The 57,671-nt window shown below is 29.9% G+C and carries 61 protein-coding genes and 1 tRNA gene (2 of these 62 only partly in view); 16 read left to right on the top strand and 46 right to left on the bottom strand.

The annotated features are described in order from the left end of the window. The 8 genes from ACQ65T_RS04765 to ruvC all read right to left on the bottom strand — a co-directional run. Positions 1-2,263, bottom strand: the 5' portion of a protein-coding gene (locus ACQ65T_RS04765; RefSeq protein ID WP_430399954.1) for a PAS domain S-box protein. Its footprint begins 59 nt before the window's first position; only the first 2,263 of its 2,322 coding nucleotides appear in the window; it begins with the start codon at positions 2,261-2,263; the stop codon falls past the left edge of the window. A 4-nt stretch (positions 2,264-2,267) separates the two neighbouring features. Further along, positions 2,268-2,810, bottom strand: coding sequence for a heme NO-binding domain-containing protein (locus ACQ65T_RS04760; protein WP_430399953.1), 543 nt, complete (start codon positions 2,808-2,810; stop codon positions 2,268-2,270). A 1-nt stretch (position 2,811) separates the two neighbouring features. Then, positions 2,812-3,225 carry a response regulator gene (locus ACQ65T_RS04755; protein ID WP_430399952.1) on the bottom strand — a complete coding sequence of 138 codons (414 nt, stop codon included), beginning with the start codon at positions 3,223-3,225 and terminating at the stop codon, positions 2,812-2,814. Positions 3,226-3,358: 133 nt separating this feature from the next. Further along, positions 3,359-3,724 (bottom strand): MmcQ/YjbR family DNA-binding protein, encoded by a 366-nt coding sequence (locus tag ACQ65T_RS04750; protein WP_430399951.1) that lies wholly within the window; start codon positions 3,722-3,724, stop codon positions 3,359-3,361. Positions 3,725-3,749: 25 nt separating this feature from the next. Then, a complete protein-coding gene (locus ACQ65T_RS04745) occupies positions 3,750-4,544 on the bottom strand; it encodes a cyclase family protein (RefSeq protein WP_430399950.1) in 795 nt (264 codons plus the stop codon). A gap of 288 nt (positions 4,545-4,832) precedes the next feature. Continuing rightward, complete coding sequence (hemW, locus tag ACQ65T_RS04740) at positions 4,833-5,966, bottom strand: radical SAM family heme chaperone HemW (RefSeq protein WP_430399949.1); 1,134 nt, start codon at positions 5,964-5,966, stop codon at positions 4,833-4,835. Between the two features lie 49 nt (positions 5,967-6,015). Next, complete coding sequence (locus ACQ65T_RS04735; RefSeq protein WP_430399948.1) at positions 6,016-6,387, bottom strand: four helix bundle protein; 372 nt, start codon at positions 6,385-6,387, stop codon at positions 6,016-6,018. A 58-nt stretch (positions 6,388-6,445) separates the two neighbouring features. Beyond that, positions 6,446-7,000: a crossover junction endodeoxyribonuclease RuvC gene (ruvC, locus tag ACQ65T_RS04730; protein WP_430399947.1), complete on the bottom strand. Its 555-nt coding sequence runs from the start codon at positions 6,998-7,000 to the stop codon at positions 6,446-6,448. A 74-nt stretch (positions 7,001-7,074) separates the two neighbouring features. Between ruvC and ACQ65T_RS04725 the strand changes: the two genes are divergently transcribed. Both ACQ65T_RS04725 and ACQ65T_RS04720 read left to right on the top strand, forming a co-directional pair. After that, a complete protein-coding gene (locus tag ACQ65T_RS04725; RefSeq protein ID WP_430399946.1) occupies positions 7,075-7,938 on the top strand; it encodes a hypothetical protein in 864 nt (287 codons plus the stop codon). After that, a complete protein-coding gene (locus tag ACQ65T_RS04720; RefSeq protein WP_430399945.1) occupies positions 7,935-9,035 on the top strand; it encodes a glycosyltransferase family 2 protein in 1,101 nt (366 codons plus the stop codon). The genes ACQ65T_RS04725 and ACQ65T_RS04720 overlap by 4 nt, the downstream gene beginning before the upstream one ends. A gap of 1 nt (position 9,036) precedes the next feature. On the opposite strand, the gene ACQ65T_RS04715 is transcribed toward ACQ65T_RS04720, so the two are convergent. Next, a complete protein-coding gene (locus ACQ65T_RS04715; RefSeq protein ID WP_430399944.1) occupies positions 9,037-9,516 on the bottom strand; it encodes a hypothetical protein in 480 nt (159 codons plus the stop codon). A 58-nt stretch (positions 9,517-9,574) separates the two neighbouring features. Between ACQ65T_RS04715 and ACQ65T_RS04710 the strand changes: the two genes are divergently transcribed. Further along, positions 9,575-10,072, top strand: coding sequence for a DUF456 domain-containing protein (locus tag ACQ65T_RS04710; protein ID WP_430399943.1), 498 nt, complete (start codon positions 9,575-9,577; stop codon positions 10,070-10,072). A gap of 8 nt (positions 10,073-10,080) precedes the next feature. Here ACQ65T_RS04710 and ACQ65T_RS04705 read toward each other — a convergent pair whose 3' ends face one another. From ACQ65T_RS04705 to ACQ65T_RS04665, 9 genes are all read right to left on the bottom strand, one after another. Further along, positions 10,081-10,590: a hypothetical protein gene (locus ACQ65T_RS04705; RefSeq protein WP_430399942.1), complete on the bottom strand. Its 510-nt coding sequence runs from the start codon at positions 10,588-10,590 to the stop codon at positions 10,081-10,083. Between the two features lie 38 nt (positions 10,591-10,628). Then, positions 10,629-11,339, bottom strand: coding sequence for a hypothetical protein (locus ACQ65T_RS04700; protein ID WP_430399941.1), 711 nt, complete (start codon positions 11,337-11,339; stop codon positions 10,629-10,631). Positions 11,340-11,739: 400 nt separating this feature from the next. Then, positions 11,740-12,351, bottom strand: a complete 612-nt coding sequence (locus tag ACQ65T_RS04695) for a hypothetical protein (RefSeq protein ID WP_430399940.1) — start codon at positions 12,349-12,351, stop codon at positions 11,740-11,742. Positions 12,352-12,367: 16 nt separating this feature from the next. Beyond that, entirely contained in the window at positions 12,368-15,820 is a 3,453-nt protein-coding gene (locus ACQ65T_RS04690) for a DEAD/DEAH box helicase family protein (protein WP_430399939.1), read from the bottom strand. Between the two features lie 11 nt (positions 15,821-15,831). Continuing rightward, positions 15,832-16,791: a hypothetical protein gene (locus tag ACQ65T_RS04685; RefSeq protein ID WP_430399938.1), complete on the bottom strand. Its 960-nt coding sequence runs from the start codon at positions 16,789-16,791 to the stop codon at positions 15,832-15,834. A gap of 19 nt (positions 16,792-16,810) precedes the next feature. Further along, positions 16,811-17,419 (bottom strand): hypothetical protein, encoded by a 609-nt coding sequence (locus tag ACQ65T_RS04680; RefSeq protein WP_430399937.1) that lies wholly within the window; start codon positions 17,417-17,419, stop codon positions 16,811-16,813. Between the two features lie 69 nt (positions 17,420-17,488). Next, entirely contained in the window at positions 17,489-17,842 is a 354-nt protein-coding gene (locus ACQ65T_RS04675; RefSeq protein WP_430399936.1) for a hypothetical protein, read from the bottom strand. Continuing rightward, positions 17,839-19,008, bottom strand: coding sequence for a restriction endonuclease subunit S (locus ACQ65T_RS04670; protein ID WP_430399935.1), 1,170 nt, complete (start codon positions 19,006-19,008; stop codon positions 17,839-17,841). The genes ACQ65T_RS04675 and ACQ65T_RS04670 overlap by 4 nt, the downstream gene beginning before the upstream one ends. Then, positions 19,005-20,480, bottom strand: coding sequence for a type I restriction-modification system subunit M (locus ACQ65T_RS04665; protein ID WP_430399934.1), 1,476 nt, complete (start codon positions 20,478-20,480; stop codon positions 19,005-19,007). The genes ACQ65T_RS04670 and ACQ65T_RS04665 overlap by 4 nt, the downstream gene beginning before the upstream one ends. Positions 20,481-20,679: 199 nt before the next feature. Here ACQ65T_RS04665 and ACQ65T_RS04660 point away from each other — a divergent pair, with 199 nt between their 5' ends. Beyond that, positions 20,680-21,045 (top strand): hypothetical protein, encoded by a 366-nt coding sequence (locus tag ACQ65T_RS04660; RefSeq protein WP_430399933.1) that lies wholly within the window; start codon positions 20,680-20,682, stop codon positions 21,043-21,045. 95 nt (positions 21,046-21,140) lie between these two features. On the opposite strand, the gene ACQ65T_RS04655 is transcribed toward ACQ65T_RS04660, so the two are convergent. The 11 genes from ACQ65T_RS04655 to ACQ65T_RS04605 all read right to left on the bottom strand — a co-directional run bounded on the left by ACQ65T_RS04655 (position 21,141) and on the right by ACQ65T_RS04605 (position 29,271). Beyond that, positions 21,141-21,803 (bottom strand): NUMOD1 domain-containing DNA-binding protein, encoded by a 663-nt coding sequence (locus ACQ65T_RS04655; RefSeq protein ID WP_430399932.1) that lies wholly within the window; start codon positions 21,801-21,803, stop codon positions 21,141-21,143. Then, on the bottom strand, positions 21,790-22,851 hold the full coding sequence (locus tag ACQ65T_RS04650) for an AAA family ATPase (RefSeq protein WP_430399931.1): 1,062 nt from the start codon (positions 22,849-22,851) through the stop codon (positions 21,790-21,792). The genes ACQ65T_RS04655 and ACQ65T_RS04650 overlap by 14 nt, the downstream gene beginning before the upstream one ends. Positions 22,852-23,099: 248 nt before the next feature. Then, positions 23,100-23,861, bottom strand: coding sequence for a hypothetical protein (locus tag ACQ65T_RS04645; RefSeq protein ID WP_430399930.1), 762 nt, complete (start codon positions 23,859-23,861; stop codon positions 23,100-23,102). 404 nt (positions 23,862-24,265) lie between these two features. Continuing rightward, the gene (locus tag ACQ65T_RS04640) at positions 24,266-25,264 is read right to left on the bottom strand and encodes a DUF3871 family protein (RefSeq protein ID WP_430399929.1); all 999 of its coding nucleotides are present in this window, start codon (positions 25,262-25,264) and stop codon (positions 24,266-24,268) included. 60 nt (positions 25,265-25,324) lie between these two features. Next, complete coding sequence (locus ACQ65T_RS04635; protein WP_430399928.1) at positions 25,325-25,669, bottom strand: hypothetical protein; 345 nt, start codon at positions 25,667-25,669, stop codon at positions 25,325-25,327. Positions 25,670-25,864: 195 nt separating this feature from the next. Then, complete coding sequence (locus tag ACQ65T_RS04630) at positions 25,865-26,320, bottom strand: hypothetical protein (protein ID WP_430399927.1); 456 nt, start codon at positions 26,318-26,320, stop codon at positions 25,865-25,867. Positions 26,321-26,453: 133 nt separating this feature from the next. Next, positions 26,454-26,903 (bottom strand): hypothetical protein, encoded by a 450-nt coding sequence (locus ACQ65T_RS04625; protein ID WP_430399926.1) that lies wholly within the window; start codon positions 26,901-26,903, stop codon positions 26,454-26,456. Between the two features lie 209 nt (positions 26,904-27,112). Further along, a complete protein-coding gene (locus ACQ65T_RS04620; protein ID WP_430399925.1) occupies positions 27,113-27,481 on the bottom strand; it encodes a hypothetical protein in 369 nt (122 codons plus the stop codon). Positions 27,482-27,536: 55 nt separating this feature from the next. Beyond that, positions 27,537-27,908 carry a hypothetical protein gene (locus ACQ65T_RS04615; protein WP_430399924.1) on the bottom strand — a complete coding sequence of 124 codons (372 nt, stop codon included), beginning with the start codon at positions 27,906-27,908 and terminating at the stop codon, positions 27,537-27,539. Further along, positions 27,908-28,654, bottom strand: coding sequence for a hypothetical protein (locus ACQ65T_RS04610; RefSeq protein WP_430399923.1), 747 nt, complete (start codon positions 28,652-28,654; stop codon positions 27,908-27,910). The genes ACQ65T_RS04615 and ACQ65T_RS04610 overlap by 1 nt, the downstream gene beginning before the upstream one ends. Positions 28,655-28,659: 5 nt before the next feature. Beyond that, positions 28,660-29,271: a hypothetical protein gene (locus tag ACQ65T_RS04605; protein WP_430399922.1), complete on the bottom strand. Its 612-nt coding sequence runs from the start codon at positions 29,269-29,271 to the stop codon at positions 28,660-28,662. A gap of 90 nt (positions 29,272-29,361) precedes the next feature. On the opposite strand from ACQ65T_RS04605, the gene ACQ65T_RS04600 reads away from it, so the two are divergent. After that, entirely contained in the window at positions 29,362-29,592 is a 231-nt protein-coding gene (locus tag ACQ65T_RS04600; protein WP_430399921.1) for a helix-turn-helix domain-containing protein, read from the top strand. Between the two features lie 62 nt (positions 29,593-29,654). Here ACQ65T_RS04600 and ACQ65T_RS04595 read toward each other — a convergent pair whose 3' ends face one another. The 7 genes from ACQ65T_RS04595 to ACQ65T_RS04565 form a co-directional block, all read right to left on the bottom strand. Continuing rightward, complete coding sequence (locus tag ACQ65T_RS04595) at positions 29,655-30,863, bottom strand: site-specific integrase (RefSeq protein WP_430399920.1); 1,209 nt, start codon at positions 30,861-30,863, stop codon at positions 29,655-29,657. A gap of 326 nt (positions 30,864-31,189) precedes the next feature. Then, positions 31,190-31,263: transfer RNA gene (locus ACQ65T_RS04590), tRNA-Asp, on the bottom strand. A gap of 86 nt (positions 31,264-31,349) precedes the next feature. Next, a complete protein-coding gene (locus ACQ65T_RS04585; RefSeq protein WP_430399919.1) occupies positions 31,350-32,276 on the bottom strand; it encodes a DUF58 domain-containing protein in 927 nt (308 codons plus the stop codon). Between the two features lie 83 nt (positions 32,277-32,359). Then, the gene (gene trxA, locus ACQ65T_RS04580; RefSeq protein ID WP_320816114.1) at positions 32,360-32,677 is read right to left on the bottom strand and encodes a thioredoxin; all 318 of its coding nucleotides are present in this window, start codon (positions 32,675-32,677) and stop codon (positions 32,360-32,362) included. Between the two features lie 111 nt (positions 32,678-32,788). Then, the gene (locus ACQ65T_RS04575) at positions 32,789-33,364 is read right to left on the bottom strand and encodes a peroxiredoxin-like family protein (RefSeq protein ID WP_430399918.1); all 576 of its coding nucleotides are present in this window, start codon (positions 33,362-33,364) and stop codon (positions 32,789-32,791) included. A 66-nt stretch (positions 33,365-33,430) separates the two neighbouring features. Further along, positions 33,431-37,942: a DNA polymerase III subunit alpha gene (dnaE, locus tag ACQ65T_RS04570; RefSeq protein WP_430399917.1), complete on the bottom strand. Its 4,512-nt coding sequence runs from the start codon at positions 37,940-37,942 to the stop codon at positions 33,431-33,433. Positions 37,943-38,100: 158 nt separating this feature from the next. Then, on the bottom strand, positions 38,101-38,802 hold the full coding sequence (locus ACQ65T_RS04565; protein ID WP_430399916.1) for a DUF6252 family protein: 702 nt from the start codon (positions 38,800-38,802) through the stop codon (positions 38,101-38,103). 172 nt (positions 38,803-38,974) lie between these two features. Between ACQ65T_RS04565 and ACQ65T_RS04560 the strand changes: the two genes are divergently transcribed. From ACQ65T_RS04560 to ACQ65T_RS04540, 5 genes are all read left to right on the top strand, one after another. Further along, complete coding sequence (locus ACQ65T_RS04560; protein ID WP_430399915.1) at positions 38,975-39,529, top strand: 30S ribosomal protein S16; 555 nt, start codon at positions 38,975-38,977, stop codon at positions 39,527-39,529. Between the two features lie 15 nt (positions 39,530-39,544). Then, on the top strand, positions 39,545-40,072 hold the full coding sequence (gene rimM, locus ACQ65T_RS04555; RefSeq protein ID WP_430399914.1) for a ribosome maturation factor RimM: 528 nt from the start codon (positions 39,545-39,547) through the stop codon (positions 40,070-40,072). Between the two features lie 11 nt (positions 40,073-40,083). Then, positions 40,084-40,794, top strand: a complete 711-nt coding sequence (locus tag ACQ65T_RS04550) for a tRNA1(Val) (adenine(37)-N6)-methyltransferase (protein ID WP_430399913.1) — start codon at positions 40,084-40,086, stop codon at positions 40,792-40,794. A 125-nt stretch (positions 40,795-40,919) separates the two neighbouring features. Then, complete coding sequence (locus tag ACQ65T_RS04545) at positions 40,920-42,098, top strand: acyl-CoA dehydrogenase family protein (protein WP_430399912.1); 1,179 nt, start codon at positions 40,920-40,922, stop codon at positions 42,096-42,098. Positions 42,099-42,220: 122 nt separating this feature from the next. Next, positions 42,221-43,003 (top strand): DUF3050 domain-containing protein, encoded by a 783-nt coding sequence (locus ACQ65T_RS04540; protein WP_430399911.1) that lies wholly within the window; start codon positions 42,221-42,223, stop codon positions 43,001-43,003. Positions 43,004-43,039: 36 nt separating this feature from the next. Here ACQ65T_RS04540 and ACQ65T_RS04535 read toward each other — a convergent pair whose 3' ends face one another. From ACQ65T_RS04535 to trmB, 8 genes are all read right to left on the bottom strand, one after another. Next, entirely contained in the window at positions 43,040-43,369 is a 330-nt protein-coding gene (locus ACQ65T_RS04535) for a ferredoxin (protein WP_430399910.1), read from the bottom strand. A gap of 19 nt (positions 43,370-43,388) precedes the next feature. Next, positions 43,389-43,757 (bottom strand): four helix bundle protein, encoded by a 369-nt coding sequence (locus ACQ65T_RS04530; RefSeq protein WP_430399909.1) that lies wholly within the window; start codon positions 43,755-43,757, stop codon positions 43,389-43,391. Between the two features lie 34 nt (positions 43,758-43,791). After that, positions 43,792-44,850, bottom strand: a complete 1,059-nt coding sequence (locus ACQ65T_RS04525; protein ID WP_430399908.1) for an NAD(P)/FAD-dependent oxidoreductase — start codon at positions 44,848-44,850, stop codon at positions 43,792-43,794. 77 nt (positions 44,851-44,927) lie between these two features. Continuing rightward, positions 44,928-45,167: a NifU family protein gene (locus ACQ65T_RS04520; RefSeq protein ID WP_430399907.1), complete on the bottom strand. Its 240-nt coding sequence runs from the start codon at positions 45,165-45,167 to the stop codon at positions 44,928-44,930. 1 nt (position 45,168) lies between these two features. Continuing rightward, positions 45,169-46,311, bottom strand: a complete 1,143-nt coding sequence (locus ACQ65T_RS04515; RefSeq protein WP_430399906.1) for a P-loop NTPase — start codon at positions 46,309-46,311, stop codon at positions 45,169-45,171. Positions 46,312-46,453: 142 nt separating this feature from the next. Then, the gene (locus ACQ65T_RS04510; protein ID WP_430399905.1) at positions 46,454-46,789 is read right to left on the bottom strand and encodes an MGMT family protein; all 336 of its coding nucleotides are present in this window, start codon (positions 46,787-46,789) and stop codon (positions 46,454-46,456) included. A gap of 3 nt (positions 46,790-46,792) precedes the next feature. Then, positions 46,793-47,419, bottom strand: a complete 627-nt coding sequence (locus ACQ65T_RS04505; RefSeq protein WP_430399904.1) for a hypothetical protein — start codon at positions 47,417-47,419, stop codon at positions 46,793-46,795. Positions 47,420-47,471: 52 nt separating this feature from the next. After that, complete coding sequence (gene trmB, locus ACQ65T_RS04500) at positions 47,472-48,146, bottom strand: tRNA (guanosine(46)-N7)-methyltransferase TrmB (protein ID WP_430399903.1); 675 nt, start codon at positions 48,144-48,146, stop codon at positions 47,472-47,474. Between the two features lie 100 nt (positions 48,147-48,246). On the opposite strand from trmB, the gene ACQ65T_RS04495 reads away from it, so the two are divergent. After that, positions 48,247-49,065 carry a UDP-2,3-diacylglucosamine diphosphatase gene (locus ACQ65T_RS04495; RefSeq protein WP_430399902.1) on the top strand — a complete coding sequence of 273 codons (819 nt, stop codon included), beginning with the start codon at positions 48,247-48,249 and terminating at the stop codon, positions 49,063-49,065. 22 nt (positions 49,066-49,087) lie between these two features. After that, positions 49,088-50,131, top strand: a complete 1,044-nt coding sequence (locus ACQ65T_RS04490) for a glycosyltransferase (protein ID WP_430399901.1) — start codon at positions 49,088-49,090, stop codon at positions 50,129-50,131. Here the strand turns inward: ACQ65T_RS04490 and ACQ65T_RS04485 are convergent. Both ACQ65T_RS04485 and ACQ65T_RS04480 read right to left on the bottom strand, forming a co-directional pair. Then, on the bottom strand, positions 50,114-51,157 hold the full coding sequence (locus ACQ65T_RS04485) for a sensor histidine kinase (RefSeq protein WP_430399900.1): 1,044 nt from the start codon (positions 51,155-51,157) through the stop codon (positions 50,114-50,116). The genes ACQ65T_RS04490 and ACQ65T_RS04485 overlap by 18 nt on opposite strands. After that, complete coding sequence (locus tag ACQ65T_RS04480) at positions 51,157-51,840, bottom strand: response regulator transcription factor (RefSeq protein WP_430399899.1); 684 nt, start codon at positions 51,838-51,840, stop codon at positions 51,157-51,159. The genes ACQ65T_RS04485 and ACQ65T_RS04480 overlap by 1 nt, the downstream gene beginning before the upstream one ends. 178 nt (positions 51,841-52,018) lie before the next feature. On the opposite strand from ACQ65T_RS04480, the gene ACQ65T_RS04475 reads away from it, so the two are divergent. The 4 genes from ACQ65T_RS04475 to ACQ65T_RS04460 form a co-directional block, all read left to right on the top strand. Continuing rightward, positions 52,019-54,787, top strand: a complete 2,769-nt coding sequence (locus ACQ65T_RS04475) for a TonB-dependent receptor domain-containing protein (protein WP_430399898.1) — start codon at positions 52,019-52,021, stop codon at positions 54,785-54,787. Positions 54,788-54,930: 143 nt separating this feature from the next. Continuing rightward, positions 54,931-56,082, top strand: coding sequence for a hypothetical protein (locus ACQ65T_RS04470; protein ID WP_430399897.1), 1,152 nt, complete (start codon positions 54,931-54,933; stop codon positions 56,080-56,082). A gap of 109 nt (positions 56,083-56,191) precedes the next feature. Next, entirely contained in the window at positions 56,192-56,515 is a 324-nt protein-coding gene (locus ACQ65T_RS04465) for a T9SS type A sorting domain-containing protein (RefSeq protein ID WP_430399896.1), read from the top strand. A 106-nt stretch (positions 56,516-56,621) separates the two neighbouring features. After that, on the top strand, positions 56,622-57,671 hold the 5' portion of the coding sequence (locus tag ACQ65T_RS04460) for a T9SS type A sorting domain-containing protein (RefSeq protein WP_430399895.1). 597 nt of this gene lie beyond the right edge of the window; the window shows 1,050 of its 1,647 coding nt (coding positions 1-1,050); its start codon is at positions 56,622-56,624; the stop codon falls past the right edge of the window.

Raw genomic sequence — 57,671 nt, 5'->3', positions numbered from 1 at the left:
AAATAGAACCGTTATAATTATTTATAATTCTTTTTACAATAGACAAACCAATTCCATTAGAGCTTTCGTGTTGAATATAAGATTGGAAAATCTTAAATATTTTTTGTTGGTGCTTTTTTGGAATTCCTGGTCCATTGTCTTTTATATAAAAAATATAACTATTTTTCTTTTCTAAACAGCCAACTGAAACTATACCGATTGGTTTATCAATATATTTAACTGCATTGCCAATTAAATTTTGAAATACCTGTTGCATTCTATACTTGTCAGCTTTTATAATTGGAAATTTACTTTCAATTTTAACGGTAATATTGTCTGGAATATAAAGAACACTAATGCAATTTTCAACAACTTCATTTAGATCAATAGATTCTATAAAACTATCTTTAGAGTCGACTATTGAATATGTCAAAATACCTTGGATTAAGTTATCCATTTTTTCAACTTTCCCTTCAATTAAATTAAGATATTGAAGTGTTTTTTCACTAAACTCTTTATCATTATCTTCCTTAATCCAAGTGACTAAAGAATGTATACTTCGAAGAGGGGATTTTAAGTCGTGGGAAACAATTTGAGCATATTCATTAAGTTGTTCATTTTGTTTTTCTAATCTTTGTAAAAGATTTTCCTTTTGAATTTCAAGATTTTTTTGTTCCGTAATATCAAGATGTACACCTATGGAACCAATTAAATTTCCGTTTAAATTATAATTTGGAGCACCGCTTATTAACCAATGTTTCGTTTCACCTGTTTTAGTTTTAGCTGTAATTTCGTAAGAATCGGAAATTCCATTGGTTCTAATGGAATTCTTCTCTTCAACGATTTGCCTATTTTTATTTTCTATTAAAAGTTCTGAAGCTTTATTTCCTAACAAATCTAGCAACGAAAAACCACTCATATCACAAAAAGATTGATTGGCAAATAAAACAGTATCATTATTATCTACTTCTAACAATCCCATATTCATGTTGGCGATTATGTTACTGTATTTTTGTCTTTCTGCCTCTATACTTTCTTTGTACCTTTTTTTGATAGTTATGTCGTCATAGCTCCATAAATGTCCTGCGTATTTTCCATCTTTATAAATAGGTAAAAAGCTTCTTTCATAAACACTTCCATTAACTAATTCTATTTCTTCGGCAATAACTTTTTCTTTGTTATTCAATATTTCTTCAATTCTAACTAAAAAGTTAGCTGAATTTTTAAAAAAATGTTGCGTTTCTTTCGCGGCAATCACACAGTCTACACCTTTCATTTGTTCTGGTTCAATAGGAATATGAAACATGGAACAAAACTTCTTGTTGACTACAACAATTTTTCTATTTTCATCTTCTAATAAAACTCCCGATTGTAAGTTTTCTATTAAAGAATTTAAACGATTTTCAGATTCAATAATTTTTTGATTGTATTCTTTTTCAATAGTATTGTTTTCAATTATTGCAAAATATTGAATAATTTTTCCTTTGTTGTCAAAAACGGGTTGTCCTTTGGTTTTTGACCAAAAAGGCTTTTTAGTTTTGTGCTTATGAAAGATTTCAATGTCAAAAATTTCACCTTCATAAAAAGCAGTGAGCAATTTTTTTATTTGACCTTTATCTGATAAATTAGATAGCCCTACTTCTACAGGTGTTTTCCCTATTACTTCATCGTTAGAAAATCCTGTTAAATCTAAATACGCTTGATTGCACCAAAATATTCTCCCATCAGGATGTGTAAAAACTACTCCGTTTTTATTAGCACTAGCAACAAGAGAAAGTTTGTTTAATTCTTCTTTATCTTTTTTAAGTTTTTTTCTTTGTGTATTTACAGTGTCTAATAATTCTTTTAACTCAGAATTATTAATTTCTTGATTTTTTAAAACATGTAATAAATCGAGTAAAGGATCGAAAATTGCAAAATCATTAAGTATTAATTTTTTTTCTATGACATTTTCCATAGATTGAAACCATGGTGTTCCTATAAAAAGAAAATACTCGTTATGAAGATCAATTTGCCCTCTTAACGAAACGGAATTATCTATAAGGGAATTAAAAAAAACTAATTTACCAATAGTTTCATTAAAATTTTTAGAAGAAAGATTTTCAATATTTGGTCTTTGAATAGAGAAAACTTCCGTGAAAATTAAATCTACTTTTAGTACTGGAAGTATTTTTTTTAAACTTTTTCCAAAACTTTTAATTTTTAAATCTTTATCAATTAAAATATAAAAAGGAAAAAGGTTATTAAAACTAGTAATATCAAAACTGAATTGAAAATCTTTCATTTTATTACCAACTTACTTTAAAAATTTCGTGATCGTCTCCTAAATCTCGAGTTTGTAAAAGTTCAATTTTAGTTTCTGTATTAAACATTATTCCTAATCCTTGAATTAAGCCTCTTACAAACTCTTGCAAACCTTCTCTTTTAGAAAAGTAATGTAAGTTAAGACTTCTTTCTGAAATATCGCTAACTTTAAATTCTGGCGGTGTCAATTTTGGGTAAATTAGCATTACTCTATTATGAAATAATGGTAAATTTTCTAAAAATTCTTTTAGAGAAGAACCTCCTGATTCCATTAATCCACCATATTTTTCTTTTGTTGTTTTTACAACCCACCATTCACCAAATGCAACTAAAACGTCATTTATAGGCATATTCATTTCTTTCGAAACTGCTCCAGCTAATTTGAAAGTTATATCGTCATCATATGCTTCACTACTAATGAAAAAATCTTCTTCTATTCCGCTTCGATCAAGGATATTTTCCCATTTTTCTTCACCAAAATTTGCTATGACTAAATCTTGAATGGCTTTGTTTACAATTCCATACATATTATTGAGATATTAATTCGTTTAAGCTCCAGTACTCTAATAGTTTTTTTATTCTGTCAACATAATCATCATATTTTAAAGGTTTCAAAATATAACCTGCAACGCCTAATTTATAGCATTCCAACATATCCTTATGGTTACTTGATGTAGATAAGATAATTGAAGGAATATATTTTAATACCCCATCATTTTTTAATATTGTTAAAAACTCAATTCCATTTAGTTTAGGCATGTTTAGGTCCAAAATGATTATATCTGGAGTTATCTCTTTTACTTTTAAAATATCCAATGCAGCTTCTCCATTGTTTGCTTCTATTATTCTGTGATTTAAATTTAAAGTCTTTAGAACTCTATTAAACTTCATTACCTCAATTGCATCATCTTCAATTAAAAGTATGTTTAATGATTTTATCATTTATTATTTTTTTGATTATAATGTATATCCAGACAAAGCCTAAATTAACATTTAAGATAAAGTTAAAATTTATTTTTCGTTTATTGGGATTTAAGTGTCGACAAATGGAAAAAAAGTATCGATGAACTGTGTTTTATAAATCATGTATTTCATTTCGAACTTTTTTTGTCAAACTACTAAAAACCAGCTCATAAGAATCCTCAATCAATTCAACTAGCATTTTGTTCGTCACATCCCCTTTTACATAAACACTATTCCAATGCAATTTGCTCATGTGATAACCGGGTTGAATAGATTCATATTCTTCACGTAATATAATTGCTCTTTCTGGATCACATTTTAAATTAAGAAAAGGATTTTCTGCTTCCCAACCTTTTAACGATGTTAAACAAAACATTTTTCCTCCCACTTTAAAAACCAAAGTATCTTCATCAAAAGGAAAATGCTCAGTTACTCCTTTTTTTGAATGACAAAATTCATATAGTTGTTCGATGTTCATTTTTTGAGTAATTAGTAAAAAGTGGTTAGTAATTAGCCTCCATACTATACAAAACAGGTTTACTCGGACTTGCGTCATTTTCAAAAGAAGCAATTTGTAAGTTTAAGAAATAACTTCCGTCTGAAATAGAATTATCTACATAAATCATTTCTGTAATAGTGCAATTCATTCGAGCATCTGCATTTAATTTATTTACATTTTTTACATTCCAAAATGCTTTATGAGCCAACAAAGCTCCACCGTCGTGCTCTTTATCTACACTTGGCAAGTCAATTAACAAATGTTGTATTCCAAGTTCACGAATATAAATTGCTGCTGCTTCTGCTAAATAAGGCGGATTTGTATGTGAATAATTGAGATGTTTTTTCTTTTCTAAATTTGGTAAAGTTCTAATAATAATAGCTTCAGTATTTCTCGACTGCACTCTAATTGACGAATTAAGCGATTTTTCAATTTGATCTTTGGTAATCACTAAATCTTCACCAATTAATTTTGGTTCAATGGAAACAACTTCAGCAGTAAAGAAAAACTGTTTTAAACATTGATTGATGCTGTAAAAATCTTTTGTAATATGACCTAAACATTCCGTGTGTGTTCCGTGTGCATGTGGATTAAAGAAAATATTATTAAAATTAGTTGAAGATTTTCCTTCTGAAACTTTCCCTATCCAATCTCCCATTTTAACTGGTACAATTTCTGGCGCATTTTGATACCAAGCAATCGGATTTAGTTCGTTATTTGTTAATGGAATTGAGATATCTAATGGTTTAGATAAGTCGATTTGTATTTCTAAATTATTTTTAAATATTTTAGCTATCATTATTTAGTTTCTTTAGAATAATTAATTTTAATTAACAGATAATTAATCACAAGTGGAAAAATAAATATTAATAAAGGAAATAAAATATAATTTAAACCTTGTTTAATTATCGCGAGGTAATACTCAGATAATAATAACAGATTTGAAACAAATGTGATAACAAAACAAAGTAAATATTGTTTTGTTATTGAAGCATTCAATTTCAAATTTCTTTTAGCCAAAAATTTAGTTTGAATAATCAAAAAAGAAAAAGTCAATAATGTTGGCAATAAATAAATCACTTGGTTTTTAATCCAAATTTACTAAAAACAAATCACTTGCAATTCCATCGCACAAAAACTTTCCTTTTTTAGTTGCACGAAGCACATTTTCTTCAATAAATAACAAGTCATCCTCTAAAAAACGCTTTACTTCTTTATTTAAATAATCAAGATAGAATTTTCCAAAATCATTTTCAATTCTTTCTAATGAAACCCCCCAAATCGTTCTTAAACCCGTCATTATGTATTCATTATAACGGTCTGCTATCGTAAGTTTTTCGATTTTAATCGGCACTTTATTTTCTTGAATAGACTTAATATAAATGGAATTATTAGAAACATTCCAACCTCTATTTACGCCATCATAACTGTGTGCCGAAGGTCCAATTCCAATGTATTTCTTTCCCAACCAATAACTCGAATTATTTTTTGAAAAATAATCGGGTTTTCCAAAATTGGATAATTCGTAATGTACAAATCCGATTTCTTGTAAAGTTTCCACCAAAATATGAAATTGCTTTTGAGCGACTTCATCGTCTGGTTGCTTGATAATTCCTTTTTTAATGAATTTATCCAAAGCGGTTTTTGGTTCAACCGTTAATGCATAACTCGAAATATGATTGATTCCAAAAGAAAGTGCTTTATCAATATTTTGTTTCCATTTCTCGTTACTCGAACCTGGAATTCCATAAATTAAATCCAAAGAAATATTATCAAAATATTGTGAGGCAATTTCCAAAGATTTTGAAGCTTCTTCTGAATTGTGTGCGCGATTCATCAGCTGCAAATCATCTTCAAAAAAAGATTGAATACCAATTGAAAGTCGGTTTATTTTGTTCTTTGACAATTCAATTATTCGTTCTTCCGTTAAATCATCTGGATTGGCTTCTACTGTAATTTCTGGATTTTCTAAAACTTCATAATTTTCATATACTTCATCAATCAAAAACCTTAAATCTTCAGTTGATAAAATACTCGGTGTTCCACCACCAAAATAAATAGTTTCTACAACTTCATCTTGAAACTCATTTTTACGCAAGCTAATTTCTTTGGCCAAAGCCAAAACCATTTCATCTTTTTTCTTTAAAGAAGTAGAGAAATGAAAGTCGCAATAATGACATGCTTGTTTACAAAACGGTATGTGAATGTAGATTCCGCTCATTAATAGTGTTCAGTTTTTAGATTTTAGTATTCAGTTTGAATAGTAAATGCTATTGTGTTTTTACTCCAAATTTATGAGGGTTTAAAATCATGAAATTTATTAATTTCCCAATTTCAATACTTTGATTTGTTAGTTCAATGAATTTATCTTCCTCAATATACTTACAAGCAAATGCATATTCTAACCATCCTTGTGTTTCGGAGTTTTCAGAATCTGCATCAGTAAGCTTGCTGTGAAAATGTTTTGGATACTCTCTTTTTCTATAAGCTTCTGAAATTGTTATTGTAACACTCCTAGAACTTCTTCTTATTTGATCTGTCAACGAATACATTTCTTCTTTTGGGAAATATTTTGTCATTTCGAAAATTTGCATTGCCAAATCAAATCCTTTTTTATACGCTAATAAATCTTGAAACCTCATAAACTACTTCTATTACAACTTTACTGATTACTAAATACTTAAAACTGAACACTGATTACTATTTTTTAATCCTATTTTCATTCTGTTTCACAAAAGCATCCCAACCCGAATAGCTTTTTCCCACCTCTATTCTTCCTGAATTGAAGAAATGACAAACTGCTGCTGCTAAACCATCTGTTGAATCGAGATTTTTTGGTAAGGTTTTCAATCCTAATAATTGTTGGAGCATTTTAGCAACTTGCTCTTTACTGGCATTTCCGTTTCCGGTAATGGCCATTTTTATTTTCTTTGGTTCATATTCTGTAATGGGAATATCTCGAGACAATCCTGCTGCCATAGCAACACCTTGTGCTCTTCCTAACTTTAACATCGATTGTACATTTTTTCCAAAAAACGGCGCTTCAATTGCAATTTCATCAGGGTGATGCGTATCGATGAGTTCAATTGTTCGTTCAAAAATATGCTTTAGTTTTTGATAATGATTATCTAGTTTGTTCAACTGCAGTTCATTCAACTGAATAAACTCCATTTTTTTATTCACCACTTTTATCAAACCAAAACCCATTATGGTTGTTCCTGGATCTATTCCTAATATGATGCGTTCGTTTGCCAATTTTTCTTTTCTTTGTAGTAATGATTTTGATTCCTCACAAAGCTAAACAATTCCTATTACTTATAATCAAACTTTTGATTGTAAGTATTGCTTTGTTTTATATTTATCAGCAGCTTCAAGATGATAAAAAAATCAATTGGAGTATTATTTCGAGTTATTTATCAGTACAATCAGCCATCATTTTAATGGGATTTTCAGCCGTAAACTGGATTTTTGAAATTTTTAAATGGAAACATTTAGTTTCTTCCTTTAAAGAAATTTCTTTTTTTGAAGCAATTAAACAAAGTTTAGGTTCGCTGACTGCTTCTATTTTTACACCTAATCGAATTGGAGAATATGGCGCTAAAGTTTTATTTTTCCCAAAAGAAAATAGCAAACAAATTGTCTTGCTAAATTTTATTGGAAACAGCAGTCAAATGCTTGTTACCACTTTTTTTGGAGTTATTGGAGTTTCATTAATTGGACTGAACTTTAAAGTTTCAAATTGGTTTATTTTTGGATTTATTATAGCTGCTTTTTTGCTTCTTTTCCTTTTTAAAAAGGTTGAGATATACGGGTTTTCCATTCAAAAATTAGTCCGAAAGATTGCTGCTTTTTCATTTACTTTTCACAGAAAAAATCTTTTGTTTTCAATAATGCGTTATTTGGTTTTCTCTTGTCAATTCTTCTTTTTACTATTGACTTTTGAAATTGAAATTGCACTTGAAATCGCTCTTGGAACTATTTTTACAATGTATTTATTAGCATCGATTGTTCCAAGTATTCACTTAATGGATGTTGCTATAAAAGGAAGTGTTGCTGTATATCTATTTGGTTTAATTGGAGTTGAAAGTTGGAAAATTATTGCAATTACATCGTTAATGTGGCTTTATAATTTAGTTTTACCTGTTTTAGTTGGAAGTTATTTTGTGTTACGCTTTAAACCTCAAAAACCATGATTGTAATTCTATTAACAATCTTAATAATTTATTTACTTTTCATAAGTGCACTACTTTTTGGTTTTTGCAAAATAACTAAAAATGAAGTAAATGCCTTAAAGCCTAAAACTACTTTTTCTATTGTAGTTCCTTTTCGAAATGAAGCAGACAATTTACCCAAATTATTACACACCATTTCTCTATTAAATTACCCGAAGGAATTATTTGAAATTATTTTAGTGGATGATGAATCGTATGAAGAATTCAGAATTCAGAATTTAGAATTCAGGATTCAGGTTATAAAAAATATTCGTAAAAGCAATTCGCCAAAAAAAGACGCGATAGAAACTGCGATTGAAATTGCTAAAAACGATTGGATAATCACTACTGATGCCGATTGTTTAGTTCAAAAAGATTGGTTGCTTTCTATTGACAATTATATTCAAAATAGCCATCTAAAAATGATTGCCGCTGGCGTAACTTATTTACCCAAAAAAGGCTTTTTAGCCGCTTTTCAAACCTTAGATTTTATGAGTTTGCAAGGAGCAACTCTTGGAAGTTTTGGAATTGGAAAACCGTTTATGTGTAATGGAGCAAATTTTGCTTATTCGAAATCATTTTTCCAAGAATTAAATGGTTTTAATGGAAATGAAAACATTGCAAGTGGCGACGATGTTTTCTTATTACAAAAAGCGGTTTTAAAAGCACCAAAGTCTGTTGGATTTTTATATGATTCTAAAAGCATAGTTGCTACACAAACTGTAAACACTTGGAAAGAATTATTTATGCAGCGCGTTCGTTGGGCTGCGAAAAGCACAGGTTATAATTCTCTTTTTGGAAAACTGCTTGCGCTAATTGTTTTTGCTGCAAATTTATGTTGGATTCTTGTTTTTACACTTTGGCTCATTGGTAAACTAGACCAAAATTATTTTATGCTTTTTATAGGAAGTAAATTTTTGGTTGATTTGATACTTCTTCAAAAAACGGCTCACTTTTTTAAAACCAAGCTGAGTTGGATTTTAGCAAGTTCGTTTTTGTATCCTATTTTTAGTTCTTCAGTTGCTTTGTATGCACTTTTTGGAAAGTATGAATGGAAAGGTAGAACGTTCAATAAATAAATTACTCCGTAACTTTAATTATTACAGGGACTATAAATTGTGTTTTTACTTTAATTCCTCTTTTAATTGCTGGTTCAACCTTTGGAAAATCAGCTAACCTATTCTTTAAAATACTATCTATTTTTACGAAATCGTATGTAATGCTATCCTTTGGTTGTTGGGCTTCAAATTTAAGTGTTGAATCGGCATTAATAGTAACTTTTACATCAATCGTATCTGCTTTTGGGTACATCATTTGAATCGTATCAACTCCTATTCGTTCTTGAATGATTTGAATTAAATTGTCGAAAAAACATTGTTTTTGAATTGCCACATCTTGAATAGTATCACATTGAAAAATACTAGGATATTGATCCACTTCAGACCAATTGATTTTTTTAAGTTCTTCTTGCAACAATAAATTTTCATCTGGTGCTTTCGCATCAAAATATTGACAAGAAACCACAAGAAAAACAAAAAATAAACTTAGCTTTTTATACATTTAATTTTGAATAACAATTAAATTTGTAAACATTCATTGCCAAAAATAGAAATAATTTATGGAATACTTTTTATTAATAACCGGTTTTTGCTTTATGATTATTGGCATACTTGGTAGTTTTTTACCTGTTTTACCAGGACCGCCTATTAGTTGGGTTGGTTTATTGCTTTTATACCTTACAAAAGGAATAGAAATTAATTATTGGGTTTTAGGTGTAACCCTTTTTATAGCGCTTTTTGTAGCTGTATTAGATTACATCATTCCTGCTAAAGGCACAAAACGATTTGGCGGCAGTAAATATGGTATTTGGGGAACCAACATTGGTTTAGTAATTGGCTTATTCTTTCCGCCAATAGGGTTTATTATTGGAGCTTTTGTTGGCGCATTTATTGGGGAACTTATTTACGACAAGAAAGATCAAAATAGAGCGTTTAAAGCAGCAACGGGTTCATTTATAGGATTTCTTGCAGGAACTTTTATAAAACTAGTGGTTTGCTTTGCCTATTTAGGCTTATTTATAAGTTTGGTTTGGGAAAATTGGGATATTTGGTTTTAGAAAAAAACTTAATTATATGTTTCAATACACTTTTTAAAACATTTTTTTGCCTTCTTTAATTTATTTAGCTCAACATATTTAATAAATTCTATTAAAAATTCATTTTCAATTTTTGATTCCCAATCGTAAAAAAGAGAATTTTTAAAATCATTATAAAAATTATCAATATCATCTTTTACAAATCCGCCTAATAAATAATAGACTTTTTTCTTTTTTGAATAACAAATATAATAGTCACAATCACACCACATACTACTATTCATATTCCTATCATCTAACCAATAATATTTATTTTTTATTAAAATAAATATATATTCATCATTGTCGTAATATTTAAACGAGAGTTTATCAATGTCTTGAATTAAATCATTTTTTGATTTTACGACGTGCTTACTTAACGTAAATAATTTTGCCTTAAAGATGATAGCTGACGTATCAATTTTATCTTCATAATCATTACCTTGAGAGTAAATACTATTTAAATTGATTAATAAAAATATAATAATTATTTTGTTCATACTATATTGGTTTAAGGAAAAAATGAAAATCTCATACACTACTTTTCCAATTTAAATTCTTGATTATTCCAAATTAATTTGTCTTTTTCTACTTTTATATAATCTTTATCGAGTCTTAAAAAATTAAAATAATTATAGTCTAAATTATCAATGTTTATTAAAAAAGAATTTGATTTTTCATCTTTTAAAGAATAATCTAAAGTTGAAAATTTATTTATTATTCTATTTGAAATTAAAGCATCATTATTAATATATACTTCTATATAGAAAGAATCCAACTTTAAACCCTCTGGAATATTAATTTGAATAGTGTTACTGTAAAATTTTTGAGACGCTAATTTAACATCAAAGGATGATTTATCTGAGAAAAGAAAAATTTTATAATAAACATCCCTTCTACTATCGTTATTATTTATATATCTATCCTCAATAGGATTTACAATCTTAAAATATAAAATGTTATTTGATTTTACTTTTTCTTCAATAACTTCAGAATAAACAAATTCTTTGTTAAACTTTTCATCACTTTTAAATTCTAAAAAATTATTTTTATTTATTTTTCTAAAATTACCCCAAGATAAAGTGTCACAACAAATAGAGTTTTCACTATTAATGTTATCATAAATCAGATAATTTGAATCTTTAAGTAAAAAACTATAATATTTACCATTATATAACCCGTCTTCAACATTTATTGATGAACAACTAAAAAGTATAAAACCTAAAGAAATAAAAAGTAATTTATACATACTTATTGAATTAGATAAACAAAAATAAGATAGAAATGTAAAAAAGAGTTGTAAATAGAAATATTTATTTTTTGAAAAGTGTATAAAATCAAAAAAGCCATCCAAATTCTGATAATTCAGAATGTTTGGAAAGCTTTTCATTGGTCTAACTACTAAACCTGCTACGAGTTACAAAGTCGCAGCGTAAACAACACAACTATTTTAGATGCTTTTATTGGGCAAAAAAGCACCTCATTTCTGAAGTGCTTTCCCCAATCTTGCGGTCTGGACGGGACTCGAACTATATCGCGTTAGAGATTGATTTACAGCGCGTTAAAATAAAATTAAATATATTGTTCCCTTTTTGGATTGTTTTTTTAATAAGGTCTTTTATATTATAACCTTTTTCATAGTTTTAAATTTATATGGGAGTGCAATTTATACTAGTAATAATAATGTGTTTTTCGGTTGGTGCTTCTCTGTTGTCATAAATATGTCTAACACAGTTAATAGGTAACCCCATATTACCACTTCCTGTTTTAGTAGCACTTGATAATTTCCATTTGTATGCAACAGTATAGTTACTACTAGTCTTATTGAAAGCCATAGTAGTTACATAGTTGTTTATTGATATTGTAATTATATCTGCACAAAATTTATCCCTTAATGTAGTTACAATAGTGCTATTTATTCTTTTGTTAGCAAGGTATATTAAATCCATTTTTACAAACATACTATTTGAACTATTCCCAACAGAACCAATAAATTCCTCTACTGCTTCTGCCTGTTTCTTTAATTCTATTAGTTTGTTGTTTTCGTATTCTGAATTGTCATCATCTTCAATTGAGTTTTCAATTTCATCTACTAAATAATCAGCTTTTCTATAAAGGTTTTTACATTTATCTTTATCCATTATGTTTGATTTAAACTCATTTACAATTTGAGTAAGTTGAGAATCAAAATCATTATATTTATTATTTTCCTTTGAAAATGAAAGCATTAAAAATGCTGAAATAAAAATATATATTTTCATGTTTAATTGTTTTATTTTAGGTATTTATGCCATAGCCTATTACAGCATTCTGATTAATTTGTTCAATGATGCTTATTACTTTGTGAGCATCTCCATCATCAAAAACACCCATTAAGCCTCTATCATTGATATCTGTAAATGGAGATTCAAATAGCATTTCAGGGTCAATTGTTCCATTTTTGGTTAAATGGGTAATAATATTTTGAATAAAGGTCATTTGGTCAGCTCTTAAATTTCCAGTTTGCAAAAAGTATGAAAATGCTTCTTGAGCTGCTTTTACATCTAATCCAATAATGCTTCTAATGAAATAGCCTAAAGGTTTGTCTCCATATTCATTTTTAAAATCTTCAAATGTTCCTCTTTCAATACCGTCAAATAAAATCTTTTCCAATAAATCTAGTTCTTTATCTGTAATAGGTTGATTAGTTGCTAATTTTGAGATTGTTAAATTATGCTTGTTTTCTCTAATATAACTTTCCACCCTTCTTCTGTATGCTGTTCCATAATTTGAAGAAATGTCTGGCTCATTAACTATTGAGATAACATCTTGGTCTTGAATATCAGAATAGAATATTTCTTTGGTCTTAGATTCTAAATATTGAATTAACTCTCTTAACTCTTCTCTTACTTCATTTAATTTTTTCTGTGATATTTCCTTAAAGAAATCAGTTCGTTTAATGTCTTCTATTAATCCTTTTGCTCTTAACACAGCTGGAATAGTGTATTTTTTACTTAGTGCTTCAGAGATTTCAACTAATGCATCTTCATACTTCACTTTAAATTTTGCAGTCATTAAAGTGGCTATTTGAAGCTTTAACATCATTAAGTCAAATCTTCTAGCAGATTCATTAATAGATTCTGCAACAGGTAATTCTGAAAGAAACTCTTCAATGATATGTGCATCGTTTGAATCTATTAAATTCCAACGGCTTCTTTCTTTAAACTCTTCAACATGTTTTAAGCGCATAGCTACTTGAAACCTGTTTTTGTCTAAATTAGCAATTGCATAATGTAAAATATCTCGAAGCTGGTTTGATAATTCTATATCTTCTGGCTCTCCTGTTTCAGCTAATAGTCTACTCAAATGCAACCTGTCTTCAAAAATTTGCTGTGTAATAGGTTTAGCTGTTTTAGTTTCTCTTCCACCTTTTTCAATTTCAAAAAACTCGAAATTTTTACAAACATCAAATATTAAAAAATGGTCTTTTGGCTGATTTGGTCCATAAACATCTGGGCAAAGTCTTGTTCCCCTTCCTATCATTTGCCAAAACTTGGCATAAGAACGTACTACTTTAAAAAACACTAAATTCAATACTCTTGGAGCATCAATTCCTGTGTCCATCATATCTACTGAAACTACAATTTGTGGGTTGTTTTCTTTGTAGTGGTCACAAAAAGCATCAATTAAACTTTGTGCATGTGACACTTCATTGTGAATCATGGCAATAAAGCCTGATGGCTTATCTGGGTATCTTTCTAAAAAGCAATCTACTATAAATTTTGCATGCGTTTGGTTTACAGCAAAAATTAAGGTTCTACCAATTTTGTCACCTCCTTCAATTTTCAACCCTTGTTCCATTAAAGTGTCTAAAACTTTAAAAACAGTGTCTTTATTGAAAAGTCTTTTGTTCATTTCATTGGCTCTAATTTCTTCAGGAAAAATCCCTGTAGTTTTGTCGCCAAAAGTTTCTTCATATTTTAACTTATCATCATCTGATAACTCACTGTATTTTATTCCTTCACGAATAAATTTAGTAGATACATCTATGTTTTTGTATGGAGAAAGATACGTTGGTACTGCTTCATGTAACTCATATAAAAAAGTAGGGTCTTCATTACTACAACCAAATAATTCAAAAGTATTATGGTCTATACCATCTTTAGGAGTTGCTGTTAACCCCACCAGTGAAGCATCAAAGTATTCAAAAATTGCTTTATACCTATTGTAAATTGACCTATGTGCTTCGTCTATAATAATTAAATCAAAATGACCCACACCATAAAACCTTTCTTCTGCATTACGGATATTGTCAATCTTGTTCATCATTGTAGGATAGGTACTGAATACTAAACGAGTAGTATCATTTTCCTTTTCCTCTGTTAAGTCAATTGAAGTTAAATCTGGTAAAAACTCACTAAAACTTTTCTTTGCCTGTCTTACTAAAGCATTTCTATCTGCTAAAAAAAGCACTCTCTTAACCCAATTGTTTTTAAACAAAACATCTACTAAAGCTGCTGTAGTTCTTGTTTTTCCACTACCTGTAGCCATAACTAATAAGGCACTTCTTTTGTTTCCACAAATACCAAACTCGTTATTTGTTACAAAAGTTTCCGCTACACTTTGAATGGCTAAAAACTGATAAGGTCTATTTGCAATAGTTTCATTAATATCAGGTTTACGGATGTCTTTAATGGTAGCTCTTTTTTGAATTAGCCATTGCAATTCATCTTTTGTATAAAAACCATAAATTCTTCTAGGTGAACTATAAAAAGTGTCTTCCCAAATTTTAGTTTCATATCCATTCGTATAAAAAATAACAGGTCTTTGCCCATGCATTTTTTCTAAACAGTTGGCATATAAAAAAGCCTGATGCTTCCCTATTTCAATATCTTTTGTAGTGCGCTTTGCTTCTATAAGTGCTAAAGGTTTTCCATTGTCATCCCATAACACATAATCTACATATCCATTCCCTTTGGGATTATCTGCAGTAATTGGCATACCTGTAACTGGATACTCCAACTCTCTACTTGCTCTTAAATCATTCCAACCTGCTTCTTTTAAATCAACATCTATTATATGCTGTCTTGTTTCTGCTTCTGTAAACTCTGCAGTAAGCGGTTTTAAACGTGCTTGTTTTTGCTTTTTAAGTTTTACAACACTCTGTTGTGTTTGTAGCTTGAAGGCTTCTAGTGTAGCTTCACTATCTTGTGCCTTAACTAAAATAGCTTCTTTTTCTTTTTCAAGTTTAGCTACTTGTTCCAGTAAAAGTTGATAAGCTGTTTCTTGTTCTTTTTGTTGTTCTTTAAGCTGTCTTTGTTTTTCTCCTAATTTTGGAATAAAATTATTATCGAAAAGCTCAGGTAATTCAGGGATTTCTTTACTATAGTTAAGAGCAAACCATTTTACAAAATCATAACTGTATCGAATACTTATATTAGCTTCTTTATTAGATATTCTTTGGCCATAATGTGCTGCATTATTTCCTGTTTTTCTAACAATATGAAGACCTTCTATAAGATGGTATGGAATAATATTTTTAATCTCTTCAGAAGTCATTAAGTTAACCAGCTCTGTATTGAAAGGTTTTTCTATGTGCTCTAAATCGTAAATTAGATACATAGATTCTTCCAAAACTAAACGGCAATAACTGGCTGTAGAAACAGGCTCTATATTTACCCTTTCTTCTGCTGTTTTTAATTTTTGATAGAGTGACAGCCACTCTTTCTGAAGAAATTTAAAATTACTCATAGTATTAAAGCTTAAATTGACTCAAAGGTTGTTTTCTCATTAACTTTCTTTCTTTCAGAATTTTTAATGTTTTCTAACTCTTGTTTTCTTTCCTCTTCACTTTCAATTATTTTTTTGTCTTTTATTTCTTTTATGCTTGAGTAGTTAATTTCCAATTTATATGAATTTTTATTATAAGTTGCTCTTGACTTATTACCTGCATCTTCATAATAAAAACATTTAATATTAATTATTTTATCCTCATTTATCCAAGAATACTTTTTAATGTAATTAACTCTTTTAAAATAATAAGTTTTTGTTGAGACATCTGCTTTTAATTCTTGAACTCTTTTTTCTCTAATATCATACATACTTATATAATATTGTCTTTTACCTATTTGTAAGTTTTCAACGACATGAAACTTTTCACTAACCTCATACATTCCATATCCATATTCTAAAAATGGTTTTATATATTCTTGATATTTTGCATCTGATAACCCTCTATACCTTTCAGGATTAATTAAATAATATGGGTCATTTATCTTATTAACCTTAGTTACAATGAAACCTAAAATTTCATCTACTTCATGAGTACTTTCAATTTTGGGAGCACCATATTTTTCCGTGTATAGATTGACAATATTTTTGGAATCAGAATCTGAAATTCTAGATATTTCTAAATTAACTTCTTTTAATAAAGCACCTTCTTTTTTTAATTTTATATCAAATTTATATTCTGCGTTATTATACCCTAGAACAACATTTCCTTTTTTATCTTCTAGTTTTGAAATATCACTTTCTGACATTAAATAATAATATTGATCAAATAAATTTGTGTTTAATTTATACGATGTGTCTATTACTTTATTAGATATTACACTTTCGCTTTCTTGCTGTTTTTCAATATCCACATTATCTTTTAATTCAACTTTTTTACAGCTAATAAATGAAAACAAAATTACAGCTATGTATAGGAATGTATTCTTCATCTTTTAATCATTTTAGTTTTTAATAATCATCTTCTGGATTATCTTCTTCCTCTTCTTGTTTTCTTTTACAATCTGAACAAACATCATCATACTTGTCTTTTTTACCGTTACATTCATTACAAGTAAATTTTCTTTTACAGGAGTAGCAATAATCATCATATTCTGATTTATCATCTCCACATTCAGGACAAGTTATTGACTCTTCATCATCTTCTATATCATATTGCATTCTTGTTTCATCCGTAAATGAACATGCAGAACCAGTTATTTGCACAGAATATTCATATCCTTTATCACTTGTAAAACTACAGTAGCCATTACTGTCTAATTCTTCAGGGTAAAAATGGTCGTCGTCTAACCAACCACCATTTGGGAAATGAATAACAGTAACCTCGTTGTTTTCTACCTCAACATTTAGTGTGTAAGTACTTCTTGTACCTGTATTTGAATTGTAATATTCTACATCTGCGCAATAAGTGTTATCGCTGTAGGATTCTCCATCTTCATAAACAACTTCATTATAAGACTCATTTTCAACATCCACTTCCTCAGATGAATAGTCATTATTTTTACAAGACTGTAATGTTAAAAATCCTAAAAATAGAAATCCTAAAAATAATTTTTTCATGTGTTTTACTTATTGTGAATATCAGATGCTTATTTTGAAAAATTAAAACTACTGATGATTAATATTTACTTATTCATAATAATCTTCCTCATTTTCCTCTTCTTCTAATTCCTTCTGTCTTTTTTGTTTTTTAATTAATTCTTCATTACAATAATAACACAATTCTTCATCTTCTTCTTTTTCATCACCACACTCAGGACAAATATAATCATCTGGGTCATAAACATCTTGTTGTCTTCTATTAGTTTGTTCTATTGGAACATTAAAGTCAAATTGACTATTGGTCTGATTTATTGTGTCTATTTTTTCAGTAACTGTACTGTCTACATCAATGAAATTAATGTTAGAACCACTGTTATAATTATTCTCTTTACAAGAAAATAACAAAATTGAAAATAACAATACAAGTGTTACTTTTTTCATGCCAACTCCCCTTTAAACGCCTTTTGTAACAGGCTATTAAACAACTCTTCTGATTTTTCTAAACTCTTTTGTGCAATGGCTTTTTGTTCTTCTATTAATGCCACTCGCTTAGCAAATTGGTTCTGTAATTCTATTGGAGGATTAAAAACTTCATAATTCTTTAATAAACCAGAATTTAAATTTGGTTGATTTCCACCTCTACCCAAACTTCTCAAATCCTCATAGTTCAATTGTAATAATTGAAATAGAAAGTTAAAATTCATCTTGTCAGATGGCGATAATACTCCACAGGCTTGATTTGTTGTGGCATCAATTCCTAACATTCCTATCTGTCCTCTTGTTTTTCCTTGTCCATACATTGCAATTATCAATGAACCCTTTGGATACAGTTTACAACTTGAATTTTTTAGAGCATCTTCTGAAATTTTCTCAGAAGTATTATAAATTACTTTACCATTTACTTCACCAGTTTTTACCCATGGAATTTCACCTTTATAATAGCTTTCATTTTCTCTACTTGGGGTACTGCCTGAAGATATTATACTTATTTCTTCTAATTTCACTTTTTCCCATCCTTTAGGATTACTCACAGGATCCCCAAACATATCCAAGAACAATGCTTGGGTAAGTTCATCATACTTTGCAATTAATGCTTTGTCATTTTGTCTTAAAGCATCTGCTTCATCAAGTATGTTTGCAATTTTTTGTTGTTGGGATAATGGTGGTAGTGGGATTTGAAGGTCTTTTACAATTCCTAAAGAAATGTTAGGTAAAGCTGCACCAACAGCTCTATTTAACAATCTTTCTTTTATAGTAAAAAACCAGTATTTCAAGTATTTTATATCTAATGTTTTATCATCTAAAATATTAATACCAAGAATTGCTTGATTTGTAGTTAAATCAATTTTTGTTATTGCTGTTTTTCCAACGGAACCATACATTGCAAGTAAAAGCGTGCCAGGTTTAAATTTTCTATTATTTATTGAATTTAAAGCTTCTTTAGTAATATGTTCTTCAGTTTTATAAATATAACCGTCATCACTTTTCTCTAAATCACTTATCTTTGCCCATGGAAAATCTCCTTCATAATATTCAAGATTTGACCTTGAAGGAGTTCCTCCACTTTGCATTTTACAAAGAGTGCTTAGTTTTACATTTTCTATCATTTCAACAACTCTTCTAAGATTAGTAACTTTTGCTTATTCTCTTCTTGAAGATTTTTAATGTCTTGAATAATCACTGCAGGTTTTGCATAAACCACCTCATCATACACTACTTCCTTGTATCTGTTTATAGACAAATCCCAGTCATTAGCTTGAATGTCTGTAAAAGGCACTAAAAAGCTTTTATCAGTTCGTAATCTATTGGTTTCTTTATCTAAATTGTGGTAACGTGTTACAATGTCTTGTATGTCGTTATCTTTAATTTCTGCACGTTTTGCATCAAGGCTGTATCCATCTGCTTGCATGTCATAAAACCATACTTTATCTGTACCACCTGTTCCTGTTTTGGTAAAAAACAAAACAGCTGTACTTACTCCTGCGTATGGCATGAAAACACCACTTGGCATAGAAATTACAGCATCTAATTTATGGTTTTCTATGATTTCTTTTCTAATTTGTTTGTGTGCATTAGAACTACCAAATAAAACACCATCTGGCACAATAACAGCACATCTACCTCCTGTTTTCATGATACGCAACATTAATCCTAAAAAGAGTAATTCTGTTTTCTTAGATTTCACTGTTTTTAAGATAGAACCTTCTACACCATCATAATCTAAACTTCCTTTAAATGGCGGGTTGGCTAATACTAATGAAAACTGTTCTCTAACATCTGCATTGCTTTCACTTAAAGCATCTTTTCCAATTAATACAGGGTTTTCAATTCCATGTAATTGTAAGTTCATAGCTCCAATACGCAACATGGTGTTATCAAACTCAATACCTGTAAACATATTGCTGTTGAAGTGTTCTCTAAAGGGTTTTTCATGAAACCAATCTGGGTGGTTTTCGTGCATGTATTCTCCTGCTGTAACTAAGAATCCTGCAGTACCTGATGAAGGGTCGCAAATGGTATCTTCCTTAGTAGGTTGTACCATATCAACCATCATTCTAATAATGTGTCTTGGTGTTCTAAATTGTCCATTTGTACCTGCAGAAGCAATTTTAGAAAGTAGGTATTCATAGACATCCCCTTTGGTGTCTCTATCTTCCATTTTGATTTTATCAATCAGCTGTACTACTTGGTCTAATACTCTTGGAGTAGGAATCATGAATGTTGCACCAGACATGTATTTTGCGAATACTCCGTTTTCTGAGCCAACTTGTTTCATGTGGTCAAAAACAGACATGTTATTTACCATAGGTTTGGTAAATAAATCAAACATGGTTTGAGGATCATTGTTTTTGAAATTATTCCAACGCAGAATATTTTGTTCTTCTGTGAAGATTTTATTAGCAACAGGTGTTTTAATCATTGTTGCTTTTTTCTCTTCAAGTAGTTGGGTTTCATCTAAACGACGTATAAAAAGCAAGTAGGTAAACTGCTCAATTACTGTTAGTGGATTTGACACTCCACCTGTCCAGAATGACTCCCATATTTTGTCTATTTGTGATTTTATTTCTCCTGTTATCATGGTTTGTAGTATGTGGCTTTTTTTGCCTAAAATGTTTAAAGGTTAAAAATACTATTTTTTTATAGAGATTTTATAAAAAAATGGGATTTTACTTACTCATGCAAGGTTAAAAAGTAAATTGATTAATCAATGAGGAAACCCGTAAAGCCAATTAATTTTTTTTACTTAATTTAGTATTTCATAACTAAACAGTATTACTATGAAAAAAATTGTATTCTTTATTTTATTTGGTTTGGCAAGTTTTACTTCCAATGCGCAAGATATGTCTTGTACAGAATTGATGGAATTTATCGAAGATGAAGGGTCTTATTATTCTAATGTTTCAAACTTTACTATGAATTCATCATGGCTTTATAAAGTAACCTGTTATAGTTATGATTACAAGTATTATGTTATCGCTGAAATAAAGGAAAACGAATACAGTTATTCTACTAAAAAATATGTTTTCTGTAACATTCCCTATTCAAATTGGAGGGATTTTAAAAATGGTGACATTTTTAATAAGAGTACTCATGGAGAAAGGTTTCATAAGTACATAAAGGATTATTTATGTAATTGTTATTAGTTTTAAGATTAAAAAAAAAAAACAGCCCTTTCGAGCTGTTTTAATCTTCTATAAGAGAAAGAGGTTTTCTTCAAAATTTATAGGCTTATAAAATATTAATTTTTAGTTCTCCAAATGAAACCTCCAGCCTTATTTCTTTCTCCTCTACAGCATTTTGCTATAGATGATTTATTTATTTTTGTTACAATAGAAGCTTCTTGAATTGAGTTATAAGTAGATACTAATGAACCATCTAGTTTACATTGTTCAATTTGCCTTTTTCTTGTATCTATTTTACTTGAAAAATCATTAGTCAAGGTGTAACTCCAAAAATAATTTTTACTCGTTCTGCGGTCGTTTAAACACGCTTTACTTATGGATTTTTTATTTCCTTTTACATGTTTAGCAGCACTCTCTAAATCTTCAAATGAATTTAATAGTTGACCAGTGTTTACATCACATTGATAAACAAATTTTCTGAAACCGCCACCTTTATTTTGATTATATCCATTATTAATACTTTCATACTTTAAAATATATTTTCTCTCTTTTTCAGCAAGCTCGTTTTGATTTGAAGCAGTATCGATTTGCTCCCAATCAAATGATTCAGTTCCATATGTAGCTAATGCTTCTTGAAAACAACCACCCATCCTTTTATTGGCTTTATTTATATGGTCTTTCTTTCTGCTTTCAATATCTTGAATAGTAGCACCAATGTAACATTTGTTATTAACCTTATTTGTTGCTTTATATATGATTTGTTTTTTATTCTTTTTCATTATCCCCCTCCATTAAATTTAACGCATATTTATATTTACCATGCTCAACCTTAATTATTTCCCCGCTTAAATGCAAAGTTTTCAACCATTGATACAAGGTTTGTTTAGACATTATTTTTTCTTCGCCTGAAGCAAACTTATCTTGAAGATCTTTTGACGAAACTACTTTAATACCTTGACTACACTTATCTTTAAAAAAAGAAATTATTATTTTCCCATTTGCATCATTAAATCTTGCATCATTAAAATTTTCTTTATAAAGATCGTAAACATTCTCCTCACCAATTTTTTCAAACCACAATTCTTTGTCAATTCCACATATTTTAGCTAAAGTGTTGTCTATACCAACATACTTGTTATAAATTGACAGACAATATTTTTCACCATTTCTATTTGGAATATTTGCAAAACCAATACCATACTCAAATTCTTGAGTTATTACTCTACTTCCAGCAATACTCTCTTGGTCTAAAGGCTTATTATTTGATTTTATGTTGTGATGAATTACTATAACCGTTTTATTTGATGACATCACATATTTTCTGAATTTTTTAGTAAAACTCAAACAATCTTGGCTATTTTCGATTTTACCCGCTAATAAGTGTGATAAACTATCAATTATTATCAATTCTGCATCAGATTTTTTAATCAAATCTTCTAATTTTTCCCAGTCATTATCACTACCCATAAACTCAGGAAACTCTTCGGGATTAGTTAAATAATTTTCCCCTAAAAGTAAGTTCTCTTTATCTGTCAGGTTTTTAATTTGTTTTTTTACTCTTAAGTTTTTTATCCTACCACTTTCTTCTAAGTTAACAAATAATACTTTTTTAGGTTGACCTAATAGTTTTTCTCCAAAAAATTCATCTTTTCCTAAAGCTATTGAAATAGCCAAGTTTTCAGCAAATGTAGTTTTACCAGATTTAGCAACACCTACTATTAAACCTTTAGAGCCAATAGGTATTTCTCCCCAGATAAATTTTAATTCTGGTTCGTTTTTATGCTTGTCTATTAAATCCTTTATAGACATTGGATTATTTTTATCCATATTAATTAATTTTTTTAATCGACTTTACTTAAAGTAAGTATAGTCAACCTATTTTTTTTGCGTCAAGAAGTAACATTATTACTTTGATACTTTTCAGATAATTATTTGATTTACTTCTAAATGACCTTTGAAACATCAATAATTTTTGATGTAAATGATTACTTTATGTCATTAAAAGTTTGCAATAAATATCTTATGGCGTAAAATTAATTCGGGATAAAAAATTGAAGGGTCAATTTTGGGGGTAACTATTTTTCCCCAAATTCTTTTTTCATAAATTCAAGTAAATTAATTAGTTTTTCTTCCAAATCATTTGAAATTTTAATCGTATTTTTTCTTGATTTTATTGAGGTTTTATTAGGAACATACTCAGCTAATGCCTTGTATGCAGAATTAATATCTTTATTAGACTTACTATCTCTATAAGTAAAATAATTTTCAACCAACCTAAATAATTCAGAGCTACTATGCCCCACTATAATTCCTTTTTCAAGTAACGAATAAAAAAGAATCAAAACTTCCCCCTTAGATAGATTAAGATTAATCTTTGAGTTAGGAAATTTGATTTGCTTATAGGTATTAATTTTGTCTAAAAATTCATTTGTGATTCTTATCAAATCTTTTTGTTCACAACTACTAATTAATTTAAACTTATCAATCTTGCTGATTAAGTTGAACAATTTTTTTTCTTCTTCTAAAAAAAATTCTAAAACATGTTCTTCTTTTAACTTTTTTGATGAATCAACTTTCTTTTCGAATTCTTCATACAATTTTGCAGAAGAGTCTTCATAAGAAGGCACTAAATAGTCTTTGACAAAATTATATTCATTTTCATTAACATTATTTTCTCCTTCAAATCTAGTTATATCATTTGTATCTTCTATTTCTTCTTCTTCTTGAAAACCATTATATCTTGAGTCTTGTAAAATGAATTCTTGTTTAATTTTTTTAAAATAATTTTCATTACAAAGCTCAAAAATGTTTAATCTATTATTTAAAACTAATCCCATAAAAAAAGGTTAAGTAGTAAAAATAATAAAAAAGAAGATTAAATAATAATCTTCTTTTTACATGCACATCTTTTTCAGTGGTTTTTTGTTATTGGAGAAACCGTCTCAAAAGTTTTAATCAAAATTCAGCATAACTCCATTTAATTATAAAATAATGTCGAAATAGTAATAGAAGAAAGGCTGTTCTTCAATCATATAAACCAACTTCATATTTGTTGATACCTTAAGCCCCTCTACTACTTTAAAGTCATTTTGTTTGAAGTTCCCAACTGGTTTAACTACTTTGACTGTAAATGGGCATTTTAATTCTATCAAATTATTCCTATTTGTAACAACTAACATGCTATTAGGGTTACTATATTTAAGTAAATAAGCTAATAAACTATTATTCATTAGTTGTTCGTTTAGAAATATAAATTATGTAAAAACCAATTTGACTCCTTATTTTTTAGAGATTTTATGAGTTCTTTGATAAACTCGTATGCATTTACATTTCTTTCAAGATGATTATCAATATAACTTGACTTATTAGCTTCGGTAAACAAGTTATACAATTTCCACATATCAATCTGCCCTTTGTTGTGTCTGAAATTTTGGTCTAAGTAGAAATCTCTAACAATAGAAGTAATTTGTGAATCTGTTATTAGAAGGTTGAATAATTTTGCTTTTTCAGACTTTTCCAAATACTGATACATCTTCATTTTGCCAATCAAAAAAGCAAATTGTTCTTCGTTAATGATATAGTTAGCGAAGTCCTCCATTGTTTCTGAATGCAACTCTTTAGAATATGACATTATTAATTCAATAATTTTCGTCTCAAGTTCCGATATTGAACTTACTCGAATATCTTCTTTCAAACCATCTGTTGAAATACATAAATTAGTACAAACTTTATTTTGAAAGCCTACAAACACTTTAAATTTTTCAATAGACTTTTTACTGTACAAGTTTTCTTGATTATATGACCTTACTCCTCCAACAACTAAATTGAGTTGATTTCCATTAATTATTTGATTGAATTGAGGGATTTCTAAACAGAAAGCCATACGTTCATAATATATGGTTTTTTCGTGTTCTAAAAGCTCTTTAGCAGGCTTTCCAATCGCTTTTGGAATTCTACCTTTAACGATATGCGAAACCCTTATATCGGTGCTTAATTCTGCTTTTTCAGGCATAAGGTTTTGAAGCACATTTTTAGTTGAATTTATAAACTCATAATGACTTATTGTACTCTCATTATCTTTTGAAAATACTGGCACAATACATTCTTTTCTTAAATGCTCTAAGTCTACCTTAATGGTGTTTGCCTCAATAAAATTACTTTTATTTTTACTCTCTACAGAAGCCTGATTAGATTCTGTTTCTTCAAATTGTTGTCGTGGCGTGTATGTAATTAATTCCATTATTTTTCCGTTATTTAAATATTAAAAATAAAAAGAGAGCACTTTTGATGCTCTCTTTAACTAATTGACTATTTCTTCATCAATAATTTGCTTATTTGCATTTATTAAATCGTCGTCAATGTATTGCCAATTGTAATTCAAGATCATTTCTTCTCCTGATTCTGGAACAGTATAGCTGTATTGTTCACATTTAACTTTATGAATACTCCCTTGTAATTCCATCCCTATTAAAGATTTACAAGTTGATTCATCAAATGTTGTAGAAACATAAGCTTTGCGCATTGTTAAATATGTTCTCCCTGAAGTTTTACTTATGATTGGTTCCAAACCTCCTTGAACTATTAACATATTGAAACCATTACCTAATTCAGTTTCAATTTTTTTAAAATCAATAATTTTTACCATAATTTATTTATTAAGTTACACGGGGTATCCGCCCAATTTTTTACGCCGGGGTGGATGGTAGTGGGATTATAATGTACTTTCAAAAAAAATAAAAAAAATAAAAAAACCTGACACATTGGTCAGGTAAATTTTTGTGTTTATTAATAAAGTAAAACCTTTTTTTTATTTTTTAATAATGAATCAAAATGAACAATTCTATTTTAATTCATCAATAATTTTAAATGGCTTTAAATTTTTACCATCTATTACAATAGCCTTTAAAGCTGTAATTATAATAGATCCATCACTTTTTATTTTATCTTCGATTAAATATTCTATTTGAGGATTTTTAGAATATGTATCTACATATGTAGTTATACCAGAACTTAATTCACGCTTAGTAACTAATTTCATCATGTAGTTTCCTTCTAACGTTTCAAAATTAATAACATAACTATAAAAAAAAGGATCGTATTTTACAGTCACTTTTTTAGCATAAGGCTTTAAAGAAATTACTTTATTAGTATCTACATCAATAATTCCATAGAGCATAATTCCTTCTGTGTAAGTTTTTTCTTTTGTTTCCCAATCTTGAGAATATAAATTTGTTGTAATAAGTAAACATGCACCTAAAAAAAACTTGTTAAGTACATAAGATAAATTGATAATCATAAAATTTGATATTTATATTTAAAATTTGTACTACTAATACCTTCTGTAATCAGCAGACAACTTTTTTGCGAGTAAACAACGCATCCAACAAAAAGGAAACTGATTGTAATTATTTTTTTCATCATAATGTCTTTTAATATTTTTTATCTGTTACTATCTTTTTTTGGTAAAGTGTAAAACCAATTGTTTTAATAAATTTTTCTTGAGTTTCCCAATCATAACCATATAATCTAAAATAAACATAACCATTGCTAAACTTCAAAAACTCACCATTATTAAACTCTTTTAAACTATCTCCATAAAGAACCATATCATCAACAGCTTTAACCAAATTATTTTCCATTTCAAAAATGGCAATATAATGCTGCCAATTGTTGCCTCCTCCAAAACCTTCTAATGTGAAAAAAGCATACAAATCTTTATCTCCGTCTGAATCAAAATCATAAAACATAATTTTTCTTGCTGATTTATATTCAACAGGTTTTGGTTTTTCTTTTGCAATTTGATTTTTTATATAACTATCTAAAATAGCATTTCCCTGCTTTAAATCGATTTTATTTTTATTCTCTTTCTGTGAATTCATATATAGAGAAAGAAAAAGACTTAACATTAAAAATATTTTATTCATCATGTTTTTTATTAATTAAAATTATATTGTGAGATTAAGATATGCTAATTTTAAACTTCATCATTGTTTATTATAAAAATGATAACACATTTACCATATGTGAGTTTTATCAATATTGAATAATTGCCAACTTCAGAACTATATGGGCTTAGCATATTAAAGAATTATTCTTCCGATACTTTTCCTGAATATTGAACGATTCTACCGTCTTGATATATCAATCTTGATCCAAATTTATCATCTTTAAATAATTGATATAACACTTCTTCGTTTGTATAATCATCTACGTAAAACGCATAATAATACACAAATCCACCATCAGTTTTATCTTCAGTAACTAAAGTAAAATATCTTTTAATTCCAGAGTCTATAGAAGTTATTTTCATTTCTTTTAAGCCATCGCTTAATTCAAATAAAGTTTGTTCTACTTGCCAAGAATCTCTTAAAACTTTATTGTAAAGAATTTCATAACTATCTTGTGAGTATGAAGCTAAGCTAAGTAATAGCGTTCCGATTAAAAATAATTTTTTCATAATAACCTTATATTTTAGGATTAATCTAAACTTAATAAATTAATTATTTCTTTGTTTAAAAAGGATTTTCCATATCAAACATATTCGATTTCAAATTAATGTTTCTTTCAAAACAATTAAAATATGAACATTTGAAAATTTCAATTCCTCTTTTATTCTTAGATATTATAAATGACATATAATTATTTGAATTATTTCCAACAAACAAATAACCTCCTTTTCTTTTATCACAACTTCCACACTTACCGGCTGAAGAAATTAATTTTGTGTCCCCAAATTCTTTAAACTCATTGAATGATATATATAATTTATTTATAAAATTGTTATCTAATTCATTTGATTCAAAACTTTTGTGTAATATTTCTTTAATTAAATCAATATCAAAAACTTCAATCGCCCCTACAAGTCTTAATTTAATCTTCTCCATCAAAAATCATAAGTTTTTTCGCTATATTTTACAAACTCCATTTCTAATTTATTTATCACACTATTTTTAGTTATTCTTTTTTTAAGACTTTGATCATAATACACATTTTGAATTTCAAGTCTTAATTTATTAAAACCAACAATCCCATTAAATTCTATCCCTATAAAAAAATCAAAATCATTTAATTCTTCTTCAAAATATTCTGTCTTAAATCTAAATTTTATTTCATCTTTATTTATTTCAAAAAACGAATTGTTTAGTTCTCTACAAAAACCAACTTTATTTTTAAATTCATATACATCTTGGTTAAATTTTTCACTATTTCTTTCAAAATACTTGACTTCAAAAATTTTATATTTAACAAGTCCAAACATATTGAAATTTAATATTAATACACTTTGATTTGAAAGATTTGCATAGTAGTATCCATCTAACTTGAGATTAAACGTTTCTAAACTATAATTATTTTTATCAGAGACTTCAATTTTGGCAAACTCATTACTGTTTTTTAAAAGTACTTGATTGTAAATTACAATTTCATCATCATCGTGCTCACAATAGTTATAAGAATACTTAAAGTTGTGATATAAATTAATATCGAATTTTTCGTTATGAAATGTCGAATTTTTTAAATTTTTGTAAGCATTACTTAAATTTTCATTCAATTTCACAATATTGTACCTTATATCATCATCTAAATAAACATAAGGTAAACGAACTCCAACTTCCTCAAACATATTATTCATACAATTCAAATTTTATAGCTGTTTCTTTTATTAACCACTAATAAATCTTTAAATTCTTGATTATAAACAATAGTGAAATATCTGTAAATTGGATTGTCCTTTTCATCTACAATTATTTCATTTAATTCATTCCTCAGAAAATAATTACTTTCGATATTTTCTTGTGTTAGTTTTCCAAAATAAGCTGGTATATTGAAAATATTAGTACTTTCATGACAAACTAAATTAAAATTAACATAATCACCTTTTTCATAATTAAACAAAGTTTCCAATTTAGTCATAACTGACAGAACTTCATTTTTAGAATTTGAATTTTCTAAATTTTCTAAATTTTCTTTAGATATAACAATTTCTTCTGGATTAAATATTAGTTCAAAATGATTTAAAGAAAAAGTAATCCAACTTCTCATTATAACTTTTTTTGAATTCATCTTTAAATCAATTTCAGTAATATCATCTAAAAATGATTTTAAAGTTCTTACTTGAAGAATTTCTGCAACAACATAATCTTCTCGATCACTTTTCTGTAAAAAAGTTAAAACTTTTGTATTTAAACCTAGTCTATCGTAAAAAATAGGATAGACGCTTTTTACAGCATCAAGATTTGCAATTTTCATTTCTAATTTCAATTTACGTTTATAATCATTCCTACAAATATAGGCAAATATGCTCATACCATTATTGCCTATTTATACGAATTTTATTTCGTGATAATAAAAGACAAAAATTTAATATTAAAAGAATTTGGAGCTAATCTTAGAAAACTTCGATTAAAAAAAGGTTTCACACAAGAATCACTTGCAAATGAGCTAGGTGTTGAAATTTCACAGATTAGCAGAATTGAAAGAGGAGTTATAAACACTTCTGTTACTACTATGTATGCAATATCCAAAATCCTTGAAGTCAATACTGACGATTTCTTTAATTCTGCTAATTAACAGAACCAATATTAAATAGAAATAATTTTAAATCCATACGGAAATCCGTAAACAACTAAATTTTATTTTACATTTAGTTTTTTTGACAAATCCCTCATAGTTTCACTCAACTTTTTATTTACAATTTTTGCATAATAATCTTGTGTAGTTGATATTTTAGAATGTCCTAATAATTCAGAAACAACTTCCATTGGAACATCATTAAACAAAAGTACTGTTGAAGCAAAAGTTTTACGAGCTATATGATGTGTTAGATTCTTTTTTAATCCAACTATATCAGCTATTTCTTTTAAATAGGAATTAAAGCGTTGGTTTGAAATGATAGGAAGTAATTTCTCTTCTGATTGATATTTACTAATTATACAAAGTGCCTTTGGTAACATAGGAATCATTAATGGTTTAGAAGTTTTTTCTCTATTCATTTTAATCCACTTATTCCCATCAAAACCCTTTACGATGTGTTCAGCTTTTAAATTACTCATCTCTTTAAAAGCTAATCCAGTGTAACAACAAAACACAAATAAATCCTTGACTTGTTGCAATCTTGTTTGAGAAAAATCATAATTCTCTAAAGATTTCAATTCATCATCAGTTAAATAAATAACTTCTTTCTGAAGTCTTTTTGCTTTGTAACCTATAAAAGGATTCTTGTCAATATACTCTTGTTCTAATGCAAATTGTATTACTTTTCTAAAACGTTGAATTGCTTTATTAATAGTACTTTGTTCTAATCCTTTCTGTGTTTTTAAGAAGTACTCATATTCATTAAGAAAGTTTAATTTAAGTTCTTTTAACTTGATGTCATTAGCTCTAAAATAAGCCTTTATAAAGGATTTTAAATGAACAAATGACTCAATATACTTCTTATACGTAACCTTCTTTAAATCTCTTCCAATTAGCTTATGAATACGGATATTGAATAGCTCATAAACCTCCAAAACTCCAAGTTCTTTTTTAGGCGTATTTCCTTTAAACTTAGTGTAAATATCATCAACTGTAAACTCAGAATTGTTGATTTGTAGGTACAAAAAAACCTGATTAATTTGGTTCTTAATCAGGTTCAATTGTGAATTTATATAGTTATTGTCATTACTTGGAGGTTCACACTCTTGAAGTGAATTATTCCAATTTTTGGGATTAATAAATAACCCAACAGAAAATTGTTTCCTCACATCTAAATAAGTGATTCTACACATTAAAGGAGCTTTACCGTCTTTTCGTGTTTTGTTTTTTGATAGAATATAACGAATGTTAAATTTTAAATTTTTCATGGCTTATAGTATTAGAAAATTGGTTAAATAAATAGCTACCTTTAAAAATAAAATAGCTACCTTTTTTGCTACCTTTTTTTAAGGTAATTTATATGTTTAAGTGATAGAATAAAAAATGTAGTTATATAGAGAAGAAACTCAAAAAGGTATAAAATCAAAAAAGCCATCCAAATTCTGATAATTCAGAATGTTTGGAAAGCTTTTCATTGGTCTAACTACTAAACCTGCTACGAGTTACAAAGTCGCAGCGTAAACAACACAACTGTTTTTGATGCTTTTATTGGGCAAAAAAGCACCTCATTTCTGAAGTGCTTTCCCCAATCTTGCGGTCTGGACGGGACTCGAACCCGCGACCCCCTGCGTGACAGGCAGGTATTCTAACCAGCTGAACTACCAGACCGTTGCTTGATTGCGAGTGCAAATATAGGACGGAATTTTAATATTCCAAACCTTTTTTAAAAAAAATTTCATCTTTTTTTTAGCCAATTAGCCAAACCTTTGTTTTTCAACTAAATATGTGGTCATAATTTTTTGAAAATTTTCTCCAACCGCAACAGGAACGTACTGAATTTTATACTGCATGCAATTATTTTCAATCTTTTTAAAAAAAGAACTTACTCCTTTTTCATAATCTTCTTTTGTTTGATCAGTATATAAGTTGACGGTTTCACCAGTTTCAACATCAATAAACTTTCTAGGAACTCCATCATAGTCTAACTTAAGTTCTGATTTTTCATCATAAACATGAAACACAATTACTTTATGTTTGTTGTGCTTTAAATGCTGTAATGCTTTAAAAATTTCTTCTTCATTTGTATTTTGAAACATATCTGTAAATAACACCACCATAGAACGACGGTGCATTTTTTCAGCAATTTGATGCAAATAAGCAACCGTATCTGTATTTTTTGATTGTTTGGTGTTTTCTAAAACCGATTCTAGCTTATCTAAAAGCATACGATGATGACGTTCGCTTCCTTTTTCTGGTGCATAATATTCATATTCGTCGGAATAAACACTTAGACCAACAGCGTCACGCTGCTTTTTAAGCAAATTCATTAAAACCGCAGAAGCCAAGACCGAAAAACCTATTTTGCTTTCGTAAAAGCCTTGACTTGTCTTTAAAACAGGATAATGCATAGAAGAAGAGTTGTCGATAATTAAATGACAACGCATATTGGTTTCTTCCTCATAGCGCTTTGTATAAAGTCGGTCGGTTTTTGCAAATAATTTCCAATCAATATGCTTGGTGCTTTCGCCTGGATTGTAAATTTTATGTTCAGCAAACTCAGCAGAGAAACCATGAAACGGACTTTTATGCATTCCCGAAATAAAACCTTCAACCACTTGTTTTGCCAAGAGTTCAAGATGTTCAAAACTGGATATTTTTTCTAATTGATTTTCAATCTTCATCTCTCAAAGATAAACTGAAATTTTGTAAATAAAAAAGCCCAACATATGTTGGGCTTCATTTTCTTTTTCAATTATATGCTTTATTACAATAATGCGTCGATAGCATCTGTATATGTTTTCTTTGGAGCAACTCCAACTTGACGACCTACTACTTCTCCGTTTTGGAAAATTAATACTGTAGGGATGTTTCTTACTCCGTATTTTGCTGCAAATTCTTGGTTTGCATCTACGTCAACTTTTCCTACTACTGCTTTTCCTTCATAGTCAGCAGAAACCTCATCAATAACTGGTCCAACCATTCTACATGGTCCGCACCAAGCTGCCCAAAAATCTACTACTACTGGTTTATCTGATTTTAATACTACTTCTTCAAAAGTAGCATCTGTAATTGCTAATGCCATATCTTTTAACTTTTATGTTGTTTATTTATTAAAACAAAAATAGCTATTTATTTTTTAGGAACGCTAATAAATGAATTGCTTTTGCTTATAGTTCTATTTTAAAAAATGATACTAAAGTGATTTTAAAACCGCCAATAACACATCGCCTTTTAAACGAGTTCCGTAATTTGGGTTAATGTACATGAATTCAATTTCTTGCTTATCATTTAATACATAAACTGTAGGAACAGGAAGAAATCCAGGATTTTTACCTTCTGAATACTTATCTAACTTAGGCTTTTCTCTTGAGAATGCAATCCCAACTGCTTGAGAAAAAACCCCTTCGCTATCTGAATACAATTTGTACTGAAGTTCTTTTTTATCTAAGGTTTGTTTTAGAAAACTAGGCGCATCTGGACTAATTGCAATTACTTGATAACCTAAAGCGATAATGTCTTTTTCAATTTCTTGCATATCGGCCAATTGTGAATTACAATAAGGACACCAACCACCTCGATAAACTACAAGAACTGTCTTTTTATCAAGAATATCTTTTGTTTTTACCTCTTTTCCATTTGTGTCATGCAAAACTACATTTGGAATTTTTTCTCCAATTAATAACGGACTTACATTTTCTGCTTTATCTGCTATTTGTGCAAATGAAACAATAGAAAATAAAAGGGTTACGATTTTAAAAATATTTTTCATAATTCACTTTTTTATTTGATACAAAGTTCAACAATTAAGCCGAAACAGAATGTTAGCTGTATTACATTAATTCAATTTAAAATTAATTTGCATGCTTTCTAATTCTTGAAGCAGTTCATTTGAAATTTTAATTTTCAGCTTTCTACTTGGCATTACTAATTTTGTTACAACTTGAATTTCTTCTATTTCAGTTTCTAAAACTGCATTTTCTGTAGATTCGTCTTCTGCATCTGAAGATTCATCTTCTTCGCTTTCTACTACAACCTCAGAAGCAACTATCCTTTTGACTTTTTGAAGTTCCATTACTTCCATGGTAACTTGATGATCTCCTTTTGCTCTTGAAAACAAATCTTGAAGTGCAAAAACTAACTTTTCACTTAAATCAGCAACATTAAGTTGCAGAATTAATTTTTTAGCAAAAGTAGCTAACACATCTTGAAGCATTTTAACATCTATAAACTGCATTCTAGGATCTCCTTTTTTGCCTTCAGCATTTGTCCATCCTTCTTTGACAACAAGCTTTATAAAAGTAAAATTGTTTTGAATAAACATATGTCGAAACTTTAAATACTCTTCTCCAAATATTCTAAAATCGTAACTTTCATCGTAACCTTCTAAAGTAAACATTGCCCAACCTTTACCGTTTTTAGCGGTTCTGTGTTCTATTTTAGTAATGATCCCACCAATACTAATGTTTTTACCCACAAATGCATTCAAATCTTTTAAACTCTCTAGCTTCGTGTTGCAGAAATATTTCATTTCATATTTATAATCGTCAAGCGGATGGCCCGAGATATAAATACCAACAACCTCTTTTTCCTTGGCCAACTTTTCCATAGTATTCCATTCCTCACAAGGCGGAACAATTGGTTCTGGAATTTGTACATCAGATGCATCACCAAATAAACTTACTTGCGATGAGTTTTCGTTTTCTTGAAACTTAGCACCATACTTAACCGCTTTTTCTAAAAAGGTAATTCCGTCTCCTTCATCATGAAAATATTGCGCTCTATGTGTGTCTCCAAAACCATCAAAACCTCCGGCTAAAGCCAAACTTTCAAATGCTTTTTTATTTGCTGCTCTTAAATCAATTTTCTTAGCAACATCAAAGATGGATTTGTATTTTCCGTCTTTTCTATTTTGAACTATAGTGTCTACCGCATTAGCACCAACACCTTTTATTGCTCCCATTCCAAAACGAACGGCATAATCTTCATTTACGGTAAATTTATAATATGATTCATTTACATCTGGACCCAAAACTTGTAATCCCATTCGTTTACATTCTTCCATAAAGAAAGAAACTTGCTTAATGTCGTTCATGTTATTTGAAAGTACCGCTGCCATGTATTCGGCAGGAAAATGCGCTTTTAAATAAGCGGTTTGATAAGCAATCCAAGCATAACAAGTAGAATGCGATTTATTAAAAGCATAACTCGCAAAAGCTTCCCAGTCTTTCCAAATCTTCTCTAAAATTGTAGCATCGTGACCTTTTGCAGAAGCCTGTTCTACAAATTTTGGCTTCATTTTATCTAGAACGTCTTTTTGCTTTTTACCCATTGCTTTACGCAATACATCGGCCTCACCTTTGGTAAAATCAGCTAAAGATTGAGACAAAAGCATTACTTGCTCTTGGTAAACTGTAATTCCATAGGTTTCTCCTAAATACTCTTCACAAGCATCTAAATCGTATTTTATTTCTTCTTCTCCGTTTTTTCTTCTTACAAAAGAAGGAATATACTCCAATGGTCCCGGACGATACAATGCATTCATTGCAATTAAATCTCCGAAAACCGTTGGCTTTAATTCTTTCATGTATTTCTGCATTCCAGGAGATTCATATTGGAAAATACCAACTGTTTCTCCTCTTTGGAACAACTCATACGTTTTCTGATCATCAATTGGAAAAGTATCCGGATCTAAATCAATATTGTTTCTGTACTTAACTAACTTAACCGTATCTTTAATTAAGGTCAAGGTTTTTAGACCTAAGAAGTCCATTTTTAATAAACCTGCACTTTCTGCTACAGAGTTGTCAAATTGGGTAAGGTATAAATCGGAATCTTTTGCGGTTGTAACCGGAACGAAATTAGTAATATCAGAAGGTGTAATGATTACTCCACAAGCATGAACACCTGTATTTCGAAGAGATCCTTCTAATATTTTTGCTTGCTGAATAGTTTCTCCCGCTAAATCTTCACCGTTAGCAATGTTAATTAACTCTTGTACTTTTTCAAATTCTTCAGATCGCAATGCCTTTTTAACATCTGATTCATCTTCAGCAATAAAACGGGCTAAATTCCATTTAGAAGGCATCATTCCAGGAATTAATTTTGCAATTCTATCAGCTTCAAATAGCGGTAAATCTAAAACACGAGCGGTGTCTCTAATCGCCGATTTTGTTGCCATTTTACCATAGGTAATAATTTGCGCAACTTGTTTTTGTCCGTATTTTTCAATTACATAATCCATAACACGACCTCGGCCTTCATCATCAAAATCAATATCAATATCGGGCATGGATACACGATCAGGATTTAAGAAACGCTCAAAAAGCAAATCGTACTTAATTGGATCAATATTGGTGATTTTCAAACAATAGGCAACCACCGAACCTGCAGCAGAACCACGACCTGGCCCTACAGAAACATCCATTTTACGAGCTTCAGCAATGAAATCTTGTACAATTAAGAAATAACCCGGATAACCAGAGTTCGAAATCGTTAATAATTCGAAATCTAAACGCTCTTGAATGGCTGGTGTTATTTCTCCATAGCGCAGTTTTGCTCCTTCATAAGTTAAATGCCTTAAATATGCATTTTCACCTCTTACCCCACCATCTTTTTCATCTTCAGGGTTTATAAACTCTTCAGGGATATCATATTTTGGAAGTAAAACATCTCGGTAAAGCGAATAAATTTCGACTTTATCTACAATTTCTTGAATATTGGTAATTGCGTCTGGCAAATCAGCAAAAAGACTTTTCATTTCTTCTTGCGACTTGAAATAATATTCTTGATTTGGCAATCCGTAGCGATAGCCTCTTCCTCTTCCTATAGGGGTGGCTTGTTTCTCTCCGTCTTTCACACACAATAGAATATCATGTGCATTCGCATCTTCTTTATTTACATAATACGTATTATTAGTTGCAACCAACTTTACATTGTGCTTTTGAGAAAACTCAATTAAGGTTTTATTAACTCGATTTTCATCTTCTTGATTATGCCTCATAATCTCGAGATAAAAGTCATCTCCAAATTGTTCTTTCCACCAAATTAAAGCTTCTTCGGCTTGATTTTCTCCAATGTTTAGAATTTTACTGGGAATTTCTCCATATAAATTTCCAGACAAAACCATAATATCTTCTTTGTACTTTTCAATGACATTTCTATCAATTCTTGGCACATAATAAAATCCTTCTGTAAAAGCGATTGATGACATTTTTGCCAAATTATGATATCCCTTTTTATTTTTTGCTAAAAGAACAACTTGATATCCATTGTCTTTTATAGTTTTATCTAAATGATTTTCACAAACATTATATTCACAACCTACAATTGGTTTAATTTGACAATCTTCTGACTCTTCCCCAGCTTCAATTGCAGCCTCCATCTTAGCCTTAGCAGCTTTATTATGATTCATAACAGCACTTACAAAATGAAATGCTCCCATCATGTTTGCGGTATCAGTCATTGCAACCGCATTCATTTTGTTTTTTGATGTAGCCGAAACCAAATTAGGAATTCCAATTGTAGATTGAAGTACAGAAAACTGTGTGTGGTTATGTAAATGAGCAAACTTCGCGTCTTTTAAACCTTCTTTATCAGATTCTGAAATTGCAGTTTGCACACTCTCTTGTTCAACTTTTTGCAACTGTTTTCTAATTTGCTCAGAAGCTGCTTTTAAGTTGATATGTTTTAATCCAATAAGTTGAATTTCTTTTGGATGATGCTCTTTAAATCGGTTAAAGTAATCTGGCGTTACATCTAGCTCTTCTTTAGTAAAAACCTCAAGTTTGATTAATTCTAAAAAACATCGGGTTGTAGCCTCTACATCGGCAGTTGCGTTATGCGCCTCTGAAAAAGGAACTTTAAATAAGTACTCATGCAACTCTGTTAATGTAGGCAATTTGAATTTTCCACCTCTACCTCCTGGAAGTTGTAATAGTGAAGCTGTAACTTCTGTACAAGTATCCAAAACCGGCATTTCAGACATTTTTGAATGCACATTCATTCTGTGAAATTCACAACCCATAATATTTACATCAAAACCTAAGTTTTGACCCACAATAAACTTGGCCTTAGATAATGCTATATTGAATTTTTCAAGAACTTCGCTTAACGAGATTCCTTGATCCATTGCTAATTCAGTAGAAATTCCATGAATACGCTCTGCGTCATAAGGAATATTGAATCCTTCTGGTTTAACCAAATAATCTTGATGCTCAATAAGATTACCCATTTCATCATGCAATTGCCATGCAATTTGAATACAACGTGGCCAATTGTCTGTGTCAGTAATAGGAGCAGACCAGCTACGTGGCAATCCGGTGGTTTCAGTATCAAAAATTAAATACATTAAATTGATTGTTAAGCGTTAAGCAATAAAAGAATTGGAAATTTCAATAAAACAAAAATACATTATAAAAAAATGAGTCACAATTTTAGTTATCAACAGAAAACAAAAAAGCCGTTTTGAGGGTCTCAAAACGGCTTTATATTATATTAAATTTTTAATTATAATCCTGCTCCACTTACATTATAAAACACTCCATTTGAAAAAGTGATAACCTCTCCAGAACTATTTACTGCATTAAATTTAAAAGTCCCAGAATACTTTCCGTTATCAATTTCTTCAATCACAATTTCACCATTACTTTGTTGAGTATTTAATATCCTTACTCTTGCATTATTGTCTCCTCCAACGATACTTACTATATCTCCAGCAACATAACCGTCTCCTCTAGAAACTATAGAAACCTTTGTTATATTTCCATTTACATTAGTCTCAATTGCAAATTTTAATCCTGAACCTGAACCCGTAACTGGAGTAGTTTGAGAATTGTTAGAATTTGCATATCCTGTTCCAGCATTAACTATATTTGATACTTTATAAGCCGGACCTGAAAATAAAGATGTGTCATAGCTAGAAGAAAAATCCAAACCATCAAAATCGTAAGAAGCATAATTATCTTGATTAGTAGTTCCTAAATTATAGCTCTCAATATCATCAATTGATGTTCTAAGAACGATTGTCTCATATTGAGTGTATGCAGTTATTACAAATCTTCCATCTCCATCTATTGAGACTCTAGCATCTTTAGCCCTCCAAGTAGCATCATTAAATTTTGCTTGAAACGCAGGATTATTAGTCTGAATATCAGTTGTACAAGCAGATAATACTAGAGAGGCGATAAATAAATAAAATATATTTTTCATTTTTTCTTAAAATTTTCAAAATTCAATTAACAAAAATAATTTTTTAAAACTAAAAATAGCATATTTATGTAAAAATTATTTTAAAAATATTTTCTTAATGTAAATATAAATATCGTATATTTGCCGCCTTAATTAACTGAGGTCGTGTACCTCAAAATTTAATCATTAGATTATGTCAGTAAAAATTAGATTACAAAGACACGGTAAAAAAGGAAAACCTTTTTACTGGATCGTTGCAGCTGATGCACGTTCAAAAAGAGATGGTAAATTCTTAGACAAAATCGGAACTTACAATCCAAACACAAACCCTGCAACTATTGACTTAAATGTTGATAGCGCTGTTCAATGGTTACACAATGGTGCTCAACCAACTGATACGGCTAGAGCTATTCTTTCTTACAAAGGTGCTTTATTGAAACATCACTTAGATGGTGGAGTAAGAAAAGGAGCTTTAACACAAGATCAAGCAGATGCTAAATTTGCTAAATGGGTTGAAGAAAAAGCTGGAAAAGTTGATTCTAAAAAAGATGGTTTAAGCAAGGCGCAAGCTGACGCTAAAGCTAAAGCTTTAAAAGCAGAAAAGGAAGCGAATGACAAGCGTATTGCTGCACAAGCTGAAGCTGCTAAAGTTGAAGAGATTGTAGAAGAAGTAACTGAAGAAGTTGTAGAAACAGCTACTGAAGAAGCTCCAGCAGTTGAAGAAAACAACGAAGAAACAGAAGCTTAATTAAAAAATGTAATTATGCGTAAAGATGAATGTTTCTATTTAGGCAAAATTGCAAAAAAATTTAGTTTCAAGGGGGAAGTTCTAGCATTCCTAGATACCGATGAACCCGAAACCTATGAAAATTTGGAATCAGTTTTTGTTGAACTCAACAAAACACTGGTTCCATTTTTTATTGAAAAAAGTCATATTCATAAAAGCAAATTCCTTAGAATTAAATTTGAAGACTTTACTTGTGAAGAGGATGCAGACGCAATTATGAATTGTGAATTATATTTACCCCTTTCTTTCTTACCCAAACTTGAAGGCAATAAATTTTATTACCATGAAATTGAAGGCTTTAAGGTAGAAGACACGCGCTTAGGCGACATTGGTATCATTCAGCGCATTAATGACAGTAATGCACAGCCTCTTTTTGAAATTGAAAAAAACGGAATTGAAATCCTTGTTCCCTTAATTGACGATTTCATAGTTAAGATTGACAGAGAAAACAAGACAATACACCTAAATACCCCTGAAGGACTCGTTGATTTATACTTAGGTTAAATCTTAATTTCATGTCGTTTCAATTCAAACAATTTACTATAGAACAAGATCGTTGTGCAATGAAAATTGGCACCGATGCGGTTTTACTTGGTGCTTGGACGCCAATTCCTAAAAACTTATTTAGCATTTTAGATATTGGAGCCGGAACAGGCGTTTTAGCTTTAATGTTAGCCCAAAGAACTTCGGCCCAACAAATCGATGCCATAGAAATTGATGACCAAGCGTATGAACAATGTGTAGATAATTTCGAAAATTCAGCTTGGGGAGAAAGCCTATTTTGTTATCACGCAGGTTTAGATGAATTTCTTGAAGAAATGGAAGATGAATCTTATGACTTGATCATTTCAAACCCACCTTTTTATACAGACGACTACAAATCTAATACAGACAAAAGAAATTTAGCCCGATTTGAAGAAGCACTTCCTTTTGAGGAGCTAATTGAAAGTGCTGCCAATTTATTAAGTGAATTTGGAGTATTTTCAGTTATAATTCCTTTTAAAGAAGAAAAACGTTTCATTCAACTAGCGTCTGAATTTCAACTACACCCTTTTAAAACAACTCGAGTAAAAGGAAATGAAACCTCTGAAATTAAAAGAAGTTTACTAGCCTTTAAATGGGACGAACAAATTAATATAATTGATGAGTTAGTTATAGAAATAAAAAGACATCAATATACTAATGATTATATTGAACTTACAAAAGAGTTCTATTTGAAGATGTAATATTTTAGCCAAAACATATAAATTATAACATCTGTTCATTGATTTGTTAAAAATGTTTACTTACTTTTGTTCTTCAAAAAACAGATTACAATACATAACTGCATTATAATCATAACGATAAAAAAATGAAACCAGATTTATTCCAATCACCAGATTATTACCTTTTAGACGACTTATTGTCTGATGAACATAAATTAGTTCGTGACGCTGCTCGTGCATGGGTTAAAAAAGAAGTATCTCCAATTATTGAAGAATATGCTCAAAAAGCTGAATTTCCTAAACAAATTGTAAAAGGTTTGGGTGAAATTGGTGGTTTTGGACCTTATATTCCAGAAGAATATGGTGGTGCTGGTTTAGACCAAATTTCTTATGGTTTAATTATGCAAGAAATTGAAAGAGGTGATTCTGGGGTTCGTTCTACTTCGTCTGTACAATCTTCATTAGTAATGTATCCAATTTGGAAATATGGTAACGAAGAGCAAAGAATGAAATATTTACCCAAATTAGCTACTGGTGAATTCATTGGTTGTTTTGGTTTAACAGAACCAGACCACGGATCAAATCCTGGCGGAATGACTACGAATTTTAAAGACATGGGCGACCATTATCTTTTAAACGGTGCAAAAATGTGGATTTCAAACGCGCCTTTTGCTGATATTGCTGTAGTTTGGGCTAAAAATGAAGAAGGAAGAATTCATGGTCTTATTGTAGAAAGAGGAATGGAAGGCTTTTCAACTCCTGAAACACACAATAAATGGTCACTTCGTGCTTCTGCAACAGGTGAATTGATTTTTGATAATGTAAAAGTTCCTAAAGAAAATTTACTGCCAAACAAATCTGGATTAGGAGCACCACTTGGTTGTTTAGATTCTGCTCGTTATGGTATTGCTTGGGGAGCAATTGGAGCAGCTATGGATTGTTATGATACTGCTTTAAGATATTCTAAAGAGCGTATTCAATTTGACAAACCAATTGGAGCAACTCAGTTACAACAAAAGAAATTAGCCGAAATGATTACAGAAATCACTAAAGCACAATTATTAACTTGGAGACTTGGAGTTTTAAGAAATGAAGGAAGAGCTACTTCTGCACAAATTTCTATGGCTAAAAGAAACAATGTTGATATGGCAATTCACATAGCTCGTGAAGCAAGACAAATGCTTGGCGGAATGGGAATTACAGGAGAGTACTCTATTATGCGTCATATGATGAATTTAGAATCTGTAATTACTTATGAAGGAACTCATGATATTCACTTGTTAATTACAGGTATGGATGTAACAGGTTTCCCTGCATTCAAATAATTAAACAAAAAATAAATTTTACATAAAATGCTTCGTTATTTAACGAAGCATTTTTAATTTTGGAACACTATTTGCAAAACTAAACTTAAATAGATTTCGTAAATATATTAAAACATACTGTTATGAAAACCCAAACTATTAACCTCAGCATTCAAAAATATAAAGATGAGTTATTAAATCATACTTTGTATAATGAGATAAAAACAATTGACGACTTACATTGTTTTTTAGAAAATCATGTATTTGCGGTATGGGATTTTATGTCGCTCTTAAAAGCCTTACAAAGCAAACTTACTTGCACAACTACACCATGGATTCCTATTGGAAATCCTGAAACGCGTTATTTAATAAACGAAATTGTTGTTGCAGAAGAAACCGATATTGACTTAGACGGAAATCGAAAAAGCCATTATGAATTGTATTTAGAAGCCATGAAAGCTTGTGGAGCAAATACAACTCCTATTGAAAACTTCTTACAAGACGTTGTGGAAACAAGAAATATTTTTGTTTCAATTAAACAAAGTGAATTGCATTCCAATGTGAAAGAATTTCTAGACTTTACTTTTAGAGTTATAGAAGAAGGCGAAACACATCAAATTGCAGCTGCATTTACATTTGGAAGAGAAGATTTAATACCAGAAATGTTTACCGCAATATTAAAGAAATTTCAAGCTAATTTTCCAGATGTTGATTTATCAAAGTTAATTTATTATTTTGAAAGACATATTGAATTAGATGCCGATGAGCACGGACCAATGGCAATGAAAATGATTGATGAATTGTGCGGAAACGATGATAAGAAATGGCTAGAAGTAGAAACTGTTTCCATCTTAGCATTAGAAAAAAGAATATTATTATGGAATACTATTGAGGAGCAAATCCATAAAAAAGAATTGGTTCATTAAAATAAAAAGCGAGATGATCTTATCTCGCTTTTATATTTATTGTTCTGGTGCTATTTCTATTTCTAAACCTTCAAGGTCTTCTGTGAGATGGATTTGACAACCCAACCTACTATTTTCTTTTACATGATAAGCTTCCCAAAGCATGGCTTCTTCATCTGGGTTTCGTTCTGTTTTTAAAACATCGTTTAAAACATAACATTGACAAGAAGCACACATAGCCATACCGCCACAAATACCTATGGTTCCTTCTTCAGCTAATTCATATGAACGAATAAGCTCCATAACGTTCATATTCATGTCGGTTGGCGCTAAAACCTCATGCTTAACTCCGTTTCTATCGGTAATCTTTATTGTAACATCAGTCATTTATTAAAGGAATTAGGGATTAGTTTTTAGGAGTTAGGTTTTTATTCATAGAGTTTATTAAACCGTATAACATTTTTGAAATCTGATTTGTGTTGTCCAGAAGTGATTTAGACTGATCTATATTTATAAATTTAAGCCTTATAGCCAAGTATAACATTGAACGAACTTCGCTTACAGAACCTAATGAAAAATATAAAAATCTTGAAAAATCTGCGTTTGAACTTCTTTCAAAACCTTCAGCAATATTATTAGAAATTGAAACAGTGGCTCTTGAAATTTGATCTTTGAATGCAAAATCTTTACATTCTCTAAAAATAGAATAAATTTCAACCGCTAAATCTTGTGATTTTTGCCAAACGATTAAATCTTCAAACTTTTGAACAGCCATACTAAATCCTATTTCCTATCTACTAATTACTTAATTAATCTATCGCTTTTACTACTGCTTTTTCGGCTTCTTTTCTTGTTCCATCAAAACCATCAACTCCAGAAACAGTTGTGTATTTCAACACATAACGTTTTCCAGGATTCAATTTATTATAAACACTTTGACACATTAATGTTGCTTCATGAAAACCACAAAGAATTAACTTTAATTTTCCTGGATAAGTGTTTACATCTCCAATAGCATAAATTCCATCTATGTTCGTTTGGTAATCTAAAGCATTATTTACTTTAATGGCATTTTTTTCAATTTCTAATCCCCAATTTGCAATTGGCCCTAACTTTGGCGTTAGTCCAAAAAGAGGAATAAAATAATCGGTTTCAACATTCATTCTTGCTCCGTTAATTTCGATGTCGATAGATTCGATTCTTTCAGATCCACAGAACCCTACAACTTCACCTGGAGTTATTAATTTTATTTTACCCGAATTTTTTAATTCTTGTACTTTCTCAACTGAATCTAAAGCGCCTCTAAATTCATTTCTTCTATGAACTAAAGTTACCGAACTAGCAACATTTGACAAAAAAATACTCCAATCTAAAGCTGAATCTCCTCCACCAGCAATTACTATATTTTTACCACGGTATTTTTCCGGATCTTTTACAAAATAATCGACTCCACGATCTTCTTTTTCATAGAATTCAATATCTTTTAAAACAGGTTTTCTAGGTTCAAAAGTACCCAAACCTCCTGCAATAGCTATTGCTTTTGCTTTATGTTGTGTTCCTTCTTTAGTTGTAACTAAGAAAGTTTCATCTTCTAATTTTTCAATTGTATTGGCTGTTTCCCCTAAAGTAAAACCAGGTTCAAATTGTTTAATTTGCTCCATTAAATTGGTAACCAAATCACCTGCTAAAACTTCAGGGTAACCCGGAATATCAAAAATGGGTTTTTTAGGATACAATTCTGCTAATTGACCTCCTGGTTGCGGGAGAGCATCAATTATATGACATTTAAGTTTTAATAATCCTGCTTCAAAAACAGTGAAAAGTCCAGTAGGACCAGCTCCTATTATTAATATATCTGTTTCAATCATCTTTAAATTTCTTTACTACAAAACTATTAACCAGACCTATCAAATGAAATGATATTTATCAGTTAACAACTTAATAACTAAGCTATATTTTCTACTGTTTCTATTTGAGGTACAAACTTTTTAATTGTTGTTTCAACGCCAGCTTTCATAGTACTCATACTCAAACTACAACTTGTACAAGCCCCTTCTAATCGGACTTTAACATGTTTGTCGTCTATTACTTCTACTAATGAAATATCTCCGCCGTCTGAATTTAAAAAAGGACGAATTTCATTTAAAGCCTTTTCAATGTTTAATATGATTTCTTCTTTGTTCATGTTATTTTCCTTTAACGGCAGAACAACCAGCCATTGTTGTTATTTTTATTGCTTCAGAAGGAGGCAATGTTTCGTTTCTACTTACTGTTTCTGCAACTACGTTTCTTGCTAAATCTTCAAAAGCGGTTTGAATTGGAGAAGCTGTTTGTAATGCAGCTGGACGACCATAATCTCCTGCTTCACGAATACTTTGCACCAATGGAATTTCTCCTAAAAAAGGTACATTTAAATCTTCTGCTAAATTACGAGCACCTTCTTTTCCGAAGATATAATATTTATTATTTGGCAATTCCTCAGGTGTAAAATAAGACATGTTTTCAATGATTCCAAGTACTGGAACGTTAATACTTTCGTTAGCAAACATAGCAACACCTTTTTTAGCATCGGCTAATGCAACAGCCTGAGGAGTACTAACTACAACAGCTCCTGTAATAGGTAACGATTGCATAATAGATAAGTGAATATCTCCTGTTCCTGGTGGTAAATCGATTAACATAAAATCGATTTCTCCCCAATTGGCATCAAAAATCATTTGATTTAAAGCTTTTGCAGCCATTGGTCCACGCCAAATAACCGCTTGGTCTGGTTTAGTGAAAAATCCGATAGAAAGAATTTCTACACCATAACTTTGAACCGGTTGCATTTTTGATTTTCCGTCAATTTCAACCGATGTTGGTTTTGCTTGTTCAACATCAAACATTATTGGCATTGATGGTCCGTAAATATCGGCATCTAAAACACCAACTTTAAATCCCATATTTGCTAAAGTAACGGCTAAGTTTGCCGTAACTGTAGATTTTCCAACTCCACCTTTACCTGAAGAAACTGCAATAATATTACTGATTCCAGGAATAGCTTTTCCTTTAATTTGGTTTGGAACTTCTGGTTTTTCTGGAGCTTCAACTTTTATGTTTACTTTTACTTTTGCTTTTTCATACACTTTTTCGTGTATTACTTTCATGATGTCAACCTCTGCTCGTTTTTTAATATGCAAGGCTGGAGTTGCCAAAGTAAGATCTACTACTACTTCATCTCCAAATGTGATTACGTTTTGAACCGCACCACTTTCCACCATATTTTTACCTTCTCCAGCAACAGAAATAGTTTCTAATGCTTTTAATATTTCTTTTCTATCTAACTTCATTTGTATAACCTTGAAAAGTTGTGTTAACTTTATTTAAACTGATTTAAGATTGCAAAGATAAAGAATATAGTTGTAATGTAATAAAGTTACAAGTTGTAAAGTTTTGTGAAAGTTAACGGGTTGAATTTATAATATCTTATCATTAAAAGTCAGGCTCCCAAAAATATTTTTGGAAATCGACAATTTGGTTATCAACCACTTCTACACCTTCAGATTCTAATAGTTGTTGCATTAAATTAGTCCCGCCGAAATGATGCTTTCCAGATAAAAGACCTAGTCGATTTACCACTCTATGTGCCGGAACATCATCCATGTTATGTGAAGCATTCATTGCCCAACCCACCATTCTTGCAGAACGAGCAGCGCCAAGAGCTTTTGCAATTGCTCCATAGGAAGTTACCTTGCCATATGGAATTTGACGTGCTATTTCGTAAACACGCTCGAAGAAATTTTCGTTATTTGGATTTTTATTAATCAAAACCTAAGTATTGATTATTCTGTAAATAGATAGTATGGCAACAAAACCTGTAAAAGCAGCTAGAATAAAATAAATGTTATTAATTAAAACATCAGCTTTGTCTTCTATTTTTTTAAAGAAAACCGCATAACTATAAAAGATGGTAAAAGTTCCTAAAACAGCTGCAATTGAAAATACAATTATAGAAATTAATGAAAAATCAAACAGTTCTTTTGAAGCTAAAGTTAGGCTTGAAATGGCAAAAAAAGGAATAGCAAACATATTGAAACTTGCCATCATTAAACCGTAAACATATCGGTTTTGTTTTGATTTAATTTCAATTTCTTTCTTTGGTTTTTTAACTTGAAAACCTTTAAACAAAAAGGCAATGGTTAGCAATACAAAAATTACTGTTCCAAATTGTTTCAAAGTATTACTTACACCTGGATGACTATCTAAAAATTTAGCAAAATAAACTCCCGTAAAAGCTTGAATTAATACAATGGTTAGTGTTCCAAAAATAAACAACATTGCCGCTCTTTTATTTTCGGTAATACTAATTTTAGCCGCTAAAACATTTAACATACCTGGAGCAACAAACCCAACAAAGGCAACTAAATATCCAGCTATAAAATCTACAATTAATCCCATTTCGTTTTTTTACAAATTTATCTATCTCAAAGTTTTTAATAAGTAACGTTTATTACTTAATACGGAATTGAATATACGTAATAGCTTTATTAATCTCTAAATATTGTCCTTCATAAAAAGTTTGAATACTTGTAACTTCTTCTGGAGCACCTTCATTTTTATATACATTGTGATTTGCATAAATAACTTCATGACCAGCTCCGTGCAACAAACCAAGAGTATAACCGTGCATAAATTCACTATCTGTTTTCAAATGCATTAAACCATTTGGTTTTAGTACTTTTTTATAATTTTCTAAAAAAGTAGCATTTGTCATTCTATGCTTTGTACGCTTGTATTTTATTTGTGGATCTGGGAAAGTAATCCAAATTTCATCTACTTCATCTTTTGCAAAACAATGTTCAATAAGCTCAATTTGAGTACGAACAAAGGCAACATTACTCATGTTTTCTTCAATTGCAGTTTTAGCACCTCGCCAAAAACGAGCTCCTTTTATATCTATACCTATAAAATTTTTATTCGGGTTTAATTTAGCTAAACCAACCGAATATTCTCCTTTTCCACAACCTAACTCTAAAACAACTGGATTGTCATTTTTAAAAAAATCTGATTTCCATTTTCCTTTTAAGGGAAATTCGCCACTTACTACCTCTTCTCTACTTGGTTGAAAAACATTTGCAAATGTTTCGTTTTCTTTAAATCGTTTTAATTTATTTTTGCTACCCACTTCAATTTATTTTTGGCAAAACTACTAAAAATAAAGTTTTGATAATCTTTATATAACCTTATAAAGTAGAAAAAAATCTTTTTTTGTAAAAATTTTTATAGTGAAGAAACGAAAAGTAGAACTTGCTGTAATTTCCGATGTACATCTTGGAACATATGGTTGTCATGCAAAAGAATTATTAGAATATTTATCTTCAATTAAACCTAAAACACTTATTTTAAACGGAGATATCATAGATATTTGGCAATTTAGAAAATCGTATTTCCCTCAAAATCATTTGAAAGTTATCAAGAAAATAATATCAATGAGTTCTAAAGGAACTAAAGTGTATTACATGACTGGAAATCATGATGAGTTTTTGAGGAAATTTACCGATTTACACTTAGGAAATTTAAGTTTGCTTAACAAGTTGGTTCTAGATTTAGATGGCAAAAAAGCTTGGATATTTCACGGAGATGTTTTTGATGCTTCAATAACCCACGCAAAATGGCTAGCCAAATTAGGCGGTTGGGGTTATGATATTTTGATTTTAATAAACCGATTTATTAATTGGATTTTAGCAAAAATGAATAAAGAACCTTATTCTTTGTCTAGAAAAATAAAAAGCAATGTAAAATCGGCGGTAAAATTCATTACCAATTTTGAAAATGTTTGTACCGAATTAGCCATCGAAAACAAGTATGACTATGTGATTTGTGGGCACATTCATGAACCAAAAATGGAAGTTATAGAAAATGATAAAGGAAAAACATTATACTTAAATTCTGGTGATTGGATAGAAAATTTAACTGCGCTTGAATACAATAATAAAAAATGGAAACTATACAAACATGAACCACATAATTTAATTACCGAAGAAGACAATTTTGAATATGAAAATAAATTAGCTGAACAATTTATTTCTGTTTTAAAAAATTAAATTTGTAAAGAACATAATAAAAATGAAAAAAATTCTAGTAGCACCCCTAAACTGGGGATTAGGTCATGCCACAAGATGTATCCCTATTATAAATGGGTTAATTGACAATGGATTTGAACCCGTAATAGCATCTGATGGTGTTGCTTTAGAGTTATTAAAAAAAGAGTTTCCAAAGCTCATTTCATTTGAATTACCTTCTTATGATATTCAATATGCAGTAAATGGAAAAAATTTTAAATGGAAAATGTTTATCCAAATTCCTAAAATAATTTCAGCAGTTCGAAAAGAACAAAAAATAGTCGCAAAAATTATAAATGCTTATCATTTTGACGGCATAATTTCTGACAACCGATTAGGCGTTTATTCAAATGAATTACCCTCTGTGTTTATTACACATCAATTAAATGTTTTAACCGGAAGCACATCATGGTTAACAACAAAATTACACAAAAGATATATTCAAAAATTTAATGAATGTTGGGTTCCTGATGTTGAAAACAGTCCAAATTTATCGGGAAAACTAGGTCATACTTCAGAGAAAATTAAAAATGTAAAATACATTGGACCATTAAGTAGATTGTCCAAGAAAACTACACAAACTGTTTATGATTTGATGGTTCTACTATCTGGACCAGAACCTCAACGAACCATTTTAGAAGATAAAATAATTTCGGAACTAAAGAATTATAAAGGTAATGTTGTTTTTATAAAGGGTGTTGTCCAAAAAGAGCAAACCATAGAACAGATTGGTAATATTACCTATTATAACTTTATGGAGAGCCATGAAATTGAAACTGCTTTTAATGAAAGTAATTTTATTCTTTGTCGCTCTGGATACACTACCGTTATGGATTTGGCAAAACTGAATAAAAAGGCATTTTTTATACCTACTCCAGGACAATACGAACAGGAATATTTGGCAAATAAATTTAAAAAAGAAGGTATTATTCCTTCTTGCAAACAAGAAAATTTTAAAATAGAAAAACTAAATAAAATTGATTTATACAAAGGCTTTTCTAGCAATAACGAAAAAATTAATTGGGAGCAATTATTTGGCCTTTTCTAAAGTAAAAGAAAATTCAGAACCAACTCCAAACTCACTTTCAATATAGATTTTTTCATTATGCCCTTCAATAATGTGTTTTACTATTGCTAACCCTAAACCAGAGCCACCTTCACTTCTAGCTCCACTTTTATCAACTCTGTAAAAACGTTCAAAAAGCCTTGAAATGTGTTTTTTTTCAATTCCTTCTCCATTATCTGTTATTCTTACAATAACTTTATTATTTACTAAATTTTCTATCCCTACTTCTGTAGTCCCTCTTTTTTTTCCGTACTTAATTGAATTTACAACTAAATTAGTTACCACTTGCTGAATTTTTTCTTGATCGGCATATACTATAATTGGTTCAGAGTACTTTGTATCAAAAGTCAACGAAATGTCTTTTTTAGCAGCTTTCATCTCCAGTAATTCAAAAACATTTTGGACAAGAGTAACAATATCAAATTCAGTTTTTTCAAGATGAATTTCTCCTATTTCTAATTTAGTAATTAAATCTAAATCTTTAACGATATAAATTAATCGCTCAACCCCTTTCTCAGCTCTTTGTAAGTATTTTTCTTGAATGTTTTTATCATACATTGCTCCGTCTAAAAGTGTTGACAGATAACCTTGAACGGTAAATAAAGGGGTTTTTAATTCATGAGAAACGTTTCCTAAAAATTCTCTTCTATATTCTTCCCTAATCTTTAAAGTTTCAATTTCAAGTTTTTTATCTCTTGCAAATTTTTGAACTTCTTGAGATAGTGTTTTAAAGTCGGTTGTTATAGGTTGGTTTTTAAAAGAACTGTTTTCAAGTAAAGAAACATCATCGTATATTTTTTTTACTCTTCTATAAATGAATTTTTCAACCCTGAATTGTAAAACAAGAAAAGAAAACAAGAGTACAAAAAGTACAATTATTAATAAATAAAAATAATTTGTGTGGATTAAAAAATAATTGAACAAAAACAACAAAGCCATTACAAAAAGAGAAATGTAAATAGAGGACTTTATTGCAAACTTGTATGATTTTTTAAAATTAAAACTCATTAAAACTCAATTTTATAACCGACACCTTTAATCGTTTTAAAAAATTCGTCGCCAATTTTTTCTCTTAATTTTCTAATATGCACATCTATAGTTCTTCCTCCTACTACTACTTCATTTCCCCAAACTTTATCTAAGATTTCTTCTCTGGTAAATACTTTTCCTGGCTTAGAGGCTAATAAATAAAACAGTTCAAACTCTTTTCTTGGCAAAATTATTTCTTTACCTTCTTTAACAATTTTATATTCTTCTCTGTTTATTTCAATACCACCGACATTTAAGACATCCGAAGATTCAACAAAATCCTTAACTCTTCTCAACAAGGCCTTTACTTTACTTACTAAGATTCTTGGTTTTATAGGTTTAGGAATATAATCATCAGCGCCAGCATCAAACCCTGCCATTTGAGAATAATCTTCCGATCGAGCGGTTAAAAATGTAATTATTGTGTTTTGCAATTCAGGAAACTGTCTAATTTTCTCACAAGCTTCAATACCGTCCATTTCAGGCATCATTACATCCATAATTATCAATTGAGGCAATTCTGTCTTTGCTACTTGAATTGCTTCCCGACCATTTGAAGCAGTAACTATTTTATATCCTTCTTGAGATAAATTATAACCTACAATTTCCAAAATATCTGACTCATCATCGACCAATAAAATAGTAATATCCTGATTATTCATTTCTTTAAATTAAGATTTAATTTAGTAAAGATAAAACAAATAATAACTAAACAATTCACTTAACAATTATTTAATGTCTTAACCATATGATAACATAATATAAATAAAAGCATAACACGTGGTTAACAGTCTATTAATTTTATAGCAGTTTCTTTGCACCCAAATTAGAACACACAACATGAAATTTAATTCGTTACTTTTATTTTTATTATTTAGTCTTATTGGTTTTTCACAAAACGGAAGAGTTGCTGGAACAATTTTAGACAAAGAATACGACAATGAACCATTAGTTTTTGCAAACGTTCTTATCAAAGGAACTACTATAGGTACTTCAACAGATGATTTTGGAAAATATTCAATTTCTCTTAAACCTGGAAACTACACTTTAATTATAAATTATTTAGGTTACGAAACAAAAGAGTTTCCAATTACTATTAAAGCAAATCAAACTGTAACAATTAATCATACTCTTGAAGCAAGTGGTGTGCAATTAGAAGATGTTGTTGTTGTACATTCAATTACTAAAGAAAGTGAGTCAGCTTTATTAAATGAACAACAAAAGTCAGTTGAAATCAAACAAGCAATTGGAGCAGAAGAGATTTCGAAAAAAGGTATTAGCGATGTTGCAGCCGCAGTTGCAAAAACAACAGGTATTTCTAAACAAGAAGGATCTAGCAGTATTTTTGTAAGAGGATTAGGAGACCGTTATAATTCAACTACAATGAATGGTCTACCTCTACCCTCTAACAATCCGTCAAACAAAAACATCTCTTTAGATATTTTTTCTACTGATATTGTAGAATATATAGGTATCGACAAAACATATAATTATAGAAATTATGGTGATTTTGCTGGAGCAAATGTTGATATTGTTTCTAAAAATTATAAAGGGAGTGGAATAGTTGAATTAGGAACTGGAATGGGAATAAATTCTAATGCAATTACACAAAATAAATTTTACCTACAAGATGGTCCAAATTTTCACGGATTTAGCAATGAAGGAATACCAAGTAATCCTTTAGCTTCATATAATTTTAATACAAGTTGGGACAAACAAGGTCAAACACCAGTAAACAGTTCAATGTACTTAAGAGGTGGTGATTCTTTTAGTTTTGGAGAAACAAGCAAATTAAGTTTCTTTTTAAATGCTTCTTTTGACAATGGCTACACTTACAAAGAAGGTATACGAAGAGGTGGAGTTGAAGCAAGTCAAGGAATTGCCAAAAAAGATTTATATAGAAAATCTTATGACTACGCAACAAATTCTAACTTAATGGCTAACATTAATTACAAAATTAATAACAACCATAATTTAAGAATTAACTCAATGTTCATCAACTCTTCTTCTCAAAAACACGAAGAGTTCACAGGGGTTTTAGATATTTTTGACAACGCTACTGAAGGAGGTGGTTTTATCCGTCGTTCAACATTCGATAGAACTGCATTATTAGTAAATCAATTATTAGGTGAACATAAATTTGGAGAAAGAACAACTTTTGATTGGGGACTTTCTTATAATATGTTATCTAATGTAGTGCCAGATCGTATGCAAAACACTTTTACTCCAAGCGACCAAAGCGATCCATCATCTCCCCTAATTCCTTCAGACTTAAATCAATCTGATAATCATAGATTCTATCAAGACATGACAGATGATGAAGTTGCAGGAAACTTTACACTTTCATACAAATTTGGAAAAAATGATGATAGTTCCTATAAAGGGAAATTCATTGCAGGATATAGTGCACGTTATAAAGAAATTAATTTTGATGCAACTCAAATAAACATTGGAATAAGCAGAACTATTACTCAACCTAATATAGATTTAAATAACATTGACGGTTATTTTAATCAAAATAATTTTAATGCAGGATTATTTACCTTAAGAACTTTTAGAGGTGGCTTATCCTCTCCAAACGCTTTAGATCCACAAAACTTTAATGGACAACAAATAATTTCAGCTGGTTTTGGGGCAATTGAATACCAGTTTACTCCAAAATTATATGTAATTGCTGCATTCCGTTCTGAGTTTATAATTCAAGATATTTTTTATGACACGTCGTTAAAACAAGGAAAAACGTTATTTGACACAATGGAATATCTTCCTTCTTTATCAGCAAAATATGAGTTAACAGAAAAGCAAAATTTAAAACTTGCTGCAAGTAAAACTTATACCTTGCCACAATTTAAAGAAAGAGCACCTTTCTTATTTGAAGAAGTTGGACAATCTTATATTGGTAACCCAAGTTTATACAACTCAACAGATTATAATTTTGATTTAAAATGGGAATATTTCCCTAAAAATGGAGAAGTTATATCTTTAACAGGTTTTGGTAAATACATTCAAAATCCAATTAACGAAGTTACTATTGCATCTGCAACAAATGACATTTCTTGGGTAAACTCTGGTGAAAAAGCAATTGGAATAGGAGGTGAGCTTGAAATAAGAAAAAATTTAATAGCAAGAGAAAATTTTAGCACAAATAAGAACACAAATTTATCTTCTGGATTAAATATTTCATACTTACATACAACACAAGATTTGGATTCTGAAAAAGTAAGCAGAGAAACCGATGGACTAGGTGTAGCTTTTACAAATAATGACTCAAGATTAACAGGAGCGTCAGATTTATTAATAAATGCAGATATGAGTTTTAATAAAGACTTCTCAAAAGAAAAATCTTTAACCGCAACTTTATCTGGCTCGTATTTTTCTGACAGAATTGCTGCGTTAGGCGTAACTGGAAAAGGAGATCTAGTAGATAGTGAAGTAGTAGCTGTTGATTTCATATTAAAATTTAAATTCAACAAGAATATTGGGTTTGGGTTTAGTGCAAGAAACTTAACCGATCCAACTATTGAAAGAAAACAAGATATTCAAAATGTAGTAGTTGACTCTTACAAAAAAGGAAGAAACTTTAGTTTATCTATGAAATACTCATTCTAAACAACTTGTTAACATTCTGTAAATATTTAAGAGCAATTTCAACTGAAATTGCTCTTTTTTTTAATAATTGGTTAACATTAGCTTAAAACTTATTTCAAACTTCAAATCTATATTTGCATTATAAAATTAAACAACATAAAACAATGAAAAATTTATTTTTATCAACACTAGCAATTGCAGCTATTACCTTTACTTCTTGTTCAAGAGATGATGACAATTCAAATAACAATGGAGGATCAGTAACTATTAATGCTGCTGATTTCAAAGGAGAATTATTAAGTGGACAATCTGCAACTTTAAATCCAAATCTAGTTTACAACTTAACTGGTTCATTCATTGTAAGAGGAGGAGCTACTTTAACAATTCCTGCAGGTACAAGAATTGAAGCTACTGGAGGAACTTCTTCTTATATTGCAGTTGCACAAGATGGTTTATTATACGTAAATGGAACATCTACAAACCCAGTTGTTATGACTTCTGGAAATGCTGCACCTGCAACAGGAGACTGGGGAGGTTTAGTAATTTGTGGTAAAGCAAACACTAACAAAGGTGGGTCTACAGGTCAAACTGCAACTTCTGAAGTAGGTGATTTAACTTACGGAGGAACTGAAAACACAGATAGTTCAGGAGTTATTCGTTATTTAAGAGTAGAATATACAGGTGCTGCTTTTAACGGTGATAAAGAATTTAATGGAGTATCATTATTTGGTGTAGGTTCAGGAACAGTATTTGAATACATTCAAGCATACAAAAGTGGTGATGATGGTATCGAATTTTTTGGTGGAGCAGTAAATGCTAAATATTTAATCGCATTACATAGTGAAGATGATGCAATAGATTTCGCTGATGGATATTCTGGAACTCTTGAAAATGTTTTTATTAAAGACGTAGCAAAAGCTGGTGTAGAAGGTTCAAACAACGGGGATAATGGAGCTGCCACTCCAACTACAAATGTAACTTTAAAAAACTTTACAATTTTAAAAGGAGCTTTAGCTGGTTCAGAGCATGGAATGTACTTAAAAGAAGGTGCAGGAATGTGGGATTGCCAAAACATCTACATTGATGGCTTCACAAAAGGTTTAAAAATTAAAAACACAACAGATGATCCAAATGCAAATTCAAATGTTGATAATGGAAATATAACTTTTAACCCTATTTATTTTGGAGGTTCTGTTACAACTCAATCAGAATATGCAGGAGCAAATACAACTTATTTAACAGTAGATTCAAATACAGGAGCTGGAAACAGTGGTTCAAATCCGTCATGGGCGACAGGTTGGACAGCCGGTTTATAATTAGCTGAAAAATAAAAATAAAAACCCTAATTCGTTAGGGTTTTTTTATGGTATCATTTTTGTATTTATATATAAAAAATTCTTATCTTTACACTATATAACTATGCGAATGATAAAAAAATACTTTTATACTATTTTAATTTTTTCAGTTTTATTTGCTTTTGAGGGACATTCTCAAGTAAATAAATCGCAGGAACCTACTATTGAGGGGTTAACTATTTATCCTAACCCTGTTAATTCTGGAAAAATATATGTTACCTCTAAATCTTCACTAGATAAAAAAATTGAAATTTTTGATGTATTAGGCAAAAAGGTCTTAGAAACAACAACTTCAAACAAAGAAGTTAATATTTCTAACCTTACAGCAGGAATTTACATAATAAAAATTAAAGAAGGTGATAATTCAGCAACAAGAAAACTAATTGTCAATTAATTAAAGACATACCCCAAAATCTAAAATTAACCATTAAATAACAATCTCGTTATGCACGCATAATGAAATATTATTATCTTTGTACAATATTTAAAAAAACAAAAAAATGAAAAAACTTTACATTTTAACTTTATTATTCATTTCAACTTTGTCTTTTGGGCAAAATCTTGCTGTTAATGGAGACTTTGAAAGTTGGACCGTTGGTGTATTAGACACTTGGACATCTGAAGCAGGTACAATAGTAGAAGAAGAATCGGTAATTTTTAATGGCGGAGCTAAATCTGCTAAAATAACGGTTACTACTCAGACTCAAGGAAACACAGATTTTCAACAAACTATAAACGTAGTTGCAGGTGTAACTTATGACGTATCGGTTGATGTTTATCAGTTAGACAATGCTTCAAGAGCTAGAATGGTTATCAACAATGTTTTCGATGGCCCTTATTCTGACGACACAATGCTTAACCAATGGCAGACTTTAACTTATACTTTTGTTGCTGGTGCAACTGGACCTGTAACAATTGGCTTAAGGTTTTATGACACTGCTGCAAATTGGGCTGGTAATGGTAATCAATCGGTAATGTATATTGATAATTTTTCATTTGTAGCGCAATCAGCTCCTAGCATTGCAATTGTTAGTCCTATTGAAGGGTCAACAACATTAAACACAGATGTTGACGTTACATTAAGTGTTCAAAATTTTGCAGTTGCTACTGCAGGAATGGGAGATGGACACATACATTATACTGTTGATGCTGGTGGAACAGTTATGAAATATGACACTACTCCAATTTCTTTAACAGGATTGTCTGTAGGCCCTCACACGGTTTATGTTGAGTTGGTTGATGATTCACACACACCTATAGCTCCCGCTGCTAATGCTACAGTAAATTTCGAAGTTGTCGCTCTTAACACAATGGCAACAATCGCAGATGTAAGAAATGATGTTATAGCAAATGGAGCTGGTAAATTTTATGAAATTACTGGAGAAGCTATAGTAACTTATGCTAGAACTACGAGAAATCAAAAATACATTCAGGATGCTACTGGTGCTATTTTAATTGATGACAATACTAATGTTATCACAAATACATTTGGAATTGGTGATGGGATGACAGGATTAAAAGGTCAAACATCATTATTTAATGGCGTATTA

The sequence above is a fragment of the Flavobacterium sp. genome (genome assembly GCF_965284515.1).
GTDB lineage: Bacteria > Bacteroidota > Bacteroidia > Flavobacteriales > Flavobacteriaceae > Flavobacterium.
Note: the sequence above shows the minus strand (reverse complement) of the source record. Positions and strands in the feature narration are given on the sequence as shown.

What these genes read in the sequence shown, in the direction of transcription:
- ACQ65T_RS04595 (WP_430399920.1), bottom strand. Translation starts at nt 30,863, where the DNA reads ATGAAAAATTTAAAATTTAACATTCGTTATATTCTATCAAAAAACAAA.
- ACQ65T_RS04480 (WP_430399899.1), bottom strand. Translation starts at nt 51,840, where the DNA reads ATGAATAATCAGGATATTACTATTTTATTGGTCGATGATGAGTCAGAT.
- ACQ65T_RS04535 (WP_430399910.1), bottom strand. Translation starts at nt 43,369, where the DNA reads ATGACTGATGTTACAATAAAGATTACCGATAGAAACGGAGTTAAGCAT.
- ACQ65T_RS04605 (WP_430399922.1), bottom strand. Translation starts at nt 29,271, where the DNA reads ATGAAAATTGCAAATCTTGATGCTGTAAAAAGCGTCTATCCTATTTTT.
- dnaE (WP_430399917.1), bottom strand. Translation starts at nt 37,942, where the DNA reads ATGTATTTAATTTTTGATACTGAAACCACCGGATTGCCACGTAGCTGG.
- ACQ65T_RS04650 (WP_430399931.1), bottom strand. Translation starts at nt 22,851, where the DNA reads ATGGATAAAAATAATCCAATGTCTATAAAGGATTTAATAGACAAGCAT.
- ACQ65T_RS04635 (WP_430399928.1), bottom strand. Translation starts at nt 25,669, where the DNA reads ATGGTAAAAATTATTGATTTTAAAAAAATTGAAACTGAATTAGGTAAT.
- ACQ65T_RS04760 (WP_430399953.1), bottom strand. Translation starts at nt 2,810, where the DNA reads ATGTATGGAATTGTAAACAAAGCCATTCAAGATTTAGTCATAGCAAAT.
- ACQ65T_RS04695 (WP_430399940.1), bottom strand. Translation starts at nt 12,351, where the DNA reads ATGAAAATATATATTTTTATTTCAGCATTTTTAATGCTTTCATTTTCA.
- ACQ65T_RS04630 (WP_430399927.1), bottom strand. Translation starts at nt 26,320, where the DNA reads ATGATTATCAATTTATCTTATGTACTTAACAAGTTTTTTTTAGGTGCA.
- ACQ65T_RS04755 (WP_430399952.1), bottom strand. Translation starts at nt 3,225, where the DNA reads ATGATAAAATCATTAAACATACTTTTAATTGAAGATGATGCAATTGAG.
- ACQ65T_RS04520 (WP_430399907.1), bottom strand. Translation starts at nt 45,167, where the DNA reads ATGAACAAAGAAGAAATCATATTAAACATTGAAAAGGCTTTAAATGAA.
- ACQ65T_RS04710 (WP_430399943.1), top strand. Translation starts at nt 9,575, where the DNA reads ATGGAATACTTTTTATTAATAACCGGTTTTTGCTTTATGATTATTGGC.
- ACQ65T_RS04575 (WP_430399918.1), bottom strand. Translation starts at nt 33,364, where the DNA reads ATGAAAAATATTTTTAAAATCGTAACCCTTTTATTTTCTATTGTTTCA.
- ACQ65T_RS04530 (WP_430399909.1), bottom strand. Translation starts at nt 43,757, where the DNA reads ATGGCTGTTCAAAAGTTTGAAGATTTAATCGTTTGGCAAAAATCACAA.
- ACQ65T_RS04705 (WP_430399942.1), bottom strand. Translation starts at nt 10,590, where the DNA reads ATGAACAAAATAATTATTATATTTTTATTAATCAATTTAAATAGTATT.
- ACQ65T_RS04490 (WP_430399901.1), top strand. Translation starts at nt 49,088, where the DNA reads ATGAAAAAAATTCTAGTAGCACCCCTAAACTGGGGATTAGGTCATGCC.
- ACQ65T_RS04610 (WP_430399923.1), bottom strand. Translation starts at nt 28,654, where the DNA reads ATGAATAATATGTTTGAGGAAGTTGGAGTTCGTTTACCTTATGTTTAT.
- ACQ65T_RS04720 (WP_430399945.1), top strand. Translation starts at nt 7,935, where the DNA reads ATGATTGTAATTCTATTAACAATCTTAATAATTTATTTACTTTTCATA.
- trxA (WP_320816114.1), bottom strand. Translation starts at nt 32,677, where the DNA reads ATGGCATTAGCAATTACAGATGCTACTTTTGAAGAAGTAGTATTAAAA.
- ACQ65T_RS04685 (WP_430399938.1), bottom strand. Translation starts at nt 16,791, where the DNA reads ATGAAGAATACATTCCTATACATAGCTGTAATTTTGTTTTCATTTATT.
- ACQ65T_RS04660 (WP_430399933.1), top strand. Translation starts at nt 20,680, where the DNA reads ATGAAAAAAATTGTATTCTTTATTTTATTTGGTTTGGCAAGTTTTACT.
- ACQ65T_RS04625 (WP_430399926.1), bottom strand. Translation starts at nt 26,903, where the DNA reads ATGAATTCACAGAAAGAGAATAAAAATAAAATCGATTTAAAGCAGGGA.
- ACQ65T_RS04735 (WP_430399948.1), bottom strand. Translation starts at nt 6,387, where the DNA reads ATGAGGTTTCAAGATTTATTAGCGTATAAAAAAGGATTTGATTTGGCA.
- ACQ65T_RS04545 (WP_430399912.1), top strand. Translation starts at nt 40,920, where the DNA reads ATGAAACCAGATTTATTCCAATCACCAGATTATTACCTTTTAGACGAC.
- ACQ65T_RS04560 (WP_430399915.1), top strand. Translation starts at nt 38,975, where the DNA reads ATGTCAGTAAAAATTAGATTACAAAGACACGGTAAAAAAGGAAAACCT.
- ACQ65T_RS04485 (WP_430399900.1), bottom strand. Translation starts at nt 51,157, where the DNA reads ATGAGTTTTAATTTTAAAAAATCATACAAGTTTGCAATAAAGTCCTCT.
- ACQ65T_RS04670 (WP_430399935.1), bottom strand. Translation starts at nt 19,008, where the DNA reads ATGATAGAAAATGTAAAACTAAGCACTCTTTGTAAAATGCAAAGTGGA.
- ACQ65T_RS04750 (WP_430399951.1), bottom strand. Translation starts at nt 3,724, where the DNA reads ATGAACATCGAACAACTATATGAATTTTGTCATTCAAAAAAAGGAGTA.
- ACQ65T_RS04655 (WP_430399932.1), bottom strand. Translation starts at nt 21,803, where the DNA reads ATGAAAAAGAATAAAAAACAAATCATATATAAAGCAACAAATAAGGTT.
- ACQ65T_RS04565 (WP_430399916.1), bottom strand. Translation starts at nt 38,802, where the DNA reads ATGAAAAATATATTTTATTTATTTATCGCCTCTCTAGTATTATCTGCT.
- ACQ65T_RS04715 (WP_430399944.1), bottom strand. Translation starts at nt 9,516, where the DNA reads ATGTATAAAAAGCTAAGTTTATTTTTTGTTTTTCTTGTGGTTTCTTGT.
- ACQ65T_RS04675 (WP_430399936.1), bottom strand. Translation starts at nt 17,842, where the DNA reads ATGAAAAAAGTAACACTTGTATTGTTATTTTCAATTTTGTTATTTTCT.
- ACQ65T_RS04550 (WP_430399913.1), top strand. Translation starts at nt 40,084, where the DNA reads ATGTCGTTTCAATTCAAACAATTTACTATAGAACAAGATCGTTGTGCA.
- ACQ65T_RS04680 (WP_430399937.1), bottom strand. Translation starts at nt 17,419, where the DNA reads ATGAAAAAATTATTTTTAGGATTTCTATTTTTAGGATTTTTAACATTA.
- ACQ65T_RS04620 (WP_430399925.1), bottom strand. Translation starts at nt 27,481, where the DNA reads ATGAAAAAATTATTTTTAATCGGAACGCTATTACTTAGCTTAGCTTCA.
- hemW (WP_430399949.1), bottom strand. Translation starts at nt 5,966, where the DNA reads ATGAGCGGAATCTACATTCACATACCGTTTTGTAAACAAGCATGTCAT.
- ACQ65T_RS04640 (WP_430399929.1), bottom strand. Translation starts at nt 25,264, where the DNA reads ATGGAATTAATTACATACACGCCACGACAACAATTTGAAGAAACAGAA.
- ACQ65T_RS04540 (WP_430399911.1), top strand. Translation starts at nt 42,221, where the DNA reads ATGAAAACCCAAACTATTAACCTCAGCATTCAAAAATATAAAGATGAG.
- ACQ65T_RS04505 (WP_430399904.1), bottom strand. Translation starts at nt 47,419, where the DNA reads ATGGGATTAATTGTAGATTTTATAGCTGGATATTTAGTTGCCTTTGTT.
- ACQ65T_RS04745 (WP_430399950.1), bottom strand. Translation starts at nt 4,544, where the DNA reads ATGATAGCTAAAATATTTAAAAATAATTTAGAAATACAAATCGACTTA.
- ACQ65T_RS04585 (WP_430399919.1), bottom strand. Translation starts at nt 32,276, where the DNA reads ATGAAGATTGAAAATCAATTAGAAAAAATATCCAGTTTTGAACATCTT.
- ACQ65T_RS04515 (WP_430399906.1), bottom strand. Translation starts at nt 46,311, where the DNA reads ATGAAGTTAGATAGAAAAGAAATATTAAAAGCATTAGAAACTATTTCT.
- ACQ65T_RS04470 (WP_430399897.1), top strand. Translation starts at nt 54,931, where the DNA reads ATGAAAAATTTATTTTTATCAACACTAGCAATTGCAGCTATTACCTTT.
- rimM (WP_430399914.1), top strand. Translation starts at nt 39,545, where the DNA reads ATGCGTAAAGATGAATGTTTCTATTTAGGCAAAATTGCAAAAAAATTT.
- ACQ65T_RS04700 (WP_430399941.1), bottom strand. Translation starts at nt 11,339, where the DNA reads ATGTATAAATTACTTTTTATTTCTTTAGGTTTTATACTTTTTAGTTGT.
- ACQ65T_RS04665 (WP_430399934.1), bottom strand. Translation starts at nt 20,480, where the DNA reads ATGATAACAGGAGAAATAAAATCACAAATAGACAAAATATGGGAGTCA.
- ACQ65T_RS04615 (WP_430399924.1), bottom strand. Translation starts at nt 27,908, where the DNA reads ATGGAGAAGATTAAATTAAGACTTGTAGGGGCGATTGAAGTTTTTGAT.
- ACQ65T_RS04690 (WP_430399939.1), bottom strand. Translation starts at nt 15,820, where the DNA reads ATGAGTAATTTTAAATTTCTTCAGAAAGAGTGGCTGTCACTCTATCAA.
- ACQ65T_RS04465 (WP_430399896.1), top strand. Translation starts at nt 56,192, where the DNA reads ATGATAAAAAAATACTTTTATACTATTTTAATTTTTTCAGTTTTATTT.
- ACQ65T_RS04525 (WP_430399908.1), bottom strand. Translation starts at nt 44,850, where the DNA reads ATGATTGAAACAGATATATTAATAATAGGAGCTGGTCCTACTGGACTT.
- ACQ65T_RS04645 (WP_430399930.1), bottom strand. Translation starts at nt 23,861, where the DNA reads ATGGGATTAGTTTTAAATAATAGATTAAACATTTTTGAGCTTTGTAAT.
- ACQ65T_RS04475 (WP_430399898.1), top strand. Translation starts at nt 52,019, where the DNA reads ATGAAATTTAATTCGTTACTTTTATTTTTATTATTTAGTCTTATTGGT.